Here is a 57,671-nt window from a genome sequence, read left to right as displayed (position 1 = left end):
ATCATTGGTTCCTCCATTCATTGCGATTTTCAGCACTTCTTCCATTTTTTTAACGTAACAGATCTGAAGACCTTCCCGGATTTCTTCAGAAATCTCTGCTATATCCGCTTCATTCTGGGCCGGAACGCATACGGTACGGATACCTGCAGTCTTTGCTGCCAGCAATTTTTCTTTCAAACCGCCGATTGGCAGCACGCGACCACGCAATGTGATCTCACCGGTCATTGCCACATCCGCACGCACCGGTTTCTTTGTAATAGCAGACAGCATTGCCGTCGCCATGGTAATACCGGCAGATGGACCATCCTTCGGCACAGCCCCCTCCGGAATATGGATATGGATATCGTGTTTTGTAAAAAAGTCTTCCGGAATATCATAAGACGCACCGATAGAACGGATATAACTGATGCCTGCCTGTGCAGACTCTTTCATCACGTCTCCCAGCTGACCTGTCAGTTTAAATTCGCCTTTGCCCGGCATCACATTAACTTCGATCTGCAGCGTATCACCCCCCACACTGGTCCATGCCAGGCCACGCACGATACCGATCTCGTCCTGTTCATTGATCCGGTCCACATGAAACCGTTCTTTGCCGAGATACTGTTCCAGCTGTTTTTCATCTACAAACACGGATTCACAGATTCCTTCGTAAATCTCTCTAGCTGCTTTTCTGCAGATTTCGCCTATTTTACGCTCCAGGTTACGCACACCTGCTTCTCTGGTATATCCGCTGATGATCTGATGCATCGCCTCATCGGTAATTGTCAACTGTTCCGGCTTCAGTCCATTTTTTCCAACCTGCTTGCCCAGCAAATGTTCCTTTGCGATATGCATCTTTTCGTTTTCCGTATAGCTGGATACCTCGATCAGTTCCATACGATCCAATAACGGACGTGGAATCGTATGTACATCGTTGGCCGTTGCGATAAACAGCACCTCAGATAAATCCACCGGCATATCTACATAGTGATCGATAAACTTGGCATTCTGTTCAGAATCCAACACTTCCAGCATAGCGGAAGATGGATCTCCCTTGTAATCACTGCTCATTTTATCAATTTCATCCAACAGCATCAGTGGATTCTTCACTCCGGCCTGCCGGATGCCCTGGATCAGACGTCCCGGCATAGCCCCAACATAAGTCCGGCGATGACCACGAATCTCTGCCTCATCTTTCACACCTCCCAGGCAGATGCGGACATACTTTTTATCCAGTGCCCTGGCAACAGAACGGGCAATACTTGTCTTACCGGTTCCGGGAGGTCCCACCAGACAGATGATCGGGCTTTCGCCTCCTTTTGTCAGTCCGCGGACAGCCAAAAACTCCAGCACACGTTCTTTTACTTTTTCCAGGCCATAGTGATCATCATTCAGAATCTGCTCTGCATTTTTCAGATCTGTATTGTCCACAGATTTCTTATTCCATGGCAGATCCAGTAATGTCTCAATATAGCCGCGCACTACACTGCCTTCCGACGGGCTGTTTGCCACATTTTTAAACCGGACAATTTCTTTTTTGATCCGCTCTTTGACTGTGTCATCAGCCTCCAGTTTCTCCAGTGATTCCTCAAATTGCCTGATATCAGAAGTGGTATTATCTTCTCCCAGTTCCTCCCGGATGACTTTCATCTCTTCCCGGAGAATATATTCTCTCTGATTCTGATCTATCCTCTCTTTTACCTTTTCCTGCAGTTCGTTCTTAATCTGCTGGATATTTGTTTCGTAAAGCAGAATCTTCATCAGGATCTCATACTGTGCAGTGAGTGAATCTGCTTCCAGAAGTTCCTGACGTTTTTCATAACCAAGAGGCAGTGTACCGCCCACTACCTGAATGAAACTTTTCAGCTTGTTGAGCCCCTCTGCCTGCTTCTTTAATTCTTTCCCGATTTTTGGATTAGAAGTACAGTAAGACAACAGTTTTTCCTGCAGACTGCGCAGCATCGCTTCCTCCACTTCCGGTGGCAGCTGCTCCTGCACGCTCTCTTCCTCTTCCAGCACAACCTGTGCTTTTAGGAATTCTTCTTTCTCTATAAAATATGCCAGTTCCGCCTTTTGTTTCGATTCCACAATTACCCGGACTACATGATTCTGCATTTTCACAATCTGCTTGATCTCCGCAACCACACCGGTAGCATAGACATCTTCCTGTTTGGCATGCTCGGTCTGCATATCCTTCTGTGTCACCAGAAAAATGTGATTGTCGTCATTCATCGCCGCTTCCACGGCATGAATGGATCGCTGAGTGCTGATATCAAAATGCGACACCACACCCGGGAGCAGTACGGACCCACGCAGGATCACCGCAGGTAATTCTTTCAAAATTTCACCCATATTGTTCCTTTCTCTCTTAACAAATGGGCGGTGTCATATCTGACCCCGCCCCTGCAAAACAGGAAACACTTTTTAGCCGTATTTCCCTCTCTTTTAATTCTCAGTTTCAATTGCACCATTGCGGTACTCAAGAACCGCTTCATCAGTTCCTTCCACCATTGCTTTTGTAATCGTGCACTTTTTGATATTTTTGTCAGACGGAATCCGATACATCAGATCCATCATGACATTTTCCATGATGGCACGCAAACCACGCGCCCCTGTTTTTCTGTTGATTGTCAGATCTGCCACTGCCTCCAGGGCATCATCTTCAAAAACAAGTTCCACTTCATCCAGTGAAAACAGCTTCTGATACTGCTTCAACAGAGAATTTTTCGGTTCTTTCAGGATGCGGATCAAATCTTCCCGCTCCAGAGCTTCCAGAGATACTGTAATTGGCACACGACCCATGAACTCCGGAATCATACCAAATTTAACAAAATCCTGCGGAAGTGCATCTTTCAGCAATTCGCTGATATTTTTATCATTCGTTCCTGCCAATTCCGCATTAAAGCCAATGGAACCTCGATCCATACGATTTTCAATGATTCGATCAATGCCTTCAAAAGCACCACCACAGATAAACAAAATATTTGTGGTATCAATCGGAATCAGTTCCTGCTGCGGATGCTTTCTGCCACCCTGTGGCGGAACAGACGCAACAGTTCCTTCCAGAATTTTCAATAAGGCCTGCTGTACTCCCTCACCGGAAACATCTCTTGTGATAGATGCATTCTCTGACTTACGGGTGATTTTATCAATCTCATCAATATAAATAATGCCGTACTCTGCTTTGGACACATCATAGTCTGCTGCCTGAATGATCTTCAGCAAAATATTTTCCACATCTTCACCAACATATCCGGCTTCCGTTAATGTCGTCGCATCTGCGATTGCAAACGGTACGTTCAGAATTTTTGCCAGTGTCTGTGCTAACAAAGTCTTACCGGAACCGGTTGGACCCAGCATCAGAATATTACTTTTCTGCAGTTCCACATCCAGATCCGGCTCAGCCAGAATACGTTTGTAATGATTGTAAACTGCTACGGATAATACTTTCTTTGCCTCATCCTGTCCAATAACATAGTCATCCAGAAATCCTTTGATTTCTTCCGGTGTCAACAGGTTGATATCCATGCTGTCATTATCCTCGTAATCCTGCATCTCTTCCTCAAGGATGTCATTGCAGGTCTCAATGCACTCATCACAGATAAAGATGCCTGCCGGTCCAGCGATCAGTTTGTGTACCTGATCCTGGGTTTTATTACAAAAAGAGCAACGGATTTTATCGCTCTGATTTATTCTTCCTGCCATTCAATCTTACTCCCACGCTACCTTTACTGTCTGTTTGTAATTACGGCATCAATAAGACCGTATGCTTTTGCTTCTTCAGCTGTCATATAATTGTCACGCTCAGTATCTGCAGCTACAACTTCATAAGGCTGACCGGTATTCTCAGATAAAATACGATTCAAGCGTTCTTTTGTCTTCAATATATTCTCCGCTACAATCTGAATATCTGTAGCCTGTCCTTTTGCTCCGCCGGACGGCTGATGGATCATGATCTCTGCATTTGGTAATGCATAACGTTTTCCTTTTGTTCCACCCGCAAGCAGAAACGCGCCCATACTTGCTGCCATACCGATACAAATGGTAGAAACATCACACTTAATATACTGCATTGTATCATAAATTGCCAGACCGCAGGAAACTACTCCACCCGGGGAATTGATATACAACTGGATATCTTTACCCGGATCCTCAGACTCCAGGAACAGTAACTGTGCCACAATCAGACTTGCTGTGGTCTCATTTACCTCTTCTCCCAGGAAAATGATTCTGTCTTTTAACAGACGGGAATAAATATCATAATTCCGCTCGCCTCTGCTTGTCTGTTCAACAACGTAAGGTACTAAACTCATATTGCTACCTCCTAAACATGAAAAGCAGACCGGCCTCGCCGGCACGATCTGCTTTCGTATCTTTACTTTGTCATGCAGGATATCTGATTCCTGCTGCTCTTTGAGAATTATTCAGCTGCTTCTGTCTCAGCTTCTGCTTCTTTCTCTTTTTTTGTTTTTGCTTTTGCACGAGGTTTTACAGACTCAGTGATCAGTTCAACTGCTTTCTGTACAGCCAGATCCTGTTTCATGTTCTCTTTCTCATCCTCGCCCATGTACTCTTTGAGTTTGTCAGCTTCCATGTTGTACATGGTTGCCATTTTCTCAATCTCAGCATCTACATCTGCATCTGTGATCTCAATGTTCTCTTCTTTTGCAATCTGCTCAAGAACAAGGCTGCTCTTGATACGTGTGATTGCATCCGGGCGAACCTGCTCTTTTAACTGATCCAGTGTCAGTCCGGAGAACTGAAGGTACTGATCCATAGACAGACCCTGCTGTGCCATCTGCTGTGCGAACTGGTTGATCATATTCTCGCACTGTGTATCGATCATTGCATCCGGGAGTTCCATTGTAGATTTATCAACGATCTTATCGATTGCTTCATCCTGGTATGCACGTTTAATCTCGTTCTGTTTCTGCTCTTCTAATTTTGCTTTTACACTGTCTTTGTACTCAGCAACGGTATCGAATTCGGATACATCCTGAACAAACTCATCATCCAGCTCCGGAATCTCTTTCGCTTTGATCTCATGAATTTTAACTTTGAATGTAGCTTCTTTTCCAGCGAGATCTTCTGCATGATACTCATCCGGGAATGTAACGTTTACGTCTACGTCATCACCAGCGTTTTTGCCGATCAGCTGATCTTCAAATCCCGGGATGAAGCTTCCGGAACCAATTTCTAAAGAGTGGTTCTCACCTTTGCCGCCATCAAATGCAACACCGTCTACGAATCCTTCAAAATCAATCACTGCTGTATCACCGTTCTCGATGGCACGATCCTCAACGTTGATTGTTCTTGCATTTTTCTCACGCTCTTTGTCGATTGCTGCTGTTACGTCCTCATCTGTTACAGTTCCGTCTACTTTTGTAACTGTTACACCGATGTATTTACCAAGTGTTACTTCCGGTTTTGTAGCAACTTCTGCTGTGAAGATGAACGGTTTGCCTTTCTCGATCTGAGTGATATCAACAACCGGTCTGGATACGATATCCTCTCCACACTCTTTTGCTGCATCAGCATATGCCTGCGGGATCAGTGCGTTTGCTGCGTCTTCGTAGAATACGCCTGCACCGTACATTTTCTCAACCATAGCTCTCGGAACTTTTCCTTTACGGAATCCCGGCATGCTGATATTTTTCTTCTGTCTGTTATATGCTTCCTGAAGTGCTTTCTCCAGCTCTTCAGCCGGAACTTCAATGGTAAGCTTTACTGTATTTTTTTCTAACTTTTCCACCTGTACGCTCATTGACAATTTCCTCCTTTATATCTATGTAGTCATTGTATTTTCTTAGAAAAAGGTATACTTCTACTACTTACAGTCATTTTTGGATTATAACACACAGATTTTATAATTGCAAGCAATAATCCCCCCCAGAATTATAACCTGGCTTTTCAGGCGCAGGCAACGATAAAAATTATGAAAAAGAATCTTTTTTCCTGTTGATTTTTCCTGTTCTCCGTGATAATCTGTTGTCACACTCGAACACATGTTCTTTTTTTCAACAGAGGTATCATTTATGGAACTTTATCATACAACACTTTCCTTACAGGAAAAACTGGAAATATTATCCGATGCGGCAAAATACGATGTATCCTGTACTTCCAGCGGTGTAGACCGCCGCGGAAAAAAGGGCTCTCTTGGCAATTCCTGTGCCGCCGGCATCTGCCACAGTTTTGCCGGGGACGGCAGATGTATCTCCCTGCTGAAGATCCTGCTGAGTAACGACTGTATCTATAACTGTCGCTACTGCCAGAGCCGCGCCGACAACGACTGCCGACGTGCCACATTTACCCCGGATGAGATCTGTCAGCTGGTAATCGAATTTTACAGACGCAACTATATCGAAGGCCTGTTTCTGAGTTCCGGTGTGTATAAGAATCCGACACACACAATGGAACTGATGTATCAGACACTGTTTCTGCTGCGCACCCGCTACCATTTCAACGGCTACATCCATGTCAAAGCCATCCCCTATGCTCCGGATGATCTGCTGGAACAGGTGGGCTATCTGGCTGACCGCATGAGTGTCAATCTGGAACTTCCCACGGCGGAAGGACTGGCCACGCTTGCGCCACAGAAAACCCGTGCATCCATTCTGACTCCCATGCGCCGCATGCAGCAGCGGATCAGCGGATATCGCCTTGCCATTGGAAAAAGTGCCTTTATGGAGCGCAGTACCGGCAACCAATACCTGGAACACAGCATTTTTTCAGAAACACAGCCATTGGATGGTTTATCGGACGGAATTTTTACACCGAATACCCTGACGCCGGAGATTCTGCATGTATCCGAAAAACCTGATCATAAAATTCATACATTGTCACCATCTGCCTTAGCAACTGAACCCAGACACTTACACTCTGCCTCACCGGAACTTTCCCAACAGTATACTCCTCACTCTGTGTGCAAAGACTCCGTTCCGTCAGCTGCTATTTCCGGTCACCCGGATCGTCCCTTTGCCCCCGCCGGCCAAAGTACCCAGATGATCATCGGTGCCACTGGTGAAACGGATTTTGAGATTCTGTCTACTACTCAGGCACTCTATCAGAATTTTGATCTGAAACGTGTATTCTATTCCGCCTACATCCCGCTGAATGACGACTCCGCCCTTCCTGCCATCGGCACACCACCACCGCTGTTGCGGGAACACCGGCTCTACCAGGCAGACTGGTTGCTGCGCTATTACGGATTCCATGCTTCTGAGCTGCTGACTCCGGATCGTCCAAATTTCAATCTCGCTCTGGATCCGAAATGTGACTGGGTGCTGCGGCATCTGGAACAGTTTCCGATTGAAGTTGCCACTGCGGACTATGCCACCCTGATGCGTGTTCCGGGCATTGGCAGTAAATCTGCCCTGCGTATTCTGAAAGCCCGCCGTATGGCTCCTCTCTCCTTTGACAGTATCCGGAAAATGGGTGTTGTCTTAAAACGGGCACAATATTTTATTACCTGTAATGGCAAAATGCATGTGCCGATCCGGCTGGAAGAATCCTTTATTACCCGCCAGCTTACCGGACTGGATACCCGCACGGGGTATGTCATCGCCTACCCGGATACACGCTATGAACAGTTATCTCTGTTTGATTTTATGAACGCAGAATAAGCATTCCCCCACGTCAAGTGTGCAGAGTACTAAGCAGTGGATAGGGGGATGCCTTATGTCTGCTTTACATAACAAAAAATGAAACAAGAAGGAGAACTGATCTTATGATTGTCTATACATGTGAAGATACCTTTGAAGCCATGATGACCTGTATCTATGACGCCTGGGCTTCCAAAGAAGGACACCAGAACATCCGACTGAAGACAGAGCCCCTAGGAACCATGGAACTCTTCTGTGAGTACCGCACCGTCACCTCTGATCCTGTAAAAGCCCGGAAAGTCGTCCGTTCCATCCAGCAGAAAATTTCTTCCACTGCCTACCTTATGGTTTATCGCTGCGCCTTGTCGGACCATCCGGATAAGCTGGACCGTATCTACCGGTTTCTGCTACTTGGATTCGCCTATCCGGCACAACTTACCGATATGCTGCAGCATCCTTACGTCAATGCGGTCTTTGAACTGAACCGCAAAGTTATGAATGAAGCTCATCTCTTCCGGGAATGTGTGCGCTTTCAGGCACTTCCGGGCGGTGTACTGCTGGCTCATATAAAACCAAAATCCGATATTCTGACACTACTCTATCCAGCCTTCGATGACCGTATGCCATCAGAAAACTGGATGATCATCGATGCCACCCGGAGAACCGCTGCCATCCATCCGGCAGATGCGCCGACTTATCTGACCACATTGTCCAAGGAAGAATTTCACCGGCTCAGCCTTGTTGAAAATCAGGTGGATCCATTTACAGATCTGTGGAAGTCTTTTTTCCATCAGATTGAGATTACACAACGCCACAACCCAAACTGCCAACGTACTCATCTGCCAATCTGGTACCGTAAACATATGACAGAGTTTAGGTAAAAAAGAACCTCCGGCGGAATGGGAAGCCGAAGGTTCTTTTCGAGAAAATTATTATCCAAAGAAAGTAAATAATCGCTTTACTGAGCCGGAAGAAGAATCACAAGCATAATGGCAGTCTCTACCCCAACGTTTGTCACGCATTTCGGAGAATTTGCTGCAATATGAACACTGTCACCTTCCTCAAGCAAGGTTTCCTGACCATCCTCGCCTTTGAAGAGCAGTTTTCCTTTTGCCACATAATAAATAGACTCTGCTGCATTGGTACTGAAATCAGTGCCGCCGCCAGCCGGCAGGAAATGTGAGCGGGATAAGATCAATTTACCACCTTCTACATCTGCCGGATCATGCAATCTCGTCAGTTTACACTCATTATGTGCCGGAAGTTCATATGTATAATATTCATCTGTTTTTGTAATTTTATATTTAGCCATGTCTGCCTCCTCTGGGTCGTCACATACTTGTTATATACATAGCACATACTTGTTATATACTCATGGTATACCAATTATGTCAAAAAATAATATATGATTTTACCACATGGTCCATCCGCCATCGATCACCAGTGTCTGTCCTGTAATCATAGCAGCTTCATCAGATGCCAGATAGTTGAATGCAGCCCCTACTTCAGACGGTTCTACCACACGGCCTACCGGAATCATACCAAGCACCATATCACGATATTCCGGATCTTCCAGTCTTGCTTTTGTCAAAGCTGTCATAGCAAAACACGGTGCCACTGCATTTACAGTAATACCAAATGGAGCGAGATCATAAGCAAGTGCACGGGTCATCGCATTGATACCACCTTTGCTTGCACAATATGGCTGCTGATTTTCACGTGCAACTAATCCTGCCTGGCTACTTGTGAAAATGATACGTCCTTTTCCCTGCGCTTTCATAACCGGAGCCACTGCCTGAGCCATGAAGAATGCACCACGTAAGTTTACATTCATAACTGAATCCCACACTTCCGGTGTAACCTGATCTAACGGCATCGGACGGTTTAATCCTGCGTTGCTTGCCAGAATATCAATACTTCCGTATTTTTCCTTTACATCTGCGATTGCTTTTGCGATGGAATCCTGGTCTGTAACATCCAGATCATGTGTATATACTTCCTCTACGCCTGCTTTCTTGCACATCTCAATGGTCTCATCCATAGAAACTCCCGGACGGTCAGTTGGAACTACTTTTGCTCCCTGTTTTGCGAATGTAGCTGCTATAGCCTGTCCTAGTCCGGCTGCCGCACCTGTTACGATTGCTACTTTTCCTGTTAATTCGTACATTTTTTCTCCTTTCAATATCTTTCTCTTCCTTACAATCATGAGTACGATCACTCATGATCGTAATCTGCCAAATAATTTTACCTTATCTCAGGTCGTTTCAATTACATCATACTGTTCGGAATTACCATAACAATATCCGGAATATATGTAATCAGGAACAACATTGCAATACTTACCAGAATGTATGCCACGGTATGTTTATTTACAACAACTTCCACACGGTCTTTTGTAAGTCCGGCTGCTACATACAGATTCAGTCCTAATGGCGGTGTTGCACATCCGATTGCCAGGTTGATACACATAATAACACCAAAGTGTACCGGGTTGATACCAAACGTACCAAGTACCGGAGCCAGGATTGGCGCCAGGATAAGAATCGCTGCTGTTGTCTCCATAAAACATCCTACCACAAGCAGTAATATATTAACAAGTAATAAGAATAAATATTTATTTCCGCAAACGGCAATAATGAAGTTTGCAATGGAATTGGTCAACTGGTAACGTGTCATAATGTATCCGAACATTGCTGCTGCAGCCATGATAAATAATACCATACCTGTTGTAGATCCGGAGCCAACAAACGCTTTCTTCAGTTCCTTCGGATTTAACTCACGATATATAAAAATACCAACAATCAGTCCATATGCACAGGCAACACCTGCTGCCTCAGTCGGAGTAAAAATTCCTCCGTAAATACCGCCGAGGATAATAACCGGAACTAATAACGCACCAATTGCTTTTACAAATTTCTGCAGTAAATTTTTCAGTGAAAACGGAGTACGTTTTACATCTTTATGTGAAATACCATATTTTACTGCAACGATCATCATGGCAACTCCCATCAGGATACCTGGCAAGATACCGCCCATGAACATGCTTCCTACGGATGCGTCTGTAACAGATGAGTAGGAAATCATAACGGTTGATGGAGGAATAATACAGCCCAATACACCTGGGACTGCTACGGATGCCAGTGCAAACCGTTTGTCATATCCGGCTTCAATCATCGCCGGCACCATAATACTTCCGATTGCAGCACAGGTTGCTGTCGGAGAACCTGATAATGCTCCAAAAATCATACAGGACAGAATCGATACAACACCTAATCCACCCGGCATCCATCCAAGAATAGCATCACAGAAATCTGTCAGTCTTTTGGAGATACCTCCGGAAGACATCAGATTGCCTGCCAGCATAAATAATGGAATGGCCATAATGGTGAAACTGTCCAGTGAGCCGAACATTCGCTGTCCAAGTACGATCGGACTCACATCTCCGGTTGTAAAAACAACCAGTAATGCTGCTGCACCAAGACACAATGCGATAGGAGCACCGATTACAAGTAAAACTAAAAATGTAACGAATAAAATTGTTCCTATCATAATTCCGCGCCCTCACTTTCTGCTGTTTCCGTTTTTGCCGGAGCTAAATCTTCCTTGATATCAACGATCGTATGTACGATTGCCAGTGCCATAGAAATCGGAATAATTGAATATACAACTGCCGTCGGAATGTGAGTAGCTGTTGTCAGCTTACCACTATCCATATACTGCATCAGGCAATTGCAACTTACAAGAAACAGGATTGCTACAATTGCGGTACTGATTATGTGTCTGATTTTGATAATAACCGGCTGCCAGGATTTTGGAAATTTTTCAGCAAACACAACTACACCTACATGAGCATGTGTGCGGAATCCCATGGCCGCTCCTGCATAACCACACCAGATCATCAGATAACGGGCAATTTCTTCGCCCGGCACGAACTGAACTTTGAATACATAACGGCATAATACGATTGCCATTGTAACTACTACCATTGCTGTAAACAGTACAATTACCATCCAATCTTCAATCCCACCGATTATCTTTCCTGCTTTTTTTAATCCTTTCGACATATAAACTCCTTTAATTACTGATATACAAAGTTATCCAAATACCTCTCACATGTATACCATCAAGAATGCCAGAGGCGTTCTGATCTTATTTCAGATACTGCTTTTCAGATTCCTGAATCTTATCAATCATATCCTGCTCGATACCCTTGGTACCTACCCATTTATCATATGTAGAATGCATCGCATCTGCCCACTCGTCTGCATCGATCTCAACAATCTCTGTACCACTGTCTTCAATTTCTGCAACTGCTTTCTCTACATAGGAAGCTGCCTGCTCACGCTGATAAGAAATAGAGTCATTAAATGCTTTCTGAACAATTTCCTGATCTTCAGAAGATAAAGAGTTCCATAAATCCTCGTTCATAACAACCGGTGCCGGAATAAAATGATGTTTTGTCATTGTGATGTAATCACACTGCTCATAGAATTTACCGCCATACATATTTGTAAGGGTTGTTCCTGATACACCATCAATGGTTCCCTGCTGTAAGGAAGTATAAATGTCGCCCCATGCAACGCTTAACGGATTTGCGCCAATGGAAGAAAGTGAGTCACACTGTAACTGTGAAGAATGTGCACGGATACGCAGCCCCTTTGCGTCTTCCGGATGAACAAGCTTCTTATTGGAACCGATCATATACTCACCATTATCATAGAATCCAAGTCCTTTGAATCCGGAACCTTCCAGTGCCTCACAACGATCCTGTCCCAGCCATTCATCCATAACGGACCATGCAGAATCCGTAGCTTTGAATAAGTACGGTAAATCAAAGTAGTTCATGCAATCGGTAAATCCAGATAAAGAAGGGGTAGATGCGATAGACATATCAAGTGTTCCCATCTGAACAGCCTCAAGCATCTCAATCTCAGATCCTAATGTACCACCACTCTGTACAGTAGCTGTAATTCTGCCATCAGAATACTCTGACAGTAATTCTGCAAATTTATTCAGTCCGAGATCCCACGGCTGATCAGCTGATAAAACGTTACCAATCTGCCAATTGTAAGTCTCCCCGCCGGATGCTTCCTTCTTTGCAGAACCATCATCTGTTTTTGCACTTCCACCATTGTCTTTGCTTCCGCAAGCTCCCAGTGATAATGCCATAATACCGCATAATACAACAGCTAAAATTTTCTTACGGGCAATTGTAACAGGAAACTTTGTTGACATTTCATTTTTCATCACGTATAGTGTGATAGGTAATAGAAAGACATGATATGTACTCCCGGAATCTTTCAAAACACGTCGTTTTGGGCATGATTCTGTGCGTACATTAAATAACAACAGGAGGAATTCAATATGATTTCAACACCTTCCGCATGTATTGTCGCAGAAAAAGAAAAGGTGGCAAAAGTGGTTCTGATGCCGGGCGATCCTCTGCGTGCAAAATATATTGCAGAAAAATATCTGGAAAATCCGGAATTATTTAACACCGTTCGTAATATGTACGGTTACACAGGTACTTACAAAGGAAAACGCATCTCCGTAATGGGCAGCGGCATGGGAATCCCATCTATGACATTATATGCTCATGAACTCTACAATTTCTTTGATGTAGATTCCATTATCCGTGTAGGTTCTGCCGGAGCACTTCGCGATGACATGAAAGTACGCGATGTCGTAATCGCCATGAGTGCTTCCACAAATTCAAAATTTGATGTACAGTATGGTTTCCCGGGAACACTCGCGCCGACTGCTGATTTTGATCTGCTGAATGATGCAGTATCTGTCTGCAAAGAGAGAGAAGCAAGTGTCAAAGTCGGAAACGTATTCACAACCGATGTATTCTACAACGCAGACTCCAATATCCCGTCCCTGTGCCGTGATCTCGGAATGCTCTGTGTAGAGATGGAAACAGCAGGTATCTACTGGGAAGCAGTTGCTTCTCATAAAAAAGCATTAAGTATCCTGTCCATCTCTGATCACATGTTCCGTCATGAAGAACTGACTGCTCTTGAGCGTCAGGAATCCTTTGACGAAATGATCGAGATTGCACTTGAGACTGCATGGAGAAGCCTGTAAGTTTTGTGGCTTGCGTAGATGTGCAGTGATTCTGAGAAGAATATGTCAGCTTTCGCTGACCAGAATCATGCACCAAGTCTCACGTGCGTTCGACTTAAATATTAAATAAAAAAGGGAATTCTTACCTCTGCAGCGACAATCGCTTGCCAAGGAAAGAGTTCCCTTTTTCTCTATTTACATTTCTCCGAAACTTTGATCTATTACATTTTGCACTACATTCCGTTGGGCAGGAGCGCGAGACGGCGCTATTGGTCTGGGAGACCAATGGTTAGCGCCGACCGAGGAGGACTTTATGTCCTCCGAGACCTCGAACAGGATTCTGTGAATCCTGTTCTGAGCCCGTCAGGGCTCATTTCATGCAAAAAGGGATATCCTATCGGATATCCCTTTGCATGAAAAGAGCGCGAGACGGGACTCGAACCCGCGGCCTCGACCTTGGCAAGGTCGCGCTCCACCAACTGAGCCACTCGCGCATTTCTTATTGTTTTGTGCTCTTGCTGAACACAAGACATAATATACAGGATAACCCTCTTTCTGTCAATCATTTTTACGCAAAAAATAAAGTTCGAAATTATACTGTATTTTCAGAAAATTCATTCAATTATCCACTCAAAGTATACGCTCGAACAAACCGCCCCGGAACCTTCCGCTTTAAACATCTGGATCCGGGGCAATTCTCTATCACTATAAAACTTCTTTTATTATCTTTTTTGCATCTCCGACAAAAGAAATATGTTTTTATTCTACCGTTACAGATTTTGCAAGGTTTCTCGGCTTATCCACATCAAGGCCTTTTGCAACACTGACATAATATCCCAACAGCTGCAGCGGAATAATCGCCAGACTGGTGGCAAAATGCGGATTTGTCTTCGGTACATAGACGGAAAAGTCTGCGGTATCCTCAATACTGTAATTTCCGTATGTGGTCAGTCCCATCAGATATGCACCACGGCTCTTCACTTCTACCATATTGCTGACCGTCTTTTCATACAAATTGCTCTGGGTCAGGATACCAACTACCAGTGTATTATCCTCTATCAGGCTGATGGTTCCGTGTTTTAACTCTCCGGCTGCATAAGCCTCGGAATGAATGTAACTGATTTCTTTCATTTTCAGACTGCCTTCCAGACTGATGGCGTAATCCAGTCCACGTCCAAGGAAGAACATGTCTTTTGCATTTGCATATTTACTTGCAAACCACTGAATCCGCTCTTTGTCATCCAGGATTTTCTGGATTTTTTTCGGAAGTGTCTGCAGTTCTGCGATCATTTTTTCACAGTCTTCATCACTGAGCAGCCCTCTGATCTGTGCAGTACGCATTGCTACCAGATACATAGCCACCAGCTGTGTACTGTATGCTTTTGTAGTGGCAACGGAAATCTCCGGACCAGCATATGTATACAGTGTATAATCGCTCTCACGGGCAATGCTTGAACCAACGACATTGACAATGCCCAGAACTGCTGCTCCTTTTTCCTTTGCCAGACGCAGGGCTGCCAGACTGTCTGCTGTCTCTCCGGACTGAGAAATGATCACTACCAGTGAATTTTTCACTAGGATTGGATTACGATACCGGAACTCAGACGCGATATCGATTTCTACCGGAATCTGAGTCATATCTTCCAACACATATTTTGCTGCCATCGCAACATGATATGCCGATCCGCAGCCTATGATGTAAAAACGCTCGATAGAAGCCAGTTCTTCATCCTCCAGACCAATCTCTGAAAAATCTATCTGATTTCCTTTCAAATAAGCACCAATGGTATCCTGAACGGCTTTTGGCTGTTCATGGATCTCTTTTAACATAAAATGCTCATAACCGCCTTTTTCTGCTGCCTCAGCATCCCATTTGATCTCTACCATCTCTTTTTCGATTTCTTCTTCATCTGTATTGAAAAAATGGATTTCATCTCTGGTCAGCTCTGCAATCTCCAGATTATCAATGTAATATACGTTACGTGTCTGATCCAGAATTGCAGGAACATCAGATGCGATCAGAGATGCACCTGCTGTTTTTCCAATGATCAGCGGACTGTCTTTTCTTGCCGCAAATAATTTGTCCGGATAGTCTTTGAACAGCACGCCAAAAGCGTAAGAACCTCTGATGTGCAGCATTGCTGTGGCAATGGCAGACACCGGTGATGCTGTTTTCTTATAATAGTAATCAATCAGTTTTACGGCAACTTCTGTATCCGTTTCGGAATAAAATGTATAACCACGTTTTACTAATTTTTCTTTTAATTCCTGGAAATTCTCAATAATTCCATTGTGTACCAGCACGACATTTTTCCCTTCGGAACAATGCGGATGCGCATTTGTCTCAGATGGCTCACCGTGTGTTGCCCAGCGGGTATGACCGATACCACAGCTGCCATATACCGAATGACCTTCATCAGTCTTTTCAATCAGAGTTTTCAGACGTCCTTTTGCTTTTACAACTTCAATCTCACCATTAGTTTCATTACGGACTGAAATTCCGGCTGAATCATATCCTCGATATTCCAGTTTTGCCAGACCGGCAAGCAATATTGGAGCAGCCTGCTGATCACCAATATATCCTACAATTCCACACATGATAATTTCTCCTTTCACCTTTCCACTTCATGCTTTGCGTTTCACTCATCTTCAAGTCGAACGCTGCATCTGTATATTTCCCTTTTTTCTTTTGTTTCAACAGTTATATTTTTCTTTCAAAAAGAAAACTACAACTTGCATAATAACATACTATTTTTACTGTTGCAATACTTCCAACGCTTTCTGGATCTGATTATCATATTCTACGCTGTATCCGGCACCTTCCGGACCGGTAAATTCATACTCCAGTTCTTCGTCCGGGGTGATTCCGATTCCCTGAATACAAGTTCCGCTCGGTGTAAAGTAGCGGTTTGTTGTGATTTTGAAAGCACTTCCATCCTTCAGAGTCAGAATGGACTGAACCACACCTTTTCCATATGTGGTAGTTCCAATGATGGTTCCTGCTTTTCGATCCTGAATCGCACCTGCAAAAATCTCAGAAGCACTGGCACTGTAACCGTTTACCAGAACCGCCAGCGGCAGATCCAGTGTTTTCTCATCCGTAGAAGTATAGTCTACTCGTTTTCCACTTCTGTCTTCGGTATAAACCAACAACCCTTTCGGCAAAATATCATCCAGCATATCGCAGACAGATGTCAGCATACCACCCGGATTAGAACGCAGATCCACAATCAACGCAGTCATTCCGTCTCCCTGCAGACTGTCCAGTGCTTCCTCAAACTGCTCTGCCGTGTGCTCGGTAAATTCTGTCACCTGTATGTAACCGGTATGATTCTCCAGCATCTGTGAAGAAACTGTCGGTAATACAAGATTTTTTCTCGTAATATCAAATTCCAGATTTTCAGCTTCCCCGCTCCGGGCAATTACGAGATGTACCTGGGAACCTTCCTCGCCGCGGATATGATTCACAAATTCTGTCAGATCCATGGATGCTGCCTCATAGGAATCTGCTGAAATGATCACATCGCCTTCCTGCAGTCCACTCTCCTGCGCCGGTGATCCATCGTATACATGAAGGATTGTCACTGCTTTGCTGTCATCGTCCTGCTGCAGGCTGGCACCGATGCCACAGTAAGTACCCGACACACTGGTATCAAAAAGTTCCTTCGCCTCCTCTGCTGTATAATACTGGGAATATACATCCAGATTATCAAACAGACCGGCATAAAGTCCTTCCTCCAATGTCTCCGTATCCACATCCTCATAATAATTGGACTGAATATAAGAAGCCAGCGACTCAATCTTCTGCTCCGTATCACGGTTGAGCAAATCACCGGAGCTTCCGGCAGACAAAAGTCCCAGCCCGCTTGTTGCCCAGAACATGACACCGCACACCACTGCCATAGTCACTGCACCTACGGCAAATCCTTTTCCAAATCCACTTTTTTTCTTTTTTTGCTTTTTCCTTTTTCCATCCTGTCCCGTCGGTACAGCTTCATATTCGGAACTCTGCTCCGCTGTACTTACCTGTATTTCCTGTTCATCCTGATTCATTCTGATCTTCTAACTCCTTTTTACCCTTTGAGATAATTACCCGGATCCACATACTTTCCATTTAATTGAACGCCAAAATGCAGATGCGGTCCGGTAGAAACACCGGTACTTCCTACTTTTGCAATCGTCGAACCACGACTCACACTCTGTCCCCGGGATACAAGGACTGCCGAGCAGTGCTCATAAATTGTAAACAGACCACCACCATGACTTAAGATCACATAATTCCCAAGTACACTGCTGTATCCGGTAGATGTCACCACACCATCTGCAGCTGCCACAATAGCCGCTCCCGCAGACGCTCCGATATCATATCCCTGATGATAACTTGTCGCTCCGGCTGTCGGTTTATCACGATATCCGAATCCACTGGTAATTTTATGGCTGGAGGGACACGGCCAGGTAAACACACCACCTTCATAAACGTCATTCGTATTCACATTTGAATCAGCGGAAGCATTGTTTTTCTGAACTTCCTGCTGTTTCTGTTGCTCTTCTGCCGCTTTTTTCGCTGCTGCTTCTGCCGCCAGCATCTCCTGGATCAGCTGATTTTCTGCCTCAATCTCCTGCTGATACTGCTGAGCATTCTGTTCCGCCTCAGAGATTCCCTGACGCACACCAGACAGCTGAGTCTCTTTTTCCTGCATCAGAAGATTAACTGCCTGCTGCTCCTCTTCCAACTGTGCCTGCAAGGCTTCCAGATCCGCCTTATCTTTCCGGATCGTCTCTTCCGCATTCTGGATCAATACCTGGGTCTGCTGATATTCTTCCAGTTTTGCCCGGTCATACTGCATCATGGTGGACATATAATCCACCTGCTTGAGCATTTTCGCAAAACTTCCGGATTCCAGCAAAGCTTCCAGATAACCGATACCGGAGTTCTGATACATATATCGTATGCGGACTTTCATGCTTTCATACTGCTCGGATTCATCTGTTCTGGCTGCCTCCAGCTGATTTTGTGTATCCAGCAATTCTTTATTTTTTTGTCTCGTCTGTGCTTTAAGAGTATCGATATTTCCGGAAATCACGTTCAGTCTGTCATCCAGTTCCCTGACTGCCTCCTGAATATCTCCCTCCTGATCCTGTAACTGTTCAATCAATGCCTGGGCATCATTCAGGTCGTTTTCCAATTGTGTCTTCCGCTTCTGCGCCTCAGAAATACTCCCAGAAGCAGCAGAAGCGCCGGCACTTCCTGCTATCGTTGCAAGAAATACCGCCGCCATAACAACTCCTATGATTTGTCTGATGTTTCTTTTTACCATCAAATCAATCTCCTATATTCTATGTTCTTCTGCCGTCTGCCATTCTGCCTGAAACATCACAACGCTATCATCTATCCACTATTCTACTTGAAAACAGCATTGTATTTTTCTGAAGTCTGACCTCTTATACATTAATATGTTTGTGAACCGTTGCTTTACTTCCGATATATCCAATACCAACACCGAGAATCAGACCTACCGGAACCAGAATCTCGAATACCGTCTGCACCGGAAGGAACGTCAGCAGATTATTCAGGAAACCAAAACGGCTTGCCACATAAGTAATAATTTTTCCATACATAGCATACAGAATGCACAATGGAATGACCGCTCCGATCAGTCCGATCAGAATACCTTCCACAATGAATGGTGCACGCACGAAGAAATCTGTCGCTCCGATCATCTTCATAATGCCGATTTCTTCCCTGCGGACTGCAATACCGGTACGAACGGTGTTGCTGATCAGGAATACTGCCACACAGATCAGGATTACAATAATAACAGCCGATACGATACTTACCAGACGATTAAAATCGGTCAGCGTATTTGCCACCATCTCAGACTGTCTTACTTTGCTGATATGATCCTGGCCTTCCAGGTAAGATACCAGACTGCTCTGCTGGGAAATATCTTCCATGTAAATCTCATAGTTTGCTTTGTCAGACAGAGGGTTGTCAGATCCGAAGCTTGCTGCTGCCGCTTCATCTCCATCAAAATACTCAAGCTTATATTCCGCCCATGCCTCATCCGCAGACACGAAATTAAAACTGGATACTTCCGGTCTCATTGCGATTTTCTGGCCGATCTCATCAATCTCATCCTGTGTCGTTCCCTCATCGAAAAATACTGTGATCGCCACACTGGATTCCACGTCTTTTACAACATGCTGAAAGTTCGCCACAATGGCATAAAACATACCAAACATAAAGATACATGCTGCCATGGTTGCAATGGAAGCAATGGAAAACATCTTATTTGTCCAGATATTCTTGATACCCTGTTTGATGGTATATCCAAATGTACTAATTTTCATCTTCATCACCGCCCATCTTTACGTCACTTACTACATGACCCTGCTGCAAGGTAATGACACGTTTTTTCATTGCCTCTACAATTTCCATGTTATGACTTACCACAAGCACTGTCGTGCCTCGTTTGTTAATCTCATCCAGGAGCTTCATGATCTCCCACGCATTGTTCGAATCCAGGTTACCGGTAGGCTCATCTGCCAGCAGGATCTTCGGTTCATTGATCAATGCTCTGGCAATAGCCACACGCTGCTGCTCTCCACCGGATAACTGATTCGGTTTTGATTTATATTTTGCCGCAAGCCCTACCAAAGATAATATTTTTGGCACTTTTTCCTTAATGGCACGGTTCGGTGCTGAGATAACACGCTGTGCAAATGCTACGTTTTCATAGACATTTCGATCCTTTAACAGACGGAAATCCTGGAACACACAGCCCACATTCCTTCGGAACCGTGGAATCTGACGACGCGGGATCTGTGACAGGATCTTGTCATTGATCACAATGGTCCCTGAAGTCGGCTCCAACTCCTTAAGCAGCAGTTTAATCAGCGTAGATTTGCCGGAACCACTGTCTCCCACTACAAATACAAACTCGCCTTCATCTATCTGAATATTAATATCAGACAGTGCCGGTGCGCCTTCTGTATATGACTTACTTACATCTTTTAACGTAATCATACTTATCCTTGTCCTCCTTCATTCAACTCTTCTGTATCAGCATAAAATGGGGGCACGAAAAACTGTTCTTTTGTGCCCCCAAACACTTAGCAATTAATAATCTAATGTTTCCATATATTTCATATATTTTACTACCATCAGCGCAATTTTAAATGTGATGGCGTCTTCGAATACTCGCAGATCCAGTCCGGTGCTCTTCTGAAGCTTATCCAGACGGTATACAAGTGTATTTCTGTGAATATACAGCTGACGGGATGTCTCTGAAACATTCAGACTGTTCTCAAAAAACTTGTTGATAGTGGTCAGCGTCTCCTCATCAAAATCATCCGGTGATTTACCGCCGAAGATTTCTTTGATAAACATTTTACATAATGGTAGCGGCAGCTGATAGATCAGTCGGCCGATACCGAGTGCGGAATATGCAATGATATTGCGCTCCTCAAAGAAAATCTTGCCTACATCCAGTGCCATCCGTGCCTCCTTGTAGGAACGTGACACTTCTTTTATCTCGCCTACCACAGTGCCGTAAGCGATGTGGATATCAGAATCTCCCTTAAACAGTCCGAGAATCACTTCTGCGGTCTTGTTCAGATCTGCTCCGCTGTCAGAATCATCCACTTCTTTTACTACAATGATATTCTTCTCATCCACGGCAGTTACAAAATCTTTATTTTTTCCTTCAAAAATACTACGTACCTTTTCCAGCTCATTGCCTTCTTTATCCCGGTTCGTCTCTATAATATATACAACTCTCCGGACATCAGTTTCAATATGCAGCTTTTTGGCACGATTGTAAATATCTACCAGCAAGAGATTGTCCAGCAGAAGATTCTTGATAAAATTGTCCTTATCAAAACGTTCCTTGTATGCAACCAGAAGATTCTGGATCTGAAAACTTGCGATTTTTCCAATCATATAGACATCATCGCTATCTCCATTTGCAAGCAGCACATATTCCAGTTGATGTTCATCAAATACTTTAAAGAAATGACATCCTGATACTACCTGGCTGTCCGCCGGAGATTCTACCAATGCCATCGCCGGGCTGACATAGCGATCTGCTTCCGCAAATGTAGTCGCCAGAATTTTGCCTTCCGTATCAATGATACACAAATCTATCCTTGTAATATTTTTTAATCCATCAATCGTATTTTGCAATATCTGATTTGAAATCATAATGAAAAGCCCCCCTGCATATTTTATACAACATTCACAATAACCAATTCTATTTTTTTCATATATTTTTATTATGCAGTTCTATTTTAAGACAAAAGCCCCAAAAAAGTAAAGAGGAAATGCAATTTTTTTTATGCATTTCCCCAACTTTTAGATTTTGTTCACATTTTCTCGGAGTAAGACTGGAATCCTTCTCCCCAGACCTCCCTCGCATCACAGATAATAAGGAATGCTTTTGGGTCTGTTTTCATGACGATTTCCTTCAGCCAGACAATCTCTTTTCTTGATACCACACACAGGAGCATACATTTTTCCTGCCGGGTATACATGCCTTTTGCATGCAGACCGGTCATACCACGGTCCAGTTCCATCATAGTAGCCTGTGCAATCTCCTCGCTCTTCTCTGACAAAATATACACTGCTTTGGACATTTTGAATCCTTCTACTGTTAGATCCGACACTTTTGTCGTAATCACGATGGCTATGATCGCATAAAGTCCGCTCTTCAATCCAAACAGTGATAATCCCGCCAGCACGATCACTGCATCGATGACCTGCATGATACGCACAATCGAATACTGTTGAAATTTCATGTGGAGCAACGCCGCCAGCATATCGGTTCCGCCGGTAGTACTCCGGGTGCGCAGCACCAGACCGATACCAAATCCCATGATACCGCCACCAAAGGCACAACCGATGACCATGTCATCCCCTGCCAGATTCCATGCCGGCAGGATAGACAGCCAAAGTGACAACAGGATCATCGCAGCAAAAGACTTTCCGGCAAATGTCTTTCCTTTCTTCCAAAATGCCCACAGAAATACCGGTATATTCAGCAGCAATGACGATACTCCCAGCGGGATACCGCCCGGTACCATATGTTCTGTAACCGCTTTGATCAGAATTGCAAGACCTGAAAATCCTCCGGTAACCATATCCAACGGTTCATAAATACATTTTACCGCAAAAGCAAGCAGCAATGTTCCTGCCAGAAGCAGAAGCAAATCCAGCAGGCCTTTTTTTGTTCTGTCTTTCATAACTGTAAATCCCCTCTATCCCCATTCTGTAACCATCACCGTTCAGTGGCGTCCTTGCAGAAGTGGGAGTCTTATCTCAGGCTGAGATGATCAGTTTACTTTTTCTTCTCCCTCTGCTTCATAAGATTGTATCTGGCGCTTCATTTTACGCCGCGCCAGCAGTCTCTTGCAGAGACCTGCCGTTTTTTTCTTTTTTTCTGTAAATGTATTCTCTGTACCGACACCGAACCAAAGCCGTACATTCAGCATTTTTCTGTGCTGTGCCAGAAAAATCTCCTGCTGCGGTGTCGGAAGCATAACCAACAGCAGATGTGGTGCTACTGCATTGATTTCATTTACAATTTGTTCTGTATCCTCTTCACATTCTTCCCAGACTGCATCTCCACAGATTCTTGCCACATCGCCATAGGTATGATCCAGAAAGGAACACAGTTCATTCATCTGCGCTCTCGTATCTGTCAGCAGATAAATGCTATGACGATCTCTGGCAATATTACGCAGTGCCTCACTGGCAAATCGGTGTTCCCTTGCTTCCTCCAGCCATTTGTGAGATGTTACTCCCAATTCCATCAAAATCTCCTTATCTGATGGAATAACCAGATCTATATCCTCCAGACACTGACGGACTTCTTCCTCTTCCCCTGCCGTCACAACCGTTTTCATAGATACTGCCTCCACTGCATGCAGACCGTCTTCCTGTATATAATGTTCTATTTTATGAAGTGCTTCCCGCAGGCTGCAAATATCAATACGCACACCTGCCAGTTCTTTTCTACTACTCATTTTGTTCCATTTCTTCCAATATTATTTCAGGAATTATTCTCCATTGAACCTTTATACAATAATTGGTCTCATACGTCAAGTAATTTCCCTCTTTATTCAAAAAATGTGGACATTCATTGCCTTTTTTCGCACTTATGCACAAAGTTATGCACAATATCAACAAGAAAGTGTGCTATCACAAACTTATCATTTCAGTTTCAGTTTGTAAACAGCACACACTTCTATTTTCTGATCTGATTATCTCAGCTTTCGCTGACCAGAATCCCGCACCAAGTCTCACCTGCGTTCGACTTGAATTTGGAAATACTACATCACTCTGCGGACTGCAAGAATTTTTTTATAAGTCGCAGTAGATACTTTGATACCATCTTTTGGATTGCTTGCGTGAACGATCTTACCGCCGCCAAGATAAATTGCCACATGACCGCTATAACAGATGATATCTCCCGGCTGTGCCTCGGAATAACTTACTCCACGACCGACTCCACGCAGTGCAGAAGAAGAATGTGGAAGGGAAATTCCATAATGTGCATATACCTGCATAACAAATCCGGAACAATCCACACCTTTTGTCAGGCTTGTACCACCCCACACATACGGATTACCAAGAAACTGTAATGCATAGGAAGTAACAGAACCACCGGAGGAACTTTCCTTCTGTTCAGATACCTGTGGTTTTTCTGCATACTGATACATATCTGCCACAGAAGCGAATTCCGTGGAAATATAACCTTCGCCATCTGCTGTCTCAACTTTTACCCATCCCGGAATCTGCTCATCCAAAACTTTCAACTGCTGATCCTGACCTACTAATGTCACAACTGCTGCCTCTGTAGATGCCTCACTGCGGACTTTTAATGTTTCTGTATTAACCTGTGCCATTCTTGTTTTTACGGAATTTAGTAAATCCTGATTTCCAACTGCCAGATACTCTGCCTTAACATAACCACTGACTGATCCGGATGTGATCTGGTACCAGCCATCCACAGCACCTGTGATTTCAGCCACTGCGTTATTTTTCATAATTCCGACTACCTCACTGTCTGTGGACGCTTCACTGCGGACATTCAGATAATTATCAATCTGAGCGACCCCCATATTCTGTACCAATGCAGCCTGCTCTGCTGCTGTCTGTGTATTTGCCTGTGCCACTGCCAGGGATACACCGGAAATCGGTGCTGCCGCCACGTTGCCCACAATGTTCAGATCTGCTGCCGGTGCAGCCTGTACTCCAGTCGCTCCGCAGGTAAAAATCAAGGTTGTTACGATTAAGGTTGCGATTGCCTTTTTATTTCTGTATTTCATCCGTTCTGTTACTCCTTCAAGTCAAACTCTTTATAAATATTACTTTTATTTTTAAATTGTTACATTTTTGTTACACCAACGAAATTCATTATAGCAACGGAACCGCAATATGTCAATGTTTCACACAAGATTTTGGGCAAAAAAAAGAAACAGAATTGTAACAATTCTGTTTCTTTTGTAAAGCGGACACTCGCAATCTGCTTTCGCTGCCTGCTCTTGAACGCATTCAAATTATTTTATTGTCCGGTATGGTTGTTTTCCGGAGTCAGTGCCTGAATGAGCTGGTTCAGCCACCCCTCACCAGTATGCACATTGCACACCTCTGTCGGCATCTTATCTTCACCGGATCCTTTTTTCATAAATGTCTTTGTCTCTTTGCTGCTCTCCGGACAATATTCCCCGGCAAGCAGGCCGGAATCTTTGCAGATCACTGCCGTCTGATGCAGATCACATTTTTCCGAAGATTCTGTACCTTCTGCAAAATACTCTGTCTCTGTCTCCGGACATACACCGGCAATGGCAATCTTACCGGAAGTCTTGCAAACGCTGCTTACTTCCACATCTTCAGGCATCTCGAATTCCTTATATGCAAGACCTTCATGAAGCTGTTTCATAATATGATTCCACAGTATCTTGGGATAGCGGCTGGATTCCAATCTGGAGTAATCATCGTATCCCCCCCAGACCACACAGGTATAATACGGCGTATATCCTGCAAACCACGCATCTCTGGCAGCCTCAGATGTTCCTGCGGTTCCGGTCTTTCCTGCAATTGGCATTGTACCGAAATCTGCCAGTTTACCGGTTCCGTAAAGCACAACATCCTGCATGGCTGAAGTCAGTAAAAACGCCGTACTGTCATTGATAACCCGGTGTTTCTTCGGTTTCTTCTCCAGCAGCACATTACCATCCTGATCAAGAATTTTTGTGTACATCACCGGCTCTTTGTATACTCCCTGATTCGGCATAACTTCAAATGCGGCTGCCAGCTCCAGGTTTGTCACACCTCCGACACCAAGCGGAAGTGATTCCACAATATCATCCTTCGTCAGTGTCGAAATACCGAATTTTTTTGCCATCTCATATCCTGCCTGCGGTGTAATATCCTGTACTGTCTTCACCGCCACTACATTCACAGAATCCTGTATTGCTTCCCGGATGCTGGTATAACCACGGTATTTTCCATCCGCATTATGAATTTCCTGGCCGGAACTGTATGTGATCGGCTCGTCCAGCACCGTCGTTGCCAATGTATAGGAACCGCTGTCCAGAGCCGGTGCATAAGCTGTCAGGATCTTAAATGTAGAACCCGGCTGTCTCGTCACATCTGCGGCACGGTTTAATGTCTTGCTGGCGGTTTTTTCTCCACGGCCCCCCACCAGTGCCTTCACCTGTCCGGTACTCTGATCAATAATGGTTACGGAAGCCTGAGGCTGAATCGTAAAGGTTACAGACTCGCCCACTACAACTCCTCCATCGGAAACCATTGCTTCCCGATATGCATCGATAGCAGCCTGTGCTGCAGCTTCATTTTTATAATTCAGATTATAACCCGCATTGTTTCTTTTATAATAGGAAAGAAGACTCTGTTCGCTATAATGGTTTACGGAACCATCCGGCTGTTGTACGGACAGTGCATAGGAAAAAGAGATTTTCTTTTCTATATTATAATTGTTGTCGTCATTCACCTGTGTATCACAGATTTCCTGGATCTGCGGATCCTGGGTGGAATAAATCGTCAGCCCGCCGCTGTACAGTGCCTTATAAGCCTGTGCTTCTGAATAATCCAGTTCCTTCTGCAGATCATCAATGATTTCTTCCGTCAGTGCATCTACAAAATAAGAGGTCGCATTGCTGTCGCTGCTCTGCCACTTGGTATTTGTCTCCTGGATCCGGTCATATACATTATCCTGCATGGCTGCTTCATACTGCACATCATCGATATAACCCTGATCCCGCATATTCGTCAATACTTTCTCTCTCCGGACTGCGTTGTCCTCCGGATGGGAAATTGGATTATATTTGGACGGATTTTGCGTGATTCCTGCAATCACAGCACATTCAGAGAGATTGAGTTCTGATACATCCTTGCCAAAATAACGTCTGGAGGCCGCCTGGACACCCAGCGTATTCTGTCCCAGATTGATGGTATTCAGATAATTCTCCATGATCCAGTCTTTGGAAACCTTTTTTTCCAGCTGTAATGCCAGATATTGTTCCTGCAGTTTTCGTTTGACACGCTGAGAGGAATTCTCCGTTGTCCATCCGTCAAACACATTATTTTTCAGAAGCTGCTGCGTAATGGTACTTGCACCTTCGCTGAAATGCCCGGTAGTCACTCCTTTGATCCCTGCCCGGACAATCCCCCGCAGATCAATGCCATTGTGATCGTAAAACCGTTCATCTTCAATTGCCACAAAAGCTTTCTGAAGTTCCTCCGGAATCTCATCCAAAGTAACATAGACCCTGTTAGAACCGGTTCCCACCAGCTGTGCCGTCACATTTCCTTTTGCATCCAGCACGGTAGACATATACCCGGAAGGCGTCGCATCAATCTCATTGATATCCGGTGCTTCCGCGATTATCTGTTCCACATACTGATATCCGCGGTAACCGCCATAGCCAAGCACAAGCACAAAACATAACAATATGATCAGCAACGTCAGTGATTTTACCTTCCGCCGCATTACGGTTCCCCGGGAAGTCAGCTGCCATTTTATTTTTGCAGCATTCTTTTTACCATAATTCATAAAAAACCTCCAAATTGAGTTCCTATATTGCCTATCTTACCATTAATGCGATATACTGTCTATATTCAGAACCAGGCTCATTTATAAAAGATGTATAAAACACACATGAGACTTGTTCAAAAAAGCCCTGCGAAAAGGAGTCATTATGAGTTATAAAGTACTTTATCAGGCCGGCGAAGATGAAATTGAAGAGAAAAAATCCCGTTTCATTGCCCATACGCTTCCGGTCAATTCCGAGGACGAAGCGGTTGCCTTCTTAAATAAGATCAAAAAAGAATACTGGGATGCACGACACAACTGCTACGCATACACCATCGGACGCAACAATGAATGTACCCGCTGCAGCGATGACGGAGAACCATCCGGCACTGCCGGCCGTCCAATCCTGGACGTACTGCTCCGGGAAGAAATCCACAACTGCATCGTGGTTGTCACACGTTATTTCGGCGGTACCCTGCTCGGCACCGGAGGTCTCGTCCGTGCATATCAGGCTGCCACACAGGCCGGGCTCGCTGCCAGCTCCATCATAGAAAAACAGTTTGGGAAAAAGCTGCACCTTACCACAGACTATACCGGCATCGGAAAATTGCAATATCTGATCGCCCAAAACCAGGTTTTCACGCTGGACACCCGTTATACTGACTCCGTTACCATTGATCTGATGGTTCCGGAAGAGAAATTTGCAGATTTCTGTGCACAGGTCACGGAAGCAACCAGCGGGCAGGCACAAATGGATTCTGAAGATTTGGAGGAATTCGGCGTTGTGAATGGCGAAATTATTTTTTAATTGTTATTTACAGTTTTTTGCTGCATATACATTAATTATCTGAATTTTAAGCAAAAACAGCCAAAAATTCAAACGCAGTTTTTTCAAAAAAGGGGTTGCAATCTTTGGAACATTGCCCTATAATAACACTTGTCGACAGGCACTGAGGAAAACACCTCAACAAAGAGCTTCGACGATAAGTAATGGCCCATCGCCAAATGGTAAGGCAACGGACTCTGACTCCGTCATTTCAAGGTTCGAATCCTTGTGGGCCAGTTTTTTAGAAAGCACCATGCAAATGGTGCTTTTTTGTTACACAGGAAATTACGTAATCCCAGTATTTTTAAGGAGGACGATGATATGTATCAATTTAAAAGCCGTGTCAGATTCAGCGAAGTGGACAGTCAGCTTCATATGACCCTTCCTTCCATCATCAATTATTTTCAGGACTGCAGCACCTTCCACTCTGATTCCATTGGATATGGGATAGAAGTTATGATGGAACAGGGATATGCCTGGATCCTCTCTTCCTGGCAAATCATCATCAACCGTTATCCAAAGTTCGGGGAAGAAATCACAGTCAGCACTTGGGCACACGGTTGGAAGGCATTTTTCGGCTATCGTAATTTTAAACTGGAAGACACAGAAGGTAATCTTCTGGCCTATGCAAATACAAACTGGATCTATATGAATATCCGAACCGGACATCCGGAGCGGATTCCGAAAGAAATATGCGATCTTTATAAATGTGAACCTGCGCTTCCTATGGAGGAATCCTCCCGCAAGATCACACCACCGGCAAAAGGCACAGGCATTACGCCGATTCAGGTACACCGCTATGATATCGACTCCAACAACCATGTCAATAACGAACGCTATGTACCTATGGCCATGGAATGTCTGCCGGAAGGAGCACAGATTCGTCAGCTGCGGGTAGAATACCGCAATTCTGCCGTATACGGCGACACGATCTATCCGGTATACCATCGGGAAGAAGATCTATTGAAAGTGTCTCTGAACGACAGTGACGGAAAACCATATGCTATTGTTGAATTTCAGCTTGCACCGCTTTCGGATCAGGCTGATTAAAAAAAACACAAAACAAGAAAGGACGGAAACACAAATGAAATTAGGAGAAAAGCAAACACTTACCGTAGTAAAACAGGTAGACTTCGGTGTCTATCTTGCAGAACAACCGGAGGATGAAACACGTGTCCTGCTCCCGGCGAAACAGGTTCCGGAAGGAACAAAACTGCACGACAAGTTGGAAGTCTTCTTATATAAGGATTCCAAGGATCGTCTGATCGCCACCACAAACGAACCAAAACTGACGCTTGGCGGCTTCGCAGTACTAAAAGTGCTACAGGTCACCAAAATCGGTGCATTCCTGGACTGGGGACTGGAAAAAGATCTGCTGCTTCCTTTTAAAGAACAGCTCCGCAAAGTACATGAGGGGGATGAAGTATTAGTTACACTGTATATTGACAAGAGCAACCGTCTCTGTGCCACCATGGAAGGCATTTACCATCTGCTTTCTACAGACTCTCCTTACAAAAAGGGAGATACCGTAACCGGTCGTGTTTACGAATTCAGCGAGAACTTTGGTACTTTTGTTGCCGTAGACGACAAATATTCTGCCCGTATCCCGGGATTCGAAAATACAACGACATTAAAGATAGGCGATATCATTGAAGCAAATGTCACAAACCGCAAACCGGATGGAAAACTCGATCTGACTATCCGCGCCAAAGCCTATGTCCAGATGAATGCAGACGCAGAAGAAGTGTTACGGATCATCGATGAATACGGCGGAGTGCTTCCGTTTAATGACAAAGCTTCCCCGGATATTATCAAACGTGAGGCTCATATGAGTAAAAATGCTTTCAAACGTGCTGTAGGCCATCTCTACAAAGAACGCCTGATCGAATTCACGGACAGAGGCATTCGCCGGATATAATTTCAATCCTGCGGCGATTGGATTTCCAGAATGATTACTTTCGCACATTTATAACGTGAAAAAGAACCGGATTTTCTTCCGGTTCTTTTTCTTTTTTGATGTATATACTAACTAAGGGGATTAGATAATACCGTTTTTTAAACCTCAAAGATGAGATCGCCGTAAGATGGCATCGGCCATACTTTCTTATCTACAATAATCTCAAGTTTATCGATCGGTGCTCGAAGTTCAGCCATAGCAGTTGTCACTTCATCACGATAGTAAGCAGCACGCGCAGCACCGTCACCCATGGTCAGACCTTTGTCTGTTACCTCTTCCAGTTTTGCCAGAGCAACCTTCGCATCAGATAACAGTGCGGATGACTCCTGCAGTAACTCTGTCTGTACACTTACGTCACAATCGCAGGCAGCTTTCACAGCATTGATAGACTGTGCCAAAGCAGTAATATCTTTGATTACAGCCGGAATCAATGTCTTGTTTGTGATATTGATCATGGCTCTTGCTTCGATATTGATCTCTTTTGCATAAATCTCGTACTGAATCTCTTCGCGGGACTCTAATTCAGCTTTTGTAAATACGCCGAATTTTTCAAACATAGCGATTGCTTTATCAGTAGTCAGTGCCGGAATTGCGTCTACCATAGATCTGATATTCGGTAACCCTCTGCGTTCTGCCTCTTCTACCCATGCATCTGAATATCCGTCACCATTGAAGATAATTCTCTGATGCTCAGTCAGATATTTTTTAATCAGATCATGTGCTTTTTCATTTATATCTTCTGCTTTCTCCAGCTCATCGCATGCTTCCTCAAAAGCTTCTGCAACGATTGTATTTAATACAACATTTGGTGCAGAAATGGAATCCTGGGAACCAACCATACGGAACTCGAATTTATTTCCGGTAAATGCAAACGGTGATGTTCTGTTTCGGTCTGTTGCATCTTTTGCCAGATCCGGAAGAGAAGCCACACCTGTCTGTAATACACCACCCTTTAAGGAATGTGTTGCAGAACCTGTGCTGATCAGCTGTGTAATCACATCATCAAGCTGCTCACCAAGGAATACGGAGATGATTGCCGGCGGTGCTTCATTTGCGCCCAGTCTGTGATCATTTCCGACATCAGCTGCGGACCAGCGGAGAAGATCTGCATGATCATCTACTGCTTTCAGGATGCAGGCCAGTACCAGAAGGAACTGAATATTTTCATGCGGTGTTTTGCCCGGTTCTAACAGATTGATACCGTCATCGGTTGTGATGGACCAGTTGTCATGTTTACCGGAACCATTGACACCGTCAAATGGTTTCTCATGAAGCAGACACTGCAGTCCATGCTCGTTTGCTTTCTTTTTCAGAACTTCCATAACCAGATGGTTGTGATCCAGTGCCAGGTTACATGTCTCATAGATTGGAGCCAGCTCATGCTGTGCCGGAGCTACCTCATTGTGCTGTGTCTTTGCCGGAACTCCCAGTTTCCACAGTTCTTCATTGACATCTTTCATAAATGCAGCAATACGTGGACGGATGCTTCCGAAGTAATGATCATCCATTTCCTGTCCTTTTGCAGGCATAGAGCCGAATAATGTACGTCCGGTATAGATCAGATCTTTTCTCTTTAAATATTTTTCTTTATCTACTAGGAAATATTCCTGCTCGGAACCTACAGATGGAGTGACTTTTCTGGAAGTTGTGTTTCCAAATAATCTTAACAGACGCAGTGCCTGTGTATCGATTGCCTGCATGGAACGAAGCAGCGGTGTCTTCTGATCCAGTGCTTCACCTTTATAAGAACAGAATGCTGTTGGGATACAAAGCGTTGCACCTGCTGCGTCATGTCTTACAAAAGCGTAAGAAGTACAATCCCATGCTGTATATCCTCTTGCCTCACAGGTTGCACGAAGTCCGCCTGACGGGAAAGAAGATGCATCCGGTTCACCTTTGATCAATTCTTTGCCGGAGAAACTCATCAGTACTTTTCCCTGCTCATTCGGAGCAGTGATAAAGGAATCATGTTTTTCAGCTGTCACGCCGGTCAGCGGCTGGAACCAGTGGGTATAGTGGGTCGCACCCTGCTCAATTGCCCATTCCTTCATCTCATGTGCAATGATATCTGCTGTTGCAAGATCCAGATCTGTTCCCTCTTTGATGGTCTCCTGCAATTTCTGATATACTTTTTTCGGAAGTCTTTCCTTCATCACAGTATCATTGAATACATATTCGCCAAAAATATCAACGACTTTGAAATATTCACTCATCTTCTTGATTCCTCTCTTTTCTCAAATTTTTACAGTCCCCTGAGTATATACTGATCTGCTTCCTTCTTCATTTTTCTATGTATCCGGAGCAATTCTGCCATATCCTAGCAAATATTTGATTAACCGATCAAGGTTATCTCTTTATAGCAGAAAAGGGTATTCCACCTTTTGTTGGAACACCCTTGTTCAGCATGTATTCATGTCTTGCAATTAACATAGTACAAATTTCTGAAAATTGCAAGAGGTCGAAAACATTTTTGTCTATTTCAACAATTCTGAGTTGTAAAAAGTTACATTTTCGTGATTTTTCACAAATTCTCAGGCTTTGTCAATAGAACCGAAAATTTCCATTTTCTCTTTTACTTTTGCTTTGATTGCTTCAAAACCAGGAGCAAGTAATTTTCTAGGATCGAATCCCTTACCTGCCAGGTCTTTGCCCTCTTCGATATATTTTCTTGTAGCTTCAGCAAATACAAGCTGACACTCTGTATTTACGTTGATTTTTGCAACACCGAGAGAGATTGCTTTCTTGATCATATCATCCGGAATACCTGTACCACCGTGAAGAACTAATGGCATATCACCGGTCTTCTGCTGGATCGCATCCAGAGTTTCAAAGCTTAATCCTGCCCAGTTTTCCGGATATTTACCATGAATATTACCGATACCAGCTGCAAGCATTGTTACTCCAAGATCAGCGATAGATTTACACTCATCCGGATCTGCACATTCGCCCATTCCGACAACGCCGTCTTCCTCACCGCCGATGGAACCAACTTCTGCCTCAAGAGATAATCCTTTCTCTTTGCATACAGCAACAAGTTCTTTTGTTTTTGCAACATTCTCTTCGATCGGATAATGAGAACCATCAAACATTACAGAAGAAAAACCAGCTTCGATACATTTGTAGCAGGCATCATAGCTGCCGTGATCCAGATGTAATGCAACCGGAACAGTGATATTTAACTCTTCCAGCATACCATTTACCATACCAACAACCGTTTTGTAACCAGTCATGTATTTGCCGGCACCTTCGGAAACACCAAGAATAACCGGGGAATTATTCTCCTGAGCGGTTAACAGGATTGCTTTTGTCCACTCAAGGTTATTGATATTGAACTGACCAACTGCATAGTGACCTGCTTTTGCTTTTTCAAGCATTTCTTTTGCTGAAACTAACATAATGAGATCCTCCATTTGTTTTAAAAATATTGTTAATATAATAACATTATAACCGTATCTTTCCAAAAAAGAAAGTATTATTTTTCAACCATGAAACTTATTCGCCTGCAGCGATTATAAATTTCCACGTTTTTATGCTCTCCACCGAACTCTCCATCCAGTGTCCATGGTACATAATCATCGCAGTGGATACGGATGTGATCCGTCTTAAACGTATAGATATACGGCGTTTCGATATCCTTTGGCATCACCAGATTTGTCAGAATCTCGTTTAACTGAATTGGATTCTGCGGCATCTTGATCAATGTCACTTCAAATTCCCCGTCATCCAGCTTCACATTGCTGCCGGTCATGTTTTTCATACCGCCTACAGAAACCGAGTTTGTGATCATGCCATAGATAAATTCGTCCCGGATCGTCTTGCCATTCACTTCCACTTCCAGATAATAGGATGGAATATCATACAACCTTTTTGCACTTTCCAGAATATATGCCACATGGCCAAAAATATTCTTCAGCTTCTGGTTTGTCATATAAGATACATCTGTAAAGAGACCGAAAGCTGCAATATATACAAAATAATCTTCATTAAACACACCCACATCACATGGAAATGCCTGTCCGTTCACAGCCACATCGGCCGCTTGCAGCATATTTTTCGGTATTTTCAGCGACTGTGCAAAGTCATTGGTACTGCCTGCCGGAATATATCCGATCGGAACGATACCGTCACACTGCATCATACCGGTTACCACCTCATCCAGCGTACCGTCTCCGCCACTGCACACAACCAGATCATATTCATCTGCTGCCTCTGCTACTTTCCGGACAGCATCTGCTTTTGCCTGTGTCGGGTAAATTGTCACTTCATATCCACTTTTAACGAAAGTATCCACAATTGCCAGCAGCTGATTTCGAATCTGACCCTTTCCGGATTTTGGATTAAAGATAAATAATAACTTTTTCTTATCCATTTTTATTTCTCCTTCCCGGCTCTCAAGCTTTCTGCTATTTCTTTCAACTTCCTTAGTCTGTGATTCACACCGGATTTTCCAACCGGCGGATCCAGATATGTTCCCAGTTCCTGCAGTGATACATCCGGATTTTCCAGCCGCACCTGCGCCATCTCCCGCAGCTGCGGCGGCAGCTGTTCAAATCCGAAATGTTCTTCTATGTATCGGATATCATCCACCTGTCTGGCTGCTGTCCGAACCATTTTGTTAATATTAGCAGAATCACAGTTTGACTGCCGGTTTGCGCTGTTTCTCATATCCTTGATGATACGGATATTCTCCAGTTCCATCAGAGATCTGTGCGCCTCCATGACATTCAGGATCTGGATGATCTCCTCACTGTCCTTCAGATACACGATATACCGCTGTTTGCGCAAAATCACCTTCGCATGCACAAAAAATCCTGCCATCAGTTCCTTTAAAATCTGTGCCGTCTGTTCATCCTCGCATACCATCTCAAAATGATAGGATTTTCCCGGATCACTCATGGATCCGGTACACAGAAACGCCCCCCGGATATAGGCACGCATACTTCCCGGCGTCTTTAAGAATCCCCGGGGATCAGCCTGGGCACTCCACATACAGATAGCCTGCAATGCCTGCTGCAGTTTCTGTCGTTCCGGCCGTTCTTCCGAATACAGCATGTCCTCCGGCCGTTCTGACAGCAGAATAAAATACTGATTGTATTTTCCGGTTCCATGCCGCCGGATCTCCAACTGTACCTGAAGATCAAATGCTCTTTTTATTAATTTGACATACGTCTTTGCCAGCACGACATTCTCTGTTTCCATGAAAACTGCCACGCTCTCTTCCTGCCTGAGGATTCTTCCGCAGAAGCGGATGATCGCCATCAGTTCTGCCCGGACCTCTTCTTCCTTTTCCGGGATCAGGCGGGCAATTTCTTCTTTCATTTCACCTGAAAAAGACATACTGTTTCCTCAACTACTTTCCACGTTTTGCATCTTTATCAATATCCCGGTGCTCCACACGCAGACCATATTTCTGATTTTTCTTCAATCTCTGATAGATTGCATTGGTCAATGTGACCGACCGGTGTTTGCCGCCGGTGCATCCGATGGCAATGACAAGCTGGTTCTTGCCCTCCCGGATATAATTCGGAATCAGAAACCGGATCATGTCTTCCAGTTTATCCAGAAAGATATTTGCCTCCGGCGCTTTCAGCACAAACTGCTGAATCTCCGGATCATTTCCGGTTTTCGGCCGCAACGCTTCCAGATAATAAGGATTGGGCAGAAAACGAACATCAAATACCAGATCTGCATCTGACGGAATGCCATATTTGAATCCAAATGACAGTACCGTCACATAGATATTGTCATACTCCTGTTTTCCCAGAAAAATATTACCCAGTGCGGCATGCAGTTCCCTGGTCAGAAGCTGGCTTGTATCAATGATATAATCAGCCATCTCTTTCAGAAAAGAAATCTGTCTGCGTTCCTGCTCAATGCCTTTTTCCACGCGATCTGTTCCGGCCAGTGGATGTGCACGCCTCGTTTCTTTGTACCGTTTTACCAGCACCTGATCGGAAGCATCCATAAACAGAATTCGGATCATATGTCCATTCATCCTTAGATTTGTAATGATCTGATCCAGATATTTCAAGGATTCACCACTGCGGATATCAAGACCGAACGCAATCTTCTGATACTGAGTTTCACCGGAATCCGCAAACTCCACAAATTTTTCCAGCAGCGGAATCGGGAAATTATCGACACAAAAATATCCGATATCCTCCATGATTTTTAACGCTGTTGATTTGCCCGCTCCTGACATTCCTGTTACGATCACATATTCCATTCCGTCACCCACTCCTGCTAAAACTCGCCAATTTTCTTTACTTCCGGCTCCAGCCGGACACCAAATTTTTCATATACGATTTCAGATACTTGTTGCATCAGCTGACAGATATCAGTGGACGTTGCCTGGTCACGATTGATGATAAATCCACAATGTTTTTCCGACACCTGTGCCCCGCCTACCCGGAATCCACGCAAACCGGCATCCTGAATCAATTTTCCGGCAAAATAACCCTCCGGACGTTTGAACGTACTTCCGGCACTTGGATATTCCAATGGCTGTTTACTCACACGTTTTTCTTTCAGGTCGTCCATAATGCTCTGTATTTCATCTGCGTTGCCCGGCTGCAGCTTCAATACTGCGCTGATTACCAGATATCCTTTCTCCGGGATGATACTGTGACGATAGGACAATTCCAGTTCTTCCACAGAAAGTGTCTGCACGGTTCCATCCGGAGTCAGTACTGTCACTTTCTGCAAAATATCCTTCATCTCACCACCATAAGCACCGGCATTCATCACGACAGCTCCGCCGAGACTCCCCGGAATTCCGGAAGCGAATTCCATTCCTGTCAATTCTGCCGCAGCGGCTCTGGAAGCGATGCTGGAAAGCATCGCTCCTGCACCGGCTGTAATCACCGTTCCTTCTATTACAACGTCTGACATCTGTTTTCCAATTTCCAGGACAACACCGCGGATGCCGCCATCTCCCACCAACAGGTTACTGCCATTTCCGATGACGGTCCACGGAATCTCTTCATTGCGACATACTTCGAGAATCGGTGCGATCTGCTCTGCTTCCGGCTGCACCAGAAGGTCAGCCGGTCCACCGGTGCGAAACGTGGTATGTCTGCTCATTGGTTCCCGGACCAGCACATGCGCTGCACCACAGATGCCGCATAATGTCTCATATATCTGCTTCATATTCTGCTCCACTCTATTATGCATCCTTCAAAAATGCTTTATATCCGCATTTTGCTTCATACAGATCTGCTTTACTGATGATCTCCCACGGTGCATGCATATTCAGCACTGCAACGCCGCTGTCGATAACCTGCATATTATAATTTCCAAGGATATAAGCGATGGTTCCGCCGCCTCCCTGGTCTACTTTACCAAGTTCTGCCGTCTGGAAATATACCTGATTATCATCCATGATTCTGCGGATTTCTGCCACATATTCTGCTCCGGCATCATTAGAACCTGATTTTCCTCTGGAACCGGTGTATTTATTGAATACAAGTCCCCGTCCAAAATATGCTGCATTTTTCTTCTCCATAACCCCTGGGTAATTCGGATCAAAAGCAGCACTTACATCAGAAGAAAGCACTTTGGAATTCTGCAGGGCACGACGCAATTTTAATTCATTGTAATCACCGCAGGCATTCATTACTTCTGCTGTCATGTTTTCAAAGAAACGGGACTCCATACCGGTTGCTCCCACACTACCGATTTCTTCTTTATCCACCAGAAGGCATACGCTGGTGCGCTCCGGTTTTTCCATCTCAACGATTGCTGAGAAAGAAGGATATGCACATACACGGTCGTCATGTCCGTAACCCATGATCATACTGCGGTCAAAACCGTAATCTCTAGCCGGTCCGGCCGGAACAATCTCGATTTCAGCGGACAGGAAATCTTCTTCCTCCACACCGTAAGCATCTTTTAAAATTTTCAGAACATTTGCCTGTACCAGTTCTTTTGTTTTCTTCTCTTCCTCTGTTTTGGCCTCTAACGGCATGCTGCCGACAAGAATATCCAGTGCCTCGCCCTCGATCACTTTTGCGGCCTTTTTCTCCAACTGATCAGCAGACAGATGGATCAGAAGATCGCTGACACCAAAAACCGGATCTTCCGGTTTTTCACCGATGTTGATAGTTACCACAGAACCATCTTTTTTCGCAATGACACCGTGCATAGCCAGTGGAAGTGTCACCCACTGATATTTCTTGACACCACCATAATAATGCGTATCAAGCAATGCCATATCCGTATCCTCATACAACGGATTCTGTTTCAGATCCAGACGCGGGGAATCGATATGTGCGCCGAGGATATTCATGCCATCTTCCATTGGTTTCTGACCGATGATATACATGGCAAAACTTTTCCCTTTGTTATCTGCAAATACGCGGTCACCGGCTTTCAACGTGATTCCTTTTGCGATCACTGCTTCCATATCCTGAAAACCGGCTGCTATTGCACGTTTCTTTAATTCTGTCACGCACTCGCGCTCTGTCTTACAGTCAGAAATAAACTGACGGTATTCATCGCCATAAGCGAATACGGCTGCTTTCTCTTCTTCTGTATACTTTTTCCATGCGTTTTTACGTTCCATAATATTCATTCTCCTCAATTTATTAAATTTCTGTGGAATTTCCATTCCTCAGATTATTTTCTACTCTGCGATACAACTCTTTCGCTGCGTTATAACCCATTTTCTTCTGCCGGTGGTTTGCTGCTGCCGCCTCACAGATAACAGCCAGATTTCGTCCCGGACGGATTGGGATGGAATGGCAGACAATATTATTGCCCAAAATTTCTGCATATTCTTCCTCCAGTCCCAGACGGTCATATTCCTTATCCTTCTTCCAGTCTTCCAGTTTGATGACAAGATCAATAGTCTGCTGCTCTTTGACACATTCTACACCGAACAGTGTCTTTACATCAATGATCCCGATACCACGCAGTTCAATAAAGTAACGGGTGATATCCGGCGAGGTACCAATAAGCGTATTGTTGTTGATCTTACGGATTTCCACCACATCATCTGTAACAAGACGATGTCCCCGACGGATCAGTTCCAGCGCAGCCTCACTCTTTCCAATACCGCTCTCACCCATGATCAATACACCTTCACCGTAGATATCTACCAGTACACCATGAATGGAAATGCACGGTGCCAGCTTGCCGGTCAGAAAATAGATTGCTTCCGCTGCCACATTGGATGTCGCATCCGGAGATCCAAGGATTGGGATACCACGCTCACCAGCGATACGCAACACTTCTTCATCCGGCTCATAGTCCCTGCACATAATGACACATGGCACGTTAAATCCAAGAAGCTTGCGGTAACGCTCTGTCCGCACCTCATCTTCCAGACTTTCCAGATAAGAATATTCCACCATACCGATAATCTGAATCCGTTCTTCTGCAAAATGTTCAAAATAGCCTGCCAGCTCCAAAGCCGGACGGTTGATTTCAGAAGAAACGATCATTCGTTTTGACATATCCACACACGGGGTGAAGCATTTAAATTTCATTCTCTCTGCTAACTGTTGTACACTGACTCCCTGCATTATCTTTTCTCCATTTCTGTAATATGTACACGCAGAATCCTTGATGGAAAAGACTCCGAACGTACATTATTTTTTTAAACAGCTACAGTATAGCACGTTTTTACTGCTTATGGAAGAACTCGTATACGGACCGTGCCGCTTTCTCATTCATCCCGTCTACTTCCCGCAGCTGTTCCACCGTTGCCTCCCGGATTTTCTCCAAAGACTGGAACTGACGCATCAGTGCTTTTCTCCTGGTCTGGCCGATATTCGGGATATCATCCAGCACAGAATGAACCTGCTGTTTGCTGCGCAGGGAACGATGATACTCGATAGCAAACCGATGTGCCTCGTCCTGGATCCGGGTGATCAGCCGGAAACCTTCGGAATGCCGGTCAATGGGAATTTCCTCATTATTAAAATACAATCCTCTGGTTCTATGATGATCATCCTTTACCATACCGCACACCGGAATCGCCAGTTTCAGTTCATCCAGCACTTCCAGTGCAATATTGACCTGCCCCTTTCCACCATCCATCAGGATCAGATCCGGAAACTTTGTAAAGCTGCCATACTCCGGGGCCAGATCTTTTTGCCGGTTCTGCACCCGCTCCTCCATTCCATGCGTAAACCGGCGGGTCAGCACTTCCCGCATGGAAGCATAATCGTCCGGTCCCGTCACCGTTTTTAACTTGAACTTGCGGTAATCACTCCTGCAGGGTTTTCCCCGTTCGTAAACCACCATGGAACCTACGGATTCAAAACCGTTGGTATTGGAAATATCATACGCTTCCATCCGCTTGACATAACCGATCTCCAGCAGATCTGCAATTTCTTTGACAGCTCCGATGGTACGTCCTTCCTCCCGACGGATTTTTTCCTTATCCTGTGTCAGCACCATGACGGCATTCTGTTCGGCAAGTTCCACCAATTTTTCCCGCTGTCCCTTTTTAGGCACACGGATATATACTTTCTGTCCTCGTTTTGCAGACAGCCACTGTGCCACTACATCTGCATCTTCGATTTCCATAGGGAGCATGATCTCCTTTGGGACAAACGGAGTTCCCGCATAATACTGACTGATAAAAGTAGACAGCACTTCTTTCTTCGTATCCTCTGCTCCGATAGTAACATGAAAATGTTCCCGTCCGATCAGCCTTCCCTCCCGGACAAAAAATACCTGCACTACCGCATCACGATCATCCATGGCAAGAGCCAGTATATCACGATCTTCTCCGTCAAAACTTGTGATTTTCTGCTTCTGCGCCACCTGACGCACACTGGTCAGCAGATCCCGGAACTCCATGGCTTTTTCAAACTCCAGTGCCTCGGAAGCCGCCTGCATCTTTTCCTCCAGATCCCGGATCACAGGATTAAAATTTCCGTTTAACAATTCCATTGCACTGCGGATCTGTGTCCGATAATCCTCTTTGGAAATATATCCCTGGCAGGGAGCCTGACACTGATGGATGTGATAATTCAGACATGGACGTTCTTTTCCGATATCCCGCGGCAGTGTCCGGTTACAGGTACGGATCTGAAACAGCTTCTGCACCAGTTCAATGGTATCTTTCACAGCTCCGGCACTGGTATAGGGACCATAATATTTTGATTTGTCCTTCTTCATCTGTCTGGAAAACAGCACCCGCGGATAGGCTTCCCCAAGAGTCACCTTGATATACGGATACGTCTTGTCATCTTTCAGCATCGTATTATATTTGGGCCGGTGTTCTTTGATCAGGTTACACTCCAGCACCAGTGCTTCCAGTTCAGAATCTGTCAGGATATATTCAAAATGATCAATATGCGTCACCATTTTTTCAATCTTTGGTCCCTTGTTCCGGCTGGTCTGAAAATACTGCCGCACCCGGTTTTTCAGGCTGATGGCCTTTCCGATATAAATAATTGCATCTCGGTCGTCATGCATAATATAAACTCCCGGATGGTCCGGAAGCTTCTTCAGTTCCTCCCGAATGTCAAATAGTTTTTCTGTTCCCATATATGTTTCGTAATCCTCTTGAAATCCCCAAACGGTCAGGGCAGAAAATTACTTCTCCACTCTGACCGTTTCTGTCTTGATTATACGGATTGCTCCGTGCTTTCTTATTCTTCAAAAGCTTCTTCCGGTGCAACCGGCTCATTTCCGGAAAGTTCTGTCTCATTCTCTGACAGCTCAGCAGTCTGTACCTCTGTCTGTACGGTAACATCTTCTGCGTCTACATCGATTGGCTGTTTCGCTTCTGCCATCTCATTGAAGATATCCATAAACTCTTTACCTGTGATGGTTTCATGTTCATACAGATACCCTGCAATACGTTCCAGCACATCGCGGTGAGTCAGCAACATCTCTTTTGCTGTATCGTATGCTTTCTGCAGCATTACTTTTACAACCTCATCGACTTTGGCAATGGTATCGTCACCACAATTTGTCACTGCACGTCCGTCCAGATATCTGTTCTCCACAGATTCTACGCCCATCAGACCAAATTCTTCTGACATACCAAACTGGGTAACCATGGCACGGGCAATTCTGGTAGCCATCTCGATATCATTGGATGCACCGGTTGTCACAGAATCGCACATGATCTCCTCTGCGGCACGACCTCCCATATAAGTAACCAGACGTGCTTCCAGCTCAGCTTTGGTCTCCAGATATTTCTCTTCCTCCGGCATCTGCAGAGTGTAACCCAGAGATCCCATGGTACGCGGTACGATTGTGATCTTCTGTACCGGCTCTGCATCTTTCTGTAATGCTGTAACCAGTGCATGACCAACTTCATGGTACGCCACCAGTCTTTTCTCTTTCGGTCCCATGATACGGTCTTTTTTCTCTTTACCCGCGATGACTACCTCTACGGATTCGAACAGATCTGCCTGTGTCACATACTGTCTGCCGTTCTTAACTGCATTGATAGCAGCCTCGTTGATCATATTTGCAAGATCAGATCCCACGCAGCCTGCGGTTGCAAGTGCGATTGCATCCAAATCAACGGAATCATCCATCTTGACATCTTTGGAATGTACACGCAGAGTCTCCACACGGCCTTTCAGATCCGGTTTGTCTACGATAATACGACGGTCAAAACGTCCCGGTCTCAATAATGCTTTATCCAGAACTTCCGGACGGTTGGTTGCTGCCAGGATCAGAAGTCCTTTGGATGTGTCAAAACCATCCATCTCTGCCAGCAGCTGGTTCAATGTCTGTTCACGCTCGTCGTTTCCGCCGCCATAATGGCTGTCACGGCTTTTTCCGATGGCGTCGATCTCATCAATAAAAATAATACACGGTGCCTGTTTCTGTGCTTCTTTGAACAGATCACGCACGCGGGATGCACCCACACCGACAAACATTTCTACAAAGTCAGAACCTGCCAGTGAGAAAAACGGTACTCCTGCCTCACCTGCAACCGCTTTTGCCAGTAACGTCTTACCCGTTCCCGGAGGGCCTACTAATAAGGCTCCTTTCGGAAGCTTCGCACCGATGGCAGTATATTTCTGTGGATTATGCAGGAAATCTACCACTTCCTGCAAAGATTCTTTTGCCTCATCCTGTCCGGCTACATCCTTAAAGGTAACACCGGTAGATTTCTCCACATACATCTTGGCATTGCTCTTGCCGACACCCATGACGCCGCCTCCGCCGCCCATCCGTTTCATGGCAGCACCAAGCAGGATCCACACGATGGCGATCGGGATTACAAAGCTAAGAATCTGATAAATCCATGCGGATGTAGTCTGGTTCTTTCCGGTATAATCTACATTGTACTGATCCAGCATTTCATACATACGGTCATCTTTCAGATTAACCGTATAATAGGTCACCTGATACAGGCTCTTTTTGTCCTCTACCGGCTGGATCTGAATCTCACTATTTGTGATGACAACACTTTTTACCTGATTATTCTTGACCATCTTCTGGAATTCGCTGTATGTGATCTCCTGATTGGTAAGGCTTCCTATTCCATTGGTAATCATTGTAACAAGCAACAGCACTACAACGGTTGCGATCACGAACCAGAGCATATTCTGTCCGTTCCTGCGTCCATTATTGTTATTGCCGCCCCTGTTGTTTCCTCTGTTTTCGTCCATACTAATCTCTCATTCCTGTGTATCACAGCAGTCAACCTATTCTTCGCTTTCCCCTTCACTGACTGTAACGACACACAATCCTTTCTCTTGGTTTCCCCTATGTCAGATCCAGCCATTCTGAAACTCATTTCATTCCGAACTCAATCTGCATTGTTTTATTATATGGTTATTTTGTATAGAAATCAATAATCTAATCGTGAACTTTTCCTGATTTTTATAAAATCTTTATAAAAGAACCCCCGGATATTTCTGTTTCATCCGAGGGTTCTTTTGATTTTTAATCACAGGATTTCTTCTTTTCCTGTTCGTTTTATTATTTATTTTTGTATTCGATGGCTGCCTCCACAAATCCTTTGAATAACGGATGTGGACGATTCGGTCTGGATTTCAATTCCGGATGTGCCTGGGTAGCCACAAACCACGGATGAGCCGGAATCTCGATCATCTCGATGATTCTTCCATCCGGAGAAAGTCCGCTGAGTTTCATGCCATTCTCTGTCAGGATTGCACGGTAATCATTATTTACCTCATACCGGTGACGATGACGCTCATGGATCGTCTCTGTGCCGTATAACTCATAGGCTTTGCTGTCTTTGGCAAGTACACAAGGATATGAACCGAGACGCAGGGTACCTCCGATATCCTCCACACCATTCTGATCCGGCATCAGAGCGATAACCGGCGCTGTTGTGTTCGGATCCAGCTCAATACTGTGTGCATCTTCCAGACCACAGATATGACGTGCATACTCAACGATGGAAAGCTGCATACCAAGGCAGAGGCCAAGGAACGGTACATTATTTTCACGTGCATATTTGATAGCTGTGATCTTGCCGTCGATTCCACGGTCACCGAATCCACCCGGAACAAGAATTCCCTGTACATCACCAAGCACTTCTGCTACGTTGTCCTCGTTCAATTCCTCAGAATCAACCCATTTGATATTTACAGTAGCATGCTGGAAGATTCCACCATGTTTTAAAGCCTCTACAACAGAGATATATGCATCATGAAGCTGGATATATTTTCCAACCAGTGCAATTTCTACTTCTTTATTCGGATTACGCAGTGCCTGTACCATATCGATCCAGTCTGTCAGATCCGGTTCCGGACAATCCAGTTTCAGGCATTCACATGCAACCTGGGCAAGATTTTCTTTTTCCATTGCAAGCGGTGCTTCATATAAGTATTCTACATCCAGGTTCTGCAGCACACATTTCTTCGGTACATTACAGAACAATGCAATCTTGTCACGGATCTGGCGGTCCAGTTCATGCTCGGTACGGCATACGATAATATCTGGCTGGATACCCATTCCCTGAAGTTCTTTTACGCTTGCCTGGGTAGGTTTTGTCTTCAATTCTCCGGAAGCAGACAGATATGGAATCAGTGTAACATGGATCAGGATTGCATTATCGTGTCCCACTTCATGCTGGAACTGACGGATTGCCTCCAGGAACGGCTGACTTTCGATATCACCAACAGTTCCACCCACTTCAATAATAGCGATCTGTGTCTCTTCTGTTGTAAAATCACGGAAGAAACGGCTCTTGATCTCATTTGTGATGTGCGGGATTACCTGCACAGTTCCTCCGCCATAATCACCGCGGCGCTCTTTCTGTAATACGGACCAGTACACCTTTCCGGTTGTCACATTTGAGCTCTTGCTCAGATTTTCATCGATAAAACGCTCATAGTGTCCCAGATCCAGATCTGTCTCAGCACCATCTTCTGTTACGAAGACCTCCCCATGCTGAATCGGGTTCATAGTTCCCGGGTCAATATTGATATAAGGGTCAAATTTCTGCATGGTCACTTTGTAGCCGCGTGCTTTCAGCAGACGTCCAAGTGATGCGGCAGTGATTCCCTTTCCAAGTCCGGATACTACTCCGCCGGTAACAAATACATATTTTACTGCCATTGTTTCTTCCTCCTGTGTTTATTTTTTATCCCCAGTGCGGGGTTTTATTCTACTGATATCATGGTGTTTTCGCAGCCCGGTCTTTCTCTTTTCCTTTTTAGGGAATAACATTTCCAAGCAGCGATAAATTTACATACAGATTTCATTATACAACCTCCGTGGAAAGAAATCTACTTTTTTTTCTTTCGACAGACATATTTTTTCTTCCGCATTGTTTCACGCAAATGCGATCATCATGATAAGAGGAACCGTGATCACACTAAACAACGTTGTCATAAACACCGATCGCCCCGCCGCTGCCGTATTGGTGCCATATTGTTCCGTAATCATGGACTGCGCGGAAGAAACCGGCAATGCTGCCGTCAGAATCAGCACATTTTTCAATGTCTCGTCCAGATTTATCGGAAGCAGTCGCAGAAATCCTATCATAAGCAATGGAAATATCAGCAGTCTGGTCAGCGTCAGAAACAGCATTTTCCAATCCTGAAAAACTGCTTTCACCGGAAGCCTTGAGATAGACAGCCCCACCACCAGCATGGATAATCCACTGGTAATATTGGACAGATACGCCAGCAGCTGTCCCAACACATCCGGAACAGGAATCTGCAGGATACAAACTACCAGCCCAAGCAATACAGCTATATTGATATTGTTCCATATCATTTTCCGGATATTCAGCTTCTCTTTCATCGGATATTTCCAGGTCAGAAGTTTAACTCCCACAGAGAAGATCAGAAAATTTCCTACCACATTGCCAAGAGCCATCAAAAACATGCCTTTGCCGCCAAATACGGACAATGCCAGCGGAATGCCCATAAATCCATTATTTGAAAACAGCATACTGTAGATCCAGACGCCCTGATCCAGATCCTGCACCTTTACCGCATGAATCAGAATCAGACCCACCAACAAAGCACACAAATGCAAAAGAATAATAAAAAGAAATGTCTGTACGCCATAAGATACCAGCTGTGAACGTTCCTGATCAATGATCGAGCAAAAAACAGTGACCGGCATAGTAACCTGCAATACCAATGCAGACAAGTCCGGTATACTTTCTTTATGAATGATATTTCTTTTTCCTAATATAAATCCCAGCACGATCAAAGCGAACAACAAAAATACACTTGTGGCCACAACAGACATAATGATTCCTCTTTTACTTATCTTGTGTCAATTTTTTTACTCTGTATCTACTCGTCAAACTCCACGATCACGTAGTAGCCTTTGGGTGTCTCTTTGACTTCCACGACAGTACCTTCCCGTGTTTTTAACCGCTCACGAAATTCGTAGTTGGCAGACATGGCATAGGCTTTTCCCAGTGTATAATACCACGAATTTGGCAGTTTGCTCTCGGTTACCGGAAGGACATCTCCCACTTCCAGCAGACCTGTCCGCTCCATTTTAAATTCCATTCTCCGCATAGTGCCTAATCTTCTTCCTTATAATCTACGTCAATGATATCATCTTCCGGGTTATGGCAGCTTTTATAGGCTCTTCCGGCACGGCCATTCAGCCATAGTCCGCTGATGCCATCATAGATCAGGATAAGTCCGACTGCCATCATACCGATTTCCAATGCCAGCCAGGTATGCAGCATCAGGATCACACCGATAATAATGGTTGCGATTGCCACCAGAAGTCCGATCCACCAACGCGGGCTGCTTGCTTTCTTCACTTCGAGACAGAACACCAGATCTTTAAATCCGTGATATGCCAGCATCACACCGATCAAAATCGGGATCAATGATACGAATACACCCGGACGTGCAAGGATCCAGATACCAATGACCACGCATACGACAGCCGGAAGCATACGCACGGACCGGCCCAGCATTTCCCGAATCCGAATTCCCTGAACCAACAGAACGATTCCTGCTGCCAGCAACACCAAACCGGCAATGCGGCACAACGTCACCAGAATGGTTCCCGGCCAGATGCAGAACATCACACCAAACACAATACAGATGATGGATGTGATCATAGACTCTTTTTTGATTTTTTGAAATAAATCAGACATTTTGTACTCCTTCCAGTCTAATGTACACTCAGATTTTTTAAACAAATGATTATTTCCGGCAATTTATTCTGCCTGAATATCAACCAGCTGCGCATTTGTCACAGCAACCAGATCCTGTGGTTTCATTTTTAAAGTAAGACCGATGCGACCGCCGCTCACATAGATTTCTGCAAAATTTTTCGCACTCTCGTCAATCACCGTCGGAAACATTTTTTTCATACCAAGCGGTGAACATCCGCCCCGGACATATCCGGTAATTTTTGTGATATCTTTCACATGGATCATTTCCACAGATTTTTCACCCACGGAGCGCGCCGCCTTTTTCAGATCCACCTCACACGCAATCGGAATTACAAACACATAGTATTGTTTGCTTTTTCCCTGCATGACCAGCGTCTTGTAAGAAGCATCCACCGGTGCACCGGTGAGCTCTGCGCAATGCATTCCATCAATAAAGGTATCCACTTCATAGGTCAGTGCTTCGTATGCAATTTTCTTTTTATCCAGCATACGCATAGCATTTGTTTTTGCTTCTTTTCCCAAACCAATTCCTTCTTTCTGTAAAAGATACAGAAGCATTCTGATATCTTGTTTTATTTTTTTAAACAATTTTGCTTATCATTTTTCATCCAGTAATTCTTCGTCACCGATCTCTACTGTTTTCACTTCCCTGCGGAACAGAATATCATAAAGTACCGGTACTACGAACAAGGTCATCAATGTTGCATACAGCAGACCGCCGATCACAACAATAGCCATCCCGCGACTCATCTCTGCTGCGGCATCTGTACTGAATACCATGGTACACATTGCCAGTACCGTTGTCAACATGGTCATCAGGATCGGGCGCATACGGGTTCTTCCGGTCTCCACTAGTGCCTCCTGTTTTTCCATACCGGCAAGCCGCAGCTGATTAGCGTAATCCACAAATACGATACCATTGTTTACGACAACACCCGCCAGCATCAAAAATCCCATCATGGCTGTCAATGAGATCTCCTGTCTTCCGATAAACAGTCCAAGCAGACCGCCGGTAAAAGCCAGCGGAATCGTAAAGATTACGATAAACGGAGACAGCAGACTCTGGAACTGCGCCACCATGATCAGATAGATAAAAGCAATGGCCAGACCGATCATCAGGAAAATATCACTCATGGCATTCATCACTTCCGTACTTTCGCCGGCAATCTCAAGGGTATAACCATCCGGCAGTTCATAACCATCCAATTTATCCTGAAGCGTGCGGGATAATAAAGTAGTATTATATCCGTCTTCTGTTTCCGCAGTCACACTGATATATGTTTTCTGATTTTCTCTTTTTATAGAAGCAAGACCGACACCTTCCTGCATAGTTGCAAACTCACTGAGTTTATGGATTTCTGTCTCTGTCGTGCCATCTGCTTTCTGTTTGTCTACGGAAAACTCGTAATCCATCAGAGCATCCACATCTACAGTATCATTCTCGTTTACAATTTTCACATCATACTGCTTACCATCCATCGTCAGTGTCGTTGCTGTCTTTTCTGTCGTGAGACTGCCTGCCAGCTCCTGATAGATCTGCGCCACTGTCAGCCCCTGTTCCATAGCTTTCTCCTTGTCAATGGTGAGCTGGATCGTCTTATCACCGCTCTCCTGTCCATTGGAAACTTTGGTAAATCCTTTCACATCAGAGACCATGTCCATGACATCATTGCTGATCTCCAGCAACTTGTCTGTATCGCTTCCATAGATATTCACAGTCAGACCGCTTGCCATATAAGAAGACAGGTCCATATTCGAAGTCGAAACACTGTAATCCTTGAACTTCAGCTCTTTGCAGATTTTTTCCAGCTGTTTTGCCACCGGGCCGTTATCCTTGGCTGTGTCTTCATCCAATAATATAAACACATTCAGATTATGTGTACCGCCGCTGCTCATCATCATGGAAGATGCGTTGCCGGAAGCACTGGAGGAACCGGAGATCATACCGACGTAAGTCACACCATCAATGGATGTCATTTTCTCCATTGCCTGATCTGCCAGTGCAAAGGTCTCCTCATCGGTTAATGTTTCATCTGCTTCCAGTGTCACGGACATCTGATCACCGCCCATCGTCGGAAACAGGATCATTCCGGTATTTACTGCCTTGTATGCACAGCCTGCCAACAGTCCAACTGCAATCAGCAGTGGTACAAATTTTTTCCGCAGACAGAAACGAAGCGCTGTTTCATATACCTTCAACACTTTATCCAGCAATTTTTGCGGTTTCGGCTCCGTATTACGCAACATGGTAGAACTCATCGCCGGAACTACAGTCAGCGCAATCAGAAGACTCGCGACCAGGCTATATGCAATGGTCAGTGCCAGATCCACAAACAGTTCCCGCACCATACCATTCACAAAGATAATCGGTAAAAATACACAGATGGTCGTCAATGTAGAAGATGCAATGGCACCAGCCACCTGTTTTGCTCCCATGACCGCCGCTCTCGCAGATGATACGCCCAATCCACGCAGACGGTAAATATTTTCGATCACAACAATGGAGTTATCCACCAGCATACCGATTCCAAGAGCCAGTCCGGACAATGAGATCAGATTCAGTGTCACACCACTGAAGTACATCAGTACGATTGCCACCAGAACACTCAGCGGAATGCTGAAAGCGACCACAATCGTCGGTTTGACGGAACGCAGAAAAATTGCAAGCACAATAATTGCCAGCACTGCACCCATGATCAGATTAGACAGTACATTATTCACGATCAGATCGATATAATCGCCCTGATCCATCAGGCTTGTAATATGCAGTCCGTCATAATCCTGTTCCAGCTGACGGATAGCTGCGCCACAGGTATCCGATACATCCGCAGTTCCCGCTGTACTGGATTTTGAAATAGAAAGAACGATTCCATCCCGTCCATTTACTTTTGCATAAGCATCTCCGGAATTATCGATCCAGGTCACATCTGCCACATCAGACACCCGGATATCTCCGATTCCATCGATATTGCATAATACCGAGGATTCCAGTTCTCCATCAGAAGCGTACTCATCACCGACTTTCAGCAGATACTGATCCTCTCCCTGATAAATATAGCCTGCCGGCATTGCAAAATTCTGCGCTGCCAGCAGTTGGGATAAGGTATCCAGACTCAGCAGTGTATCCAGATTTGCGTTTTTCAGTGCCGTATCTCTTCCCTGCTCATAGGAAGACTGAGCATCCGCCAGCTGTTCTTCACTGTTGCTGAGGGCCGCCTGACCATCCGCAATCTGTGCCGCGCCGGTACTGAAACCAACCGCAGCTGAAATCTTGCCGGATTCCAGTGCTTCGTAATTATCTGTAGCTGCTTTGACCTGTTCATTCACCTGATCCGCAATCGCCTGTGCCGCCTGGATCTCAACAGCCAGATTGGCAAGTTCTGTATCAATCTGCGGCAGCCGGGTATTCACGATCTGATCCAGTTGTTTCAGGTTATCCGTGGTCAGTGATGCTGCTGCATCCGACTGACCGATCTGTTTCATAAATGCAGTCAGAGCTTCCAGTTTCTTTGGACTTTTCAAAGCATCCGAAATATCTGCCGGATAGGCAGAAGCATCCATGCCATAACCGGATGCCATATCTCGAACAGACGCAAAGCTTTTGTTGATCTGCTCATACTGTGCCTCAATCCCGGCATCGGTATACGCTTTTTTCTCTGTTTCCAGTGCCAGTTTGGATGCCTGAAGCCCTGCTAACTGTGCATTATATGCAGACTGTGTCGCTACGGCTGCATCCACCGCTTTGCTGGTCTGCGCCAGTTCACTGGCAGTAGAACTCTGCTGATCCTGCAACGCTTTTTGTGAACTCTCCAGCTGGGATTTTGCGCTGTTCAACTGACTCTTTGCATCATCAATCTGCGCTTTTGCATCTGCCAGCTGTTCATCCACATAGCCCGCCAGCCGGTCATTCACTGCATCGATTTTTTCCTGGTTCAACCGGATTTCTACTGTTTTTTCAATCGCACCTGTGGTATTGACACTTGCTACACCATTCTGGCGTTCCATCGTCGGCACAACCGTATTTTCCACAAAATCACTAAGCTCGTAGATATCTTTTCCTTCGTAATCCACGCTGGCATAAATCACCGGCATCATGTCCATGGATACTTCCATGATCATCGGTTTACCGGCACCATCCGGCAATGTGATCAGATCCAGTGCATTGGACAGTTTGACCATGGCACTATCCATGTTCGTCTCCTCTGCAAATTCCAGCATAACCGTACAGTAATTCTCATTAGAGGTACTGGTGACATTCTCCACACCATTGACTGTTCCAAGACCGGATTCCAGAGGTTCCGTCACAGTACTTTCCACCTTGTCCGGAGATGCTCCCGGATAAGTCGTTACTACTACCACATACGGCAAAGAAAATTCCGGCAGCAGATCTGTCGACATCCTGGTAAAACTTACTACCCCCAGAATCAGACAGATTACCACCGCAACGAACACTGTGTACGGTTTCTTAACACTAAATTTTGACATTTCTTTCCTTCTTTCCAGCTCTATCTTTCCGTTTTTCATGCAAAACCGTTCTGCAAAAAAATCATCACTGATTACCTGTTTTGATGAAAGATTCTCACAGAAACAGTTATCCATTCTAACAAAATATTTTACCGTAAACTCAATTTCAGCTCAACCGCTTTGCCGGAATTTATACTTTTTTTACAAAAGCCAGTTTCTATATTGCCCATGTGATCACCAGAAAGCCGACATGAGTAAAACGGACATTCGCAATCCGCTTTCGCTACTTGCTCATGAACGCAGTCGCTTTGCGACCTGTCAGTGGGAGCTTTTAACTCCCACTGACGTAAGCATCCCCCTTACCCACCGCTTAGTGCTCTACACACTTGAAGTGGGGGATTGCTTATTCTGCGTTCAAATAGCAAGCCGCAAAAATCATTCTTTTTTCAACAACAATTCCAATTTTTCAAATACATAATCTGCATACATCTGCTTAATCTCATGACGGTTCATTTCTGACACAACAGTCTCCAGTTCATATGTATGATTTTCCTTCCCCATCCGGATACAGAAATATACCTGTCCCTGTACACTGTCCGCATTGTTCGGATCCACATTCCCGGTCGTTCCGGTGATACCGATGGCAATGTCTGTGTGCAGTTTTTTCTGTGCAGTTTCTGCCATGGCATTCGCACATTCCCTGGAATACACACCATATTTTTCAATCACGTTTGCATCCACACCGTTCAGAATCTTTGTTTCATTCAGATAAGTAACGTATCCTCCCGGAAAAATCGCAGATGCACCTTCGGTGTCTGTGATCATGGATGCGATCAGACCGGAAGTACAACTCTCCATGGTGGAAATCGTTGTATGTGTGTCTATCAGTTTTTTTACAATATCATCTGCTCGTTTTCTTTCCTGCTCCATTTTTCTCTCCACATTTCCTTAAAAAATCTTTATTTATAAAAAATAGCATAGTTACATCGTATCTTTTTTCCTATGAATATGCAAGAAGCAAAAGCATGAAACCACTCCTGTGCAAGCACATCGTGGTTTCATGCTTTTGCCCCTGGCATCATTATATTTAAATGTTATACTCCGGTACCACGGTTTTCTCTTCGAAGAAATAATCAAAGATTTTCTTTTTGTAGTGGGCAAAGTCACTGCCACCACGGTCACGGTATGTTCCAAGTTCTACTTTGATGACATCTTTAATGCGTCCCGGTCTTGCAGACATAACCACAATACGGTCAGCCAGATATACTGCCTCTTCTATATCGTGTGTAACCATGAGCATGGTGTTATGAAACCGTTCCCGGATTTTCAGTAATTCTTCCTGTAACTCAATCTTGGTCAGTGCATCCAGTGCTCCGAATGGTTCATCCAGCAGCAGAACCTCCGGCTGACTCACCAACGATCTGGCAATGGCTGCACGCTGTGACATACCACCGGAAAGCTGACTTGGATATGCTTTTTTGAATTCACTCAATTTTACAAGCTCCAGATATTGATCCGAAAGTTTTGTTTTTTCTTCCTTGCTCAATCCCTTTAATCCAAGCTGTACATTTTTCTCAATGCTCATCCACGGAAACAGGCGGTGTTCCTGAAAAATCATGCCACGATCCATGCCTGGTCCGTTGACTTCTTTTCCATCCACAGTTACCAGACCCGTGTCGTTTTTTTCAAGTCCGGCAATGATTTTTAACAGGGTACTTTTTCCACAACCACTGTGACCGACAATGGCAATAAATTCACCTTTCTGAACCTCCAGGTTAATATCTTTTAATACATCCACTTTCTGTCCATCGACAGTAAAACTTTTATTTACGTTCTGAATTGATAATGTCTTTCCCATTTGTGCTTACCTGCCTTTTTCCCAAGGTGTGCATAATTTTCCAATCAGTGAAATGGCCAGATCCATGATCACACCGACGACTGCGATGGCAATGATTCCGGCAAATACAACCGGATACTGCATCAGGCTTCGTGCATCGTTGATACGAAAACCGATACCGGATGTGGCTGCGATCATCTCTGCACCGACCACTGCCATCCAGGATACACTCAGCCCCAATTTTAATCCGACGAAAATGGACGGAAGTGCAGATGGCAGATAGATTTTTGTAAACTGCTGCCAGCAGTTCAGATGATACATTTTTCCAACTTCGATGAGCTTTGGATCCGTGCGCTCAATACCGCTGACGGTGTTGACCAGAACCGGAAAATATGCTGCCAGAAAGATAACGGCTACTTTGGATTCCTCACCGATACCAAACCAGATGATCAGGATCGGAACCCATGCGATCATCGGAATCTGACGGATTGCGGTAAATGTCAGCATAAAAAAGCGGTTTGCAAATTTATTCATTCCCATGAGCACGCCAAGCAGGATACCTACCACCACTGCCAGTGCATATCCTTTTGCAATACGGCTCAAACTGATTCCAATATCTCCTGTCAGTGTACCGTTTCCAAGCTGCTCTTTTAAAGTTTCAAGGACGGTACTGATCTTGGGCAGGATCAGTGTGGACATTGCTCCGGTGGATGTGGCAAAATGCCACGCCAGCACAATGATAACCGGCAATATGATCATGTTGATGAAAATCAGCAGTTTTTGTATAAATACGTTATTTCCTTTGTACATGCTCACGTAGCCTCCTTACTGTGCGCTTTCCTGATACTCCTGCACTGCTTTTTCCAGATAGGAGGAATCAATCCAGGAATCAAAATCTACCTGATTGGTGATGATACCATTGTCAAGTTCAAACTGTTCAATGTTTTTCAAAGAAGATACATAGCGATCATCCAGACTGATGGAATAACCAAGCTGTACATCAGATACTGCTACGGATTTCACCTGCTCTAAGGTTCTTCCACTCTTCTCGGCAGACAGCTCATAAAATGCCTCCGGATCGGATATGATATCATTGGATGCTTTCAGCATTGCTTTGATGATTGCTACCGTCACATCCGAATTTGCACTGATATAATCACTTCTTCCAGTCAGGACATTTGGCTCATAGAACGTATCCGGATCTGCCTCTACACCTTTATGTAAAATGGTTGCTTTTCCCTGTTCCACCAGGCTGTCTGCCTGTCCGTATGTAACCACTGCCGCATCTACTGCTCCGGTAGAAAGACTGGACAATCCTTCCGGGATCGTGCTGTTGACAAGCTGTACGTCATCGGCAGTCAGCCCTGCTTCCTGCAACACTTTTAAAACATACATCTGCGGTGTTGCGCCACGCTGATAGGAAATGGTTTTTCCCTTTAAATCCTGCAAGGATGTGATACCGGAATCTGTGCTGACTGCCAGCTGCCATACCGAACCAAAGCTTGTCACGCTCAGCAGCTTCGTATCAATGCCGTTTGATTTTGCCATGATACCTGCAAACCCCGCATAATATGCGTAATCCAAATCTCCGGATACTAACGCCTCATGAATCGCCGGTGCTGCTCCTGTAAACGGAATCAGGTCTGCATCGTAACCCAGTGGATTCAGATATTCATCCAGATATCCTTTTTCCTCTGCCACTGCCAGTGCACCTTCTGCCCACTGATAGCCGGCACTTGGAAAACCAATGTTGACTACTTGATAACCGTCTTTTTTTGTCTCTGCTTTCGCACTTCCATCAGATGATGTGCCACTGTTTCCACAACCGCTGACCACCAGACCTAATGTAAGAACGATACCTAAAACTGCAGCAGTAATTTTTTTGCTTCTCATTTTTCTTCACTCCCTTTCCACGGAATTCTACTTTTTCAACTCTTCTCTGTTCTGCAGGCAGATTTCTTTCGATCCCTGTCTGCATTGCTTATCTATTGTTTCTACCTTATTTCTTTCTTCGTAAAACAGGTAACGCTCCTATTTCTTGATCAGATCACTTTTCTTTACGGTTGCGACGCAGAAGTTTATTTCCTCGTCCTCACCCTCGGACGCTCCACCGCCTGTCATCAGACGGGCATTCGGATCTACACCAGCAATGGTTGTCACTTTTCCAAGTCCGTTTCCTACCAAGGATCCCGGTACACGGAAGGTTTCTACATCGATTGGCTCCACGGAAATTTCTTCCGGTTTTTTCACCTGTGGAATCCACTCATACGGTACACGATAAGCGCGATATACCATGTTGTTGGTGAACTGACCGAGAATGGTATTGAAATACGGATTGATGTACTCCCATACGATCTCGTGATCCGGTGTCACCTCGATCAGGCGTCCGTCAGATCCCTCTGTGATCAGTGTATTTCCGTTTGGCAGTCTCTGTGCACTACTGATATAAGAGCTGTAAAATTTGGATGCATCTGTGAATAACAGGTTGCCTGCTTCCAATGGTGTGTACTGCCAGGTGATCTCCAGTGTGACCGGATTGAACTGTAACACTCTGGAATAATCTCTTCTCGCGTTGTTAACACCAGTCAGTGCACCAGGATTCGGGGTTCCGTAACCGCCTTCGCCACCGTTATCAAATACAAGCAGATCGCCTTCGCCCGGAAGTCCTTTCGGAATCATATGTAAATGATGCTGTCCGATGATCCAACCAAGTTTTTTGGTTGCTTCACTCTCGTTGAAATCCGGTCCCACACGCCATACAATATCGCCTGTCTCTTTGCTGATGATGGCAAGAATGTTGGAGTTACGTGCATCGATGATGACGTTGTCCGGATGGAAACGCTCATCTCCCTGATCGTACCATTTGTTCTCGCCTAACACAGACATGCTGTTGATGTGCATCCAGTCGCCACCGGCTTCGCCCTGCAGGCATGGATTACGGAACAGTGCGTTTTTTGCTGCCTCGTCAAATCCAAGCTGCTCAAAATGATCACTCGCCCGCCAGCTCCATAAAATGTTTCCTTCCCAGTCTACCTCAATGATCTTGTCATCGATCAGCCGTTTATCGGAAATGTCATGATTGTATAAATTTTCATGTGTCAGGATCAATGTATTTCCACTGTCTGTCTTCGGCTCCCCGCCCGGATAATAATATCCGACGGTAGATCCTTCTCGCTGGAAATCATGATGCTGTCTGGCCATATAAACCGGATCTTTGTCGCCGTCCGCGATCAGCTCTGTTTTATCAAACTTCCATACAATGTTGCCGTCCCAGTCTACCTGCACCAGATCGATCTGATCCTGATATGCTTTTTTACCGGGTCTGGTTCC

At 44.8% G+C, this 57,671-nt stretch carries 47 protein-coding genes and 2 tRNA genes (3 of these 49 cut by a window edge); 7 read left to right on the top strand and 42 right to left on the bottom strand.

Annotated features, from left to right (window positions below; translation table 11 throughout):
- Positions 1-5: the beginning of a ribosome biogenesis GTP-binding protein YihA/YsxC gene (yihA, locus tag ACIRUQ_RS01185; RefSeq protein ID WP_022035786.1), read on the bottom strand. Its footprint begins 604 nt before the window's first position; only the first 5 of its 609 coding nucleotides appear in the window; the start codon lies at positions 3-5; its stop codon lies off the left edge, out of view.
- Positions 1-2,319, bottom strand: the 5' portion of a protein-coding gene (lon, locus tag ACIRUQ_RS01180) for an endopeptidase La (protein WP_404856518.1). It extends 6 nt beyond the left edge of the window; the window shows 2,319 of its 2,325 coding nt (coding positions 1-2,319); it begins with the start codon at positions 2,317-2,319; the stop codon falls past the left edge of the window. Before lon ends, yihA begins: the two co-directional genes overlap by 11 nt.
- Positions 2,320-2,424: 105 nt before the next feature.
- Entirely contained in the window at positions 2,425-3,684 is a 1,260-nt protein-coding gene (gene clpX / locus ACIRUQ_RS01175) for an ATP-dependent Clp protease ATP-binding subunit ClpX (protein ID WP_021737464.1), read from the bottom strand.
- Positions 3,685-3,707: 23 nt separating this feature from the next.
- Positions 3,708-4,292, bottom strand: a complete 585-nt coding sequence (clpP, locus tag ACIRUQ_RS01170; protein WP_021737465.1) for an ATP-dependent Clp endopeptidase proteolytic subunit ClpP — start codon at positions 4,290-4,292, stop codon at positions 3,708-3,710.
- 107 nt (positions 4,293-4,399) lie between these two features.
- The gene (gene tig / locus ACIRUQ_RS01165; protein WP_022035784.1) at positions 4,400-5,743 is read right to left on the bottom strand and encodes a trigger factor; all 1,344 of its coding nucleotides are present in this window, start codon (positions 5,741-5,743) and stop codon (positions 4,400-4,402) included.
- A gap of 271 nt (positions 5,744-6,014) precedes the next feature.
- Here tig and ACIRUQ_RS01160 point away from each other — a divergent pair, with 271 nt between their 5' ends.
- A complete protein-coding gene (locus tag ACIRUQ_RS01160; RefSeq protein WP_055290381.1) occupies positions 6,015-7,601 on the top strand; it encodes a putative DNA modification/repair radical SAM protein in 1,587 nt (528 codons plus the stop codon).
- A 104-nt stretch (positions 7,602-7,705) separates the two neighbouring features.
- Entirely contained in the window at positions 7,706-8,461 is a 756-nt protein-coding gene (locus ACIRUQ_RS01155; protein WP_022035782.1) for a TIGR03915 family putative DNA repair protein, read from the top strand.
- Positions 8,462-8,538: 77 nt separating this feature from the next.
- Here ACIRUQ_RS01155 and ACIRUQ_RS01150 read toward each other — a convergent pair whose 3' ends face one another.
- The 5 genes from ACIRUQ_RS01150 to ACIRUQ_RS01130 all read right to left on the bottom strand — a co-directional run bounded on the left by ACIRUQ_RS01150 (position 8,539) and on the right by ACIRUQ_RS01130 (position 12,815).
- Entirely contained in the window at positions 8,539-8,892 is a 354-nt protein-coding gene (locus ACIRUQ_RS01150) for a cupin domain-containing protein (RefSeq protein ID WP_021737471.1), read from the bottom strand.
- A gap of 99 nt (positions 8,893-8,991) precedes the next feature.
- Positions 8,992-9,747: an SDR family NAD(P)-dependent oxidoreductase gene (locus ACIRUQ_RS01145; protein WP_022035781.1), complete on the bottom strand. Its 756-nt coding sequence runs from the start codon at positions 9,745-9,747 to the stop codon at positions 8,992-8,994.
- Positions 9,748-9,848: 101 nt separating this feature from the next.
- Entirely contained in the window at positions 9,849-11,129 is a 1,281-nt protein-coding gene (locus ACIRUQ_RS01140; RefSeq protein WP_022035780.1) for a TRAP transporter large permease, read from the bottom strand.
- The gene (locus tag ACIRUQ_RS01135) at positions 11,126-11,644 is read right to left on the bottom strand and encodes a TRAP transporter small permease (RefSeq protein WP_022035779.1); all 519 of its coding nucleotides are present in this window, start codon (positions 11,642-11,644) and stop codon (positions 11,126-11,128) included. The genes ACIRUQ_RS01140 and ACIRUQ_RS01135 overlap by 4 nt, the downstream gene beginning before the upstream one ends.
- Before the next feature lie 85 nt (positions 11,645-11,729).
- Positions 11,730-12,815, bottom strand: a complete 1,086-nt coding sequence (locus ACIRUQ_RS01130; RefSeq protein ID WP_055290382.1) for a TRAP transporter substrate-binding protein — start codon at positions 12,813-12,815, stop codon at positions 11,730-11,732.
- A 129-nt stretch (positions 12,816-12,944) separates the two neighbouring features.
- On the opposite strand from ACIRUQ_RS01130, the gene deoD reads away from it, so the two are divergent.
- Positions 12,945-13,667, top strand: a complete 723-nt coding sequence (gene deoD / locus ACIRUQ_RS01125) for a purine-nucleoside phosphorylase (protein ID WP_021737477.1) — start codon at positions 12,945-12,947, stop codon at positions 13,665-13,667.
- 400 nt (positions 13,668-14,067) lie between these two features.
- Here deoD and ACIRUQ_RS01120 read toward each other — a convergent pair.
- From ACIRUQ_RS01120 to ACIRUQ_RS01070, 11 genes are all read right to left on the bottom strand, one after another.
- Positions 14,068-14,140, bottom strand: a tRNA-Gly gene (locus ACIRUQ_RS01120).
- Between the two features lie 265 nt (positions 14,141-14,405).
- Positions 14,406-16,244 carry a glutamine--fructose-6-phosphate transaminase (isomerizing) gene (gene glmS / locus ACIRUQ_RS01115; protein ID WP_022035777.1) on the bottom strand — a complete coding sequence of 613 codons (1,839 nt, stop codon included), beginning with the start codon at positions 16,242-16,244 and terminating at the stop codon, positions 14,406-14,408.
- 156 nt (positions 16,245-16,400) lie between these two features.
- On the bottom strand, positions 16,401-17,699 hold the full coding sequence (locus ACIRUQ_RS01110) for a S41 family peptidase (protein WP_022035776.1): 1,299 nt from the start codon (positions 17,697-17,699) through the stop codon (positions 16,401-16,403).
- A 20-nt stretch (positions 17,700-17,719) separates the two neighbouring features.
- Positions 17,720-18,964: a murein hydrolase activator EnvC gene (locus ACIRUQ_RS01105; RefSeq protein ID WP_055290383.1), complete on the bottom strand. Its 1,245-nt coding sequence runs from the start codon at positions 18,962-18,964 to the stop codon at positions 17,720-17,722.
- 124 nt (positions 18,965-19,088) lie between these two features.
- Positions 19,089-19,997: a permease-like cell division protein FtsX gene (ftsX, locus tag ACIRUQ_RS01100; RefSeq protein ID WP_022035774.1), complete on the bottom strand. Its 909-nt coding sequence runs from the start codon at positions 19,995-19,997 to the stop codon at positions 19,089-19,091.
- Positions 19,987-20,673 carry a cell division ATP-binding protein FtsE gene (gene ftsE / locus ACIRUQ_RS01095; protein WP_022035773.1) on the bottom strand — a complete coding sequence of 229 codons (687 nt, stop codon included), beginning with the start codon at positions 20,671-20,673 and terminating at the stop codon, positions 19,987-19,989. Before ftsE ends, ftsX begins: the two co-directional genes overlap by 11 nt.
- A 93-nt stretch (positions 20,674-20,766) precedes the next feature.
- Entirely contained in the window at positions 20,767-21,849 is a 1,083-nt protein-coding gene (locus ACIRUQ_RS01090; protein ID WP_022035772.1) for a CdaR family transcriptional regulator, read from the bottom strand.
- A gap of 161 nt (positions 21,850-22,010) precedes the next feature.
- On the bottom strand, positions 22,011-22,886 hold the full coding sequence (locus tag ACIRUQ_RS01085) for a YitT family protein (protein WP_022035771.1): 876 nt from the start codon (positions 22,884-22,886) through the stop codon (positions 22,011-22,013).
- Between the two features lie 90 nt (positions 22,887-22,976).
- Entirely contained in the window at positions 22,977-23,669 is a 693-nt protein-coding gene (locus ACIRUQ_RS01080) for a WecB/TagA/CpsF family glycosyltransferase (RefSeq protein WP_055290384.1), read from the bottom strand.
- Between the two features lie 306 nt (positions 23,670-23,975).
- Positions 23,976-24,974 (bottom strand): SH3 domain-containing C40 family peptidase, encoded by a 999-nt coding sequence (locus ACIRUQ_RS01075; RefSeq protein ID WP_021737487.1) that lies wholly within the window; start codon positions 24,972-24,974, stop codon positions 23,976-23,978.
- A gap of 236 nt (positions 24,975-25,210) precedes the next feature.
- A complete protein-coding gene (locus tag ACIRUQ_RS01070; RefSeq protein ID WP_055290385.1) occupies positions 25,211-27,724 on the bottom strand; it encodes a transglycosylase domain-containing protein in 2,514 nt (837 codons plus the stop codon).
- 145 nt (positions 27,725-27,869) lie between these two features.
- On the opposite strand from ACIRUQ_RS01070, the gene ACIRUQ_RS01065 reads away from it, so the two are divergent.
- The 4 genes from ACIRUQ_RS01065 to ACIRUQ_RS01050 all read left to right on the top strand — a co-directional run bounded on the left by ACIRUQ_RS01065 (position 27,870) and on the right by ACIRUQ_RS01050 (position 30,447).
- Complete coding sequence (locus ACIRUQ_RS01065; protein ID WP_055290386.1) at positions 27,870-28,511, top strand: YigZ family protein; 642 nt, start codon at positions 27,870-27,872, stop codon at positions 28,509-28,511.
- A gap of 183 nt (positions 28,512-28,694) precedes the next feature.
- Positions 28,695-28,766: transfer RNA gene (locus ACIRUQ_RS01060), tRNA-Gln, on the top strand.
- Positions 28,767-28,850: 84 nt separating this feature from the next.
- On the top strand, positions 28,851-29,579 hold the full coding sequence (locus tag ACIRUQ_RS01055; RefSeq protein WP_055290387.1) for an acyl-[acyl-carrier-protein] thioesterase: 729 nt from the start codon (positions 28,851-28,853) through the stop codon (positions 29,577-29,579).
- Positions 29,580-29,613: 34 nt separating this feature from the next.
- Positions 29,614-30,447 (top strand): S1 RNA-binding domain-containing protein, encoded by an 834-nt coding sequence (locus ACIRUQ_RS01050; RefSeq protein WP_021737491.1) that lies wholly within the window; start codon positions 29,614-29,616, stop codon positions 30,445-30,447.
- 137 nt (positions 30,448-30,584) lie between these two features.
- Here ACIRUQ_RS01050 and ACIRUQ_RS01045 read toward each other — a convergent pair whose 3' ends face one another.
- From ACIRUQ_RS01045 to ACIRUQ_RS00945, 21 genes are all read right to left on the bottom strand, one after another.
- The gene (locus tag ACIRUQ_RS01045; protein ID WP_021737492.1) at positions 30,585-32,699 is read right to left on the bottom strand and encodes a glutamine synthetase III; all 2,115 of its coding nucleotides are present in this window, start codon (positions 32,697-32,699) and stop codon (positions 30,585-30,587) included.
- A gap of 318 nt (positions 32,700-33,017) precedes the next feature.
- Positions 33,018-33,881: a class II fructose-1,6-bisphosphate aldolase gene (fba, locus tag ACIRUQ_RS01040; protein WP_022035767.1), complete on the bottom strand. Its 864-nt coding sequence runs from the start codon at positions 33,879-33,881 to the stop codon at positions 33,018-33,020.
- 77 nt (positions 33,882-33,958) lie between these two features.
- The gene (locus ACIRUQ_RS01035) at positions 33,959-34,855 is read right to left on the bottom strand and encodes a diacylglycerol kinase family protein (RefSeq protein ID WP_021737495.1); all 897 of its coding nucleotides are present in this window, start codon (positions 34,853-34,855) and stop codon (positions 33,959-33,961) included.
- A gap of 2 nt (positions 34,856-34,857) precedes the next feature.
- On the bottom strand, positions 34,858-35,823 hold the full coding sequence (gene whiA / locus ACIRUQ_RS01030; protein ID WP_021737496.1) for a DNA-binding protein WhiA: 966 nt from the start codon (positions 35,821-35,823) through the stop codon (positions 34,858-34,860).
- A gap of 13 nt (positions 35,824-35,836) precedes the next feature.
- Positions 35,837-36,712, bottom strand: a complete 876-nt coding sequence (gene rapZ / locus ACIRUQ_RS01025; protein ID WP_021737497.1) for an RNase adapter RapZ — start codon at positions 36,710-36,712, stop codon at positions 35,837-35,839.
- Between the two features lie 17 nt (positions 36,713-36,729).
- Complete coding sequence (gene murB / locus ACIRUQ_RS01020) at positions 36,730-37,635, bottom strand: UDP-N-acetylmuramate dehydrogenase (protein ID WP_044962464.1); 906 nt, start codon at positions 37,633-37,635, stop codon at positions 36,730-36,732.
- A gap of 16 nt (positions 37,636-37,651) precedes the next feature.
- Complete coding sequence (locus tag ACIRUQ_RS01015) at positions 37,652-39,058, bottom strand: aminopeptidase (protein WP_055290388.1); 1,407 nt, start codon at positions 39,056-39,058, stop codon at positions 37,652-37,654.
- Positions 39,059-39,071: 13 nt separating this feature from the next.
- Positions 39,072-40,010 carry an HPr(Ser) kinase/phosphatase gene (gene hprK, locus ACIRUQ_RS01010; RefSeq protein WP_021737500.1) on the bottom strand — a complete coding sequence of 313 codons (939 nt, stop codon included), beginning with the start codon at positions 40,008-40,010 and terminating at the stop codon, positions 39,072-39,074.
- 100 nt (positions 40,011-40,110) lie between these two features.
- A complete protein-coding gene (uvrC, locus tag ACIRUQ_RS01005) occupies positions 40,111-41,988 on the bottom strand; it encodes an excinuclease ABC subunit UvrC (RefSeq protein ID WP_022035764.1) in 1,878 nt (625 codons plus the stop codon).
- 104 nt (positions 41,989-42,092) lie between these two features.
- Positions 42,093-44,078: an ATP-dependent zinc metalloprotease FtsH gene (gene ftsH / locus ACIRUQ_RS01000; RefSeq protein ID WP_055290389.1), complete on the bottom strand. Its 1,986-nt coding sequence runs from the start codon at positions 44,076-44,078 to the stop codon at positions 42,093-42,095.
- Between the two features lie 313 nt (positions 44,079-44,391).
- On the bottom strand, positions 44,392-45,999 hold the full coding sequence (locus tag ACIRUQ_RS00995; protein WP_021737504.1) for a CTP synthase: 1,608 nt from the start codon (positions 45,997-45,999) through the stop codon (positions 44,392-44,394).
- A 216-nt stretch (positions 46,000-46,215) separates the two neighbouring features.
- Positions 46,216-47,145, bottom strand: a complete 930-nt coding sequence (locus ACIRUQ_RS00990) for an AEC family transporter (RefSeq protein ID WP_055290390.1) — start codon at positions 47,143-47,145, stop codon at positions 46,216-46,218.
- Between the two features lie 47 nt (positions 47,146-47,192).
- Positions 47,193-47,414, bottom strand: a complete 222-nt coding sequence (locus ACIRUQ_RS00985) for a hypothetical protein (RefSeq protein WP_021737506.1) — start codon at positions 47,412-47,414, stop codon at positions 47,193-47,195.
- A gap of 14 nt (positions 47,415-47,428) precedes the next feature.
- A complete protein-coding gene (locus ACIRUQ_RS00980; protein WP_055290391.1) occupies positions 47,429-48,019 on the bottom strand; it encodes an HdeD family acid-resistance protein in 591 nt (196 codons plus the stop codon).
- 63 nt (positions 48,020-48,082) lie between these two features.
- Positions 48,083-48,598: a Cys-tRNA(Pro) deacylase gene (gene ybaK, locus ACIRUQ_RS00975; RefSeq protein ID WP_021737508.1), complete on the bottom strand. Its 516-nt coding sequence runs from the start codon at positions 48,596-48,598 to the stop codon at positions 48,083-48,085.
- A 39-nt stretch (positions 48,599-48,637) separates the two neighbouring features.
- On the bottom strand, positions 48,638-52,525 hold the full coding sequence (locus tag ACIRUQ_RS00970) for an efflux RND transporter permease subunit (RefSeq protein WP_055290427.1): 3,888 nt from the start codon (positions 52,523-52,525) through the stop codon (positions 48,638-48,640).
- A 414-nt stretch (positions 52,526-52,939) separates the two neighbouring features.
- Positions 52,940-53,434: a CinA family protein gene (locus ACIRUQ_RS00965; RefSeq protein WP_021737510.1), complete on the bottom strand. Its 495-nt coding sequence runs from the start codon at positions 53,432-53,434 to the stop codon at positions 52,940-52,942.
- A 157-nt stretch (positions 53,435-53,591) separates the two neighbouring features.
- Positions 53,592-54,362: an ABC transporter ATP-binding protein gene (locus ACIRUQ_RS00960; RefSeq protein ID WP_055290392.1), complete on the bottom strand. Its 771-nt coding sequence runs from the start codon at positions 54,360-54,362 to the stop codon at positions 53,592-53,594.
- A 6-nt stretch (positions 54,363-54,368) separates the two neighbouring features.
- Positions 54,369-55,151: an ABC transporter permease gene (locus tag ACIRUQ_RS00955; RefSeq protein ID WP_070103970.1), complete on the bottom strand. Its 783-nt coding sequence runs from the start codon at positions 55,149-55,151 to the stop codon at positions 54,369-54,371.
- Between the two features lie 15 nt (positions 55,152-55,166).
- Complete coding sequence (locus tag ACIRUQ_RS00950; RefSeq protein WP_055290393.1) at positions 55,167-56,234, bottom strand: ABC transporter substrate-binding protein; 1,068 nt, start codon at positions 56,232-56,234, stop codon at positions 55,167-55,169.
- Positions 56,235-56,372: 138 nt separating this feature from the next.
- A protein-coding gene (locus ACIRUQ_RS00945; protein WP_055290394.1) for an aryl-sulfate sulfotransferase crosses the window boundary here: on the bottom strand, positions 56,373-57,671 show its 3' portion. Its footprint extends 195 nt past the window's final position; only the last 1,299 of its 1,494 coding nucleotides appear in the window; the start codon falls outside the window, past its right edge; the stop codon is at positions 56,373-56,375.

The sequence above is a fragment of the Eubacterium ramulus genome (genome assembly GCF_045002895.1).
Lineage (GTDB): Bacteria > Bacillota > Clostridia > Lachnospirales > Lachnospiraceae > Eubacterium_I > Eubacterium_I ramulus.
Note: the sequence above shows the minus strand (reverse complement) of the source record. Positions and strands in the feature narration are given on the sequence as shown.

What these genes read in the sequence shown, in the direction of transcription:
- clpX (WP_021737464.1), bottom strand. Translation starts at nt 3,684, where the DNA reads ATGGCAGGAAGAATAAATCAGAGCGATAAAATCCGTTGCTCTTTTTGT.
- clpP (WP_021737465.1), bottom strand. Translation starts at nt 4,292, where the DNA reads ATGAGTTTAGTACCTTACGTTGTTGAACAGACAAGCAGAGGCGAGCGG.
- tig (WP_022035784.1), bottom strand. Translation starts at nt 5,743, where the DNA reads ATGAGCGTACAGGTGGAAAAGTTAGAAAAAAATACAGTAAAGCTTACC.
- ACIRUQ_RS01160 (WP_055290381.1), top strand. Translation starts at nt 6,015, where the DNA reads ATGGAACTTTATCATACAACACTTTCCTTACAGGAAAAACTGGAAATA.
- ACIRUQ_RS01155 (WP_022035782.1), top strand. Translation starts at nt 7,706, where the DNA reads ATGATTGTCTATACATGTGAAGATACCTTTGAAGCCATGATGACCTGT.
- ACIRUQ_RS01150 (WP_021737471.1), bottom strand. Translation starts at nt 8,892, where the DNA reads ATGGCTAAATATAAAATTACAAAAACAGATGAATATTATACATATGAA.
- ACIRUQ_RS01145 (WP_022035781.1), bottom strand. Translation starts at nt 9,747, where the DNA reads ATGTACGAATTAACAGGAAAAGTAGCAATCGTAACAGGTGCGGCAGCC.
- ACIRUQ_RS01140 (WP_022035780.1), bottom strand. Translation starts at nt 11,129, where the DNA reads ATGATAGGAACAATTTTATTCGTTACATTTTTAGTTTTACTTGTAATC.
- ACIRUQ_RS01135 (WP_022035779.1), bottom strand. Translation starts at nt 11,644, where the DNA reads ATGTCGAAAGGATTAAAAAAAGCAGGAAAGATAATCGGTGGGATTGAA.
- ACIRUQ_RS01130 (WP_055290382.1), bottom strand. Translation starts at nt 12,815, where the DNA reads ATGTCAACAAAGTTTCCTGTTACAATTGCCCGTAAGAAAATTTTAGCT.
- deoD (WP_021737477.1), top strand. Translation starts at nt 12,945, where the DNA reads ATGATTTCAACACCTTCCGCATGTATTGTCGCAGAAAAAGAAAAGGTG.
- glmS (WP_022035777.1), bottom strand. Translation starts at nt 16,244, where the DNA reads ATGTGTGGAATTGTAGGATATATTGGTGATCAGCAGGCTGCTCCAATA.
- ACIRUQ_RS01110 (WP_022035776.1), bottom strand. Translation starts at nt 17,699, where the DNA reads ATGAATCAGGATGAACAGGAAATACAGGTAAGTACAGCGGAGCAGAGT.
- ACIRUQ_RS01105 (WP_055290383.1), bottom strand. Translation starts at nt 18,964, where the DNA reads ATGGTAAAAAGAAACATCAGACAAATCATAGGAGTTGTTATGGCGGCG.
- ftsX (WP_022035774.1), bottom strand. Translation starts at nt 19,997, where the DNA reads ATGAAAATTAGTACATTTGGATATACCATCAAACAGGGTATCAAGAAT.
- ftsE (WP_022035773.1), bottom strand. Translation starts at nt 20,673, where the DNA reads ATGATTACGTTAAAAGATGTAAGTAAGTCATATACAGAAGGCGCACCG.
- ACIRUQ_RS01090 (WP_022035772.1), bottom strand. Translation starts at nt 21,849, where the DNA reads ATGATTTCAAATCAGATATTGCAAAATACGATTGATGGATTAAAAAAT.
- ACIRUQ_RS01085 (WP_022035771.1), bottom strand. Translation starts at nt 22,886, where the DNA reads ATGAAAGACAGAACAAAAAAAGGCCTGCTGGATTTGCTTCTGCTTCTG.
- ACIRUQ_RS01080 (WP_055290384.1), bottom strand. Translation starts at nt 23,669, where the DNA reads ATGAGTAGTAGAAAAGAACTGGCAGGTGTGCGTATTGATATTTGCAGC.
- ACIRUQ_RS01075 (WP_021737487.1), bottom strand. Translation starts at nt 24,974, where the DNA reads ATGAAATACAGAAATAAAAAGGCAATCGCAACCTTAATCGTAACAACC.
- ACIRUQ_RS01070 (WP_055290385.1), bottom strand. Translation starts at nt 27,724, where the DNA reads ATGAATTATGGTAAAAAGAATGCTGCAAAAATAAAATGGCAGCTGACT.
- ACIRUQ_RS01065 (WP_055290386.1), top strand. Translation starts at nt 27,870, where the DNA reads ATGAGTTATAAAGTACTTTATCAGGCCGGCGAAGATGAAATTGAAGAG.
- ACIRUQ_RS01055 (WP_055290387.1), top strand. Translation starts at nt 28,851, where the DNA reads ATGTATCAATTTAAAAGCCGTGTCAGATTCAGCGAAGTGGACAGTCAG.
- ACIRUQ_RS01050 (WP_021737491.1), top strand. Translation starts at nt 29,614, where the DNA reads ATGAAATTAGGAGAAAAGCAAACACTTACCGTAGTAAAACAGGTAGAC.
- ACIRUQ_RS01045 (WP_021737492.1), bottom strand. Translation starts at nt 32,699, where the DNA reads ATGAGTGAATATTTCAAAGTCGTTGATATTTTTGGCGAATATGTATTC.
- fba (WP_022035767.1), bottom strand. Translation starts at nt 33,881, where the DNA reads ATGTTAGTTTCAGCAAAAGAAATGCTTGAAAAAGCAAAAGCAGGTCAC.
- ACIRUQ_RS01035 (WP_021737495.1), bottom strand. Translation starts at nt 34,855, where the DNA reads ATGGATAAGAAAAAGTTATTATTTATCTTTAATCCAAAATCCGGAAAG.
- whiA (WP_021737496.1), bottom strand. Translation starts at nt 35,823, where the DNA reads ATGTCTTTTTCAGGTGAAATGAAAGAAGAAATTGCCCGCCTGATCCCG.
- rapZ (WP_021737497.1), bottom strand. Translation starts at nt 36,712, where the DNA reads ATGGAATATGTGATCGTAACAGGAATGTCAGGAGCGGGCAAATCAACA.
- murB (WP_044962464.1), bottom strand. Translation starts at nt 37,635, where the DNA reads ATGAAGCAGATATATGAGACATTATGCGGCATCTGTGGTGCAGCGCAT.
- ACIRUQ_RS01015 (WP_055290388.1), bottom strand. Translation starts at nt 39,058, where the DNA reads ATGAATATTATGGAACGTAAAAACGCATGGAAAAAGTATACAGAAGAA.
- hprK (WP_021737500.1), bottom strand. Translation starts at nt 40,010, where the DNA reads ATGCAGGGAGTCAGTGTACAACAGTTAGCAGAGAGAATGAAATTTAAA.
- uvrC (WP_022035764.1), bottom strand. Translation starts at nt 41,988, where the DNA reads ATGGGAACAGAAAAACTATTTGACATTCGGGAGGAACTGAAGAAGCTT.
- ftsH (WP_055290389.1), bottom strand. Translation starts at nt 44,078, where the DNA reads ATGGACGAAAACAGAGGAAACAACAGGGGCGGCAATAACAATAATGGA.
- ACIRUQ_RS00995 (WP_021737504.1), bottom strand. Translation starts at nt 45,999, where the DNA reads ATGGCAGTAAAATATGTATTTGTTACCGGCGGAGTAGTATCCGGACTT.
- ACIRUQ_RS00990 (WP_055290390.1), bottom strand. Translation starts at nt 47,145, where the DNA reads ATGTCTGTTGTGGCCACAAGTGTATTTTTGTTGTTCGCTTTGATCGTG.
- ACIRUQ_RS00985 (WP_021737506.1), bottom strand. Translation starts at nt 47,414, where the DNA reads ATGGAATTTAAAATGGAGCGGACAGGTCTGCTGGAAGTGGGAGATGTC.
- ACIRUQ_RS00980 (WP_055290391.1), bottom strand. Translation starts at nt 48,019, where the DNA reads ATGTCTGATTTATTTCAAAAAATCAAAAAAGAGTCTATGATCACATCC.
- ybaK (WP_021737508.1), bottom strand. Translation starts at nt 48,598, where the DNA reads ATGCTTCTGTATCTTTTACAGAAAGAAGGAATTGGTTTGGGAAAAGAA.
- ACIRUQ_RS00970 (WP_055290427.1), bottom strand. Translation starts at nt 52,525, where the DNA reads ATGTCAAAATTTAGTGTTAAGAAACCGTACACAGTGTTCGTTGCGGTG.
- ACIRUQ_RS00965 (WP_021737510.1), bottom strand. Translation starts at nt 53,434, where the DNA reads ATGGAGCAGGAAAGAAAACGAGCAGATGATATTGTAAAAAAACTGATA.
- ACIRUQ_RS00960 (WP_055290392.1), bottom strand. Translation starts at nt 54,362, where the DNA reads ATGGGAAAGACATTATCAATTCAGAACGTAAATAAAAGTTTTACTGTC.
- ACIRUQ_RS00955 (WP_070103970.1), bottom strand. Translation starts at nt 55,151, where the DNA reads ATGTACAAAGGAAATAACGTATTTATACAAAAACTGCTGATTTTCATC.
- ACIRUQ_RS00950 (WP_055290393.1), bottom strand. Translation starts at nt 56,234, where the DNA reads ATGAGAAGCAAAAAAATTACTGCTGCAGTTTTAGGTATCGTTCTTACA.